Source organism: Chryseobacterium mucoviscidosis, assembly GCF_002177115.1.
Classification (GTDB): domain Bacteria; phylum Bacteroidota; class Bacteroidia; order Flavobacteriales; family Weeksellaceae; genus Chryseobacterium; species Chryseobacterium mucoviscidosis.
The window spans coordinates 1-57,671 of sequence record NZ_MVAG01000122.1 but is presented as its reverse complement, the minus strand read 5'-3'; the positions used below and the strand labels follow the sequence as shown (position 1 = coordinate 57,671).

49 protein-coding genes, 2 tRNA genes and 1 pseudogene (1 of these 52 running past the window's edge) are annotated in these 57,671 nt (G+C 35.6%); 24 read left to right on the top strand and 28 right to left on the bottom strand.

Translation table 11 applies throughout. The features are described 5' to 3' along the window. Window positions 1–125 carry the start of a cytochrome-c peroxidase gene (locus tag B0E34_RS12145; RefSeq protein ID WP_228423069.1) on the bottom strand. It extends 1,042 nt beyond the left edge of the window, so 125 of the gene's 1,167 nt are visible here — the first part of the coding sequence; its start codon is at window positions 123–125; its stop codon lies off the left edge, out of view. Between the two features lie 745 nt (window positions 126–870). Between B0E34_RS12145 and B0E34_RS12140 the strand changes: the two genes are divergently transcribed. The 3 genes from B0E34_RS12140 to B0E34_RS12130 all read left to right on the top strand — a co-directional run bounded on the left by B0E34_RS12140 (window position 871) and on the right by B0E34_RS12130 (window position 6,368). Continuing rightward, window positions 871–3,213, top strand: coding sequence for a TonB-dependent receptor (locus B0E34_RS12140; protein ID WP_087709782.1), 2,343 nt, complete (start codon window positions 871–873; stop codon window positions 3,211–3,213). Between the two features lie 3 nt (window positions 3,214–3,216). Beyond that, entirely contained in the window at window positions 3,217–4,023 is an 807-nt protein-coding gene (locus B0E34_RS12135; protein WP_087709780.1) for a DUF4249 domain-containing protein, read from the top strand. Between the two features lie 161 nt (window positions 4,024–4,184). Beyond that, window positions 4,185–6,368, top strand: coding sequence for an outer membrane beta-barrel protein (locus B0E34_RS12130; protein WP_087709778.1), 2,184 nt, complete (start codon window positions 4,185–4,187; stop codon window positions 6,366–6,368). An 868-nt stretch (window positions 6,369–7,236) separates the two neighbouring features. Here B0E34_RS12130 and B0E34_RS12120 read toward each other — a convergent pair. After that, window positions 7,237–8,466, bottom strand: a complete 1,230-nt coding sequence (locus B0E34_RS12120) for a PQQ-dependent sugar dehydrogenase (protein ID WP_087709774.1) — start codon at window positions 8,464–8,466, stop codon at window positions 7,237–7,239. A 213-nt stretch (window positions 8,467–8,679) separates the two neighbouring features. Between B0E34_RS12120 and B0E34_RS12115 the strand changes: the two genes are divergently transcribed. Beyond that, entirely contained in the window at window positions 8,680–8,982 is a 303-nt protein-coding gene (locus tag B0E34_RS12115; RefSeq protein ID WP_123956619.1) for a hypothetical protein, read from the top strand. Window positions 8,983–9,053: 71 nt separating this feature from the next. On the opposite strand, the gene B0E34_RS12110 is transcribed toward B0E34_RS12115, so the two are convergent. The 6 genes from B0E34_RS12110 to B0E34_RS12085 are packed head-to-tail and all read right to left on the bottom strand — an operon-like array spanning window position 9,054 to window position 16,332. Continuing rightward, on the bottom strand, window positions 9,054–9,416 hold the full coding sequence (locus tag B0E34_RS12110; protein WP_087709771.1) for a response regulator: 363 nt from the start codon (window positions 9,414–9,416) through the stop codon (window positions 9,054–9,056). 31 nt (window positions 9,417–9,447) lie between these two features. After that, window positions 9,448–10,017, bottom strand: coding sequence for a chemotaxis protein CheB (locus tag B0E34_RS12105; protein WP_087709769.1), 570 nt, complete (start codon window positions 10,015–10,017; stop codon window positions 9,448–9,450). A gap of 12 nt (window positions 10,018–10,029) precedes the next feature. Next, window positions 10,030–10,860, bottom strand: coding sequence for a CheR family methyltransferase (locus B0E34_RS12100; protein ID WP_076390455.1), 831 nt, complete (start codon window positions 10,858–10,860; stop codon window positions 10,030–10,032). Beyond that, window positions 10,861–11,226, bottom strand: coding sequence for a response regulator (locus tag B0E34_RS12095; protein WP_076390456.1), 366 nt, complete (start codon window positions 11,224–11,226; stop codon window positions 10,861–10,863). Window positions 11,227–11,241: 15 nt separating this feature from the next. Further along, the gene (locus B0E34_RS12090; RefSeq protein ID WP_087709765.1) at window positions 11,242–14,853 is read right to left on the bottom strand and encodes a response regulator; all 3,612 of its coding nucleotides are present in this window, start codon (window positions 14,851–14,853) and stop codon (window positions 11,242–11,244) included. A gap of 6 nt (window positions 14,854–14,859) precedes the next feature. After that, window positions 14,860–16,332 (bottom strand): hybrid sensor histidine kinase/response regulator, encoded by a 1,473-nt coding sequence (locus B0E34_RS12085; protein ID WP_087709763.1) that lies wholly within the window; start codon window positions 16,330–16,332, stop codon window positions 14,860–14,862. A 573-nt stretch (window positions 16,333–16,905) separates the two neighbouring features. On the opposite strand from B0E34_RS12085, the gene B0E34_RS12080 reads away from it, so the two are divergent. Further along, complete coding sequence (locus tag B0E34_RS12080; protein ID WP_087709761.1) at window positions 16,906–17,337, top strand: hypothetical protein; 432 nt, start codon at window positions 16,906–16,908, stop codon at window positions 17,335–17,337. A 109-nt stretch (window positions 17,338–17,446) separates the two neighbouring features. Here the strand turns inward: B0E34_RS12080 and B0E34_RS12075 are convergent, their stop codons facing one another. Then, window positions 17,447–18,319: an AraC family transcriptional regulator gene (locus tag B0E34_RS12075; RefSeq protein WP_087709759.1), complete on the bottom strand. Its 873-nt coding sequence runs from the start codon at window positions 18,317–18,319 to the stop codon at window positions 17,447–17,449. Between the two features lie 160 nt (window positions 18,320–18,479). Here B0E34_RS12075 and B0E34_RS12070 point away from each other — a divergent pair, with 160 nt between their 5' ends. Next, entirely contained in the window at window positions 18,480–19,076 is a 597-nt protein-coding gene (locus B0E34_RS12070; protein WP_087709757.1) for a hypothetical protein, read from the top strand. A gap of 240 nt (window positions 19,077–19,316) precedes the next feature. Beyond that, window positions 19,317–19,401 (top strand) — tRNA-Ser (locus B0E34_RS12065). A 37-nt stretch (window positions 19,402–19,438) separates the two neighbouring features. On the opposite strand, the gene B0E34_RS12060 is transcribed toward B0E34_RS12065, so the two are convergent. After that, window positions 19,439–20,437: an SDR family oxidoreductase gene (locus B0E34_RS12060; protein ID WP_087709755.1), complete on the bottom strand. Its 999-nt coding sequence runs from the start codon at window positions 20,435–20,437 to the stop codon at window positions 19,439–19,441. 385 nt (window positions 20,438–20,822) lie between these two features. Next, window positions 20,823–21,038 carry a hypothetical protein gene (locus B0E34_RS21115; RefSeq protein ID WP_076390494.1) on the bottom strand — a complete coding sequence of 72 codons (216 nt, stop codon included), beginning with the start codon at window positions 21,036–21,038 and terminating at the stop codon, window positions 20,823–20,825. Between the two features lie 257 nt (window positions 21,039–21,295). On the opposite strand from B0E34_RS21115, the gene B0E34_RS12050 reads away from it, so the two are divergent. The 16 genes from B0E34_RS12050 (at window position 21,296) to B0E34_RS11975 (ending at window position 42,734) form a co-directional block, all read left to right on the top strand. Next, on the top strand, window positions 21,296–22,717 hold the full coding sequence (locus tag B0E34_RS12050; RefSeq protein ID WP_087709751.1) for a sugar MFS transporter: 1,422 nt from the start codon (window positions 21,296–21,298) through the stop codon (window positions 22,715–22,717). Between the two features lie 315 nt (window positions 22,718–23,032). Next, window positions 23,033–24,385 carry a sigma-54-dependent transcriptional regulator gene (locus tag B0E34_RS12045; protein WP_087709749.1) on the top strand — a complete coding sequence of 451 codons (1,353 nt, stop codon included), beginning with the start codon at window positions 23,033–23,035 and terminating at the stop codon, window positions 24,383–24,385. A 3-nt stretch (window positions 24,386–24,388) separates the two neighbouring features. Further along, on the top strand, window positions 24,389–25,528 hold the full coding sequence (locus B0E34_RS12040; protein ID WP_087709747.1) for an FIST signal transduction protein: 1,140 nt from the start codon (window positions 24,389–24,391) through the stop codon (window positions 25,526–25,528). Between the two features lie 2 nt (window positions 25,529–25,530). Next, window positions 25,531–27,789 carry a PAS domain-containing hybrid sensor histidine kinase/response regulator gene (locus B0E34_RS12035; RefSeq protein WP_087709746.1) on the top strand — a complete coding sequence of 753 codons (2,259 nt, stop codon included), beginning with the start codon at window positions 25,531–25,533 and terminating at the stop codon, window positions 27,787–27,789. A 119-nt stretch (window positions 27,790–27,908) separates the two neighbouring features. Further along, window positions 27,909–28,349: a response regulator gene (locus B0E34_RS12030; RefSeq protein WP_087709744.1), complete on the top strand. Its 441-nt coding sequence runs from the start codon at window positions 27,909–27,911 to the stop codon at window positions 28,347–28,349. Between the two features lie 5 nt (window positions 28,350–28,354). Beyond that, a complete protein-coding gene (locus B0E34_RS12025) occupies window positions 28,355–29,086 on the top strand; it encodes a polysaccharide biosynthesis/export family protein (RefSeq protein ID WP_087709742.1) in 732 nt (243 codons plus the stop codon). 12 nt (window positions 29,087–29,098) lie between these two features. Continuing rightward, on the top strand, window positions 29,099–31,246 hold the full coding sequence (locus tag B0E34_RS12020; RefSeq protein WP_165762983.1) for a GumC family protein: 2,148 nt from the start codon (window positions 29,099–29,101) through the stop codon (window positions 31,244–31,246). Further along, entirely contained in the window at window positions 31,243–32,469 is a 1,227-nt protein-coding gene (locus B0E34_RS12015; protein WP_087709738.1) for a lipopolysaccharide biosynthesis protein, read from the top strand. The genes B0E34_RS12020 and B0E34_RS12015 overlap by 4 nt, the downstream gene beginning before the upstream one ends. Beyond that, on the top strand, window positions 32,460–33,575 hold the full coding sequence (locus B0E34_RS12010) for a glycosyltransferase family 4 protein (RefSeq protein WP_087709736.1): 1,116 nt from the start codon (window positions 32,460–32,462) through the stop codon (window positions 33,573–33,575). Before B0E34_RS12015 ends, B0E34_RS12010 begins: the two co-directional genes overlap by 10 nt. Window position 33,576: 1 nt before the next feature. Continuing rightward, window positions 33,577–34,869, top strand: coding sequence for an O-antigen ligase family protein (locus tag B0E34_RS12005; RefSeq protein ID WP_087709734.1), 1,293 nt, complete (start codon window positions 33,577–33,579; stop codon window positions 34,867–34,869). Window positions 34,870–35,002: 133 nt separating this feature from the next. Beyond that, entirely contained in the window at window positions 35,003–37,312 is a 2,310-nt protein-coding gene (locus B0E34_RS12000) for a nucleoside/nucleotide kinase family protein (RefSeq protein ID WP_087709732.1), read from the top strand. After that, window positions 37,309–38,049: an acyltransferase gene (locus B0E34_RS11995; protein WP_087709730.1), complete on the top strand. Its 741-nt coding sequence runs from the start codon at window positions 37,309–37,311 to the stop codon at window positions 38,047–38,049. The genes B0E34_RS12000 and B0E34_RS11995 overlap by 4 nt, the downstream gene beginning before the upstream one ends. Continuing rightward, on the top strand, window positions 37,997–39,229 hold the full coding sequence (locus B0E34_RS11990) for a glycosyltransferase family 4 protein (protein WP_087709729.1): 1,233 nt from the start codon (window positions 37,997–37,999) through the stop codon (window positions 39,227–39,229). The genes B0E34_RS11995 and B0E34_RS11990 overlap by 53 nt, the downstream gene beginning before the upstream one ends. Window positions 39,230–39,231: 2 nt before the next feature. After that, window positions 39,232–40,308, top strand: a complete 1,077-nt coding sequence (locus B0E34_RS11985) for a glycosyltransferase family 4 protein (protein ID WP_087709727.1) — start codon at window positions 39,232–39,234, stop codon at window positions 40,306–40,308. 127 nt (window positions 40,309–40,435) lie between these two features. After that, entirely contained in the window at window positions 40,436–41,647 is a 1,212-nt protein-coding gene (locus tag B0E34_RS11980) for a DUF1972 domain-containing protein (protein WP_165762982.1), read from the top strand. 19 nt (window positions 41,648–41,666) lie between these two features. Continuing rightward, entirely contained in the window at window positions 41,667–42,734 is a 1,068-nt protein-coding gene (locus B0E34_RS11975; protein WP_087709723.1) for a glycosyltransferase family 4 protein, read from the top strand. A gap of 136 nt (window positions 42,735–42,870) precedes the next feature. Here B0E34_RS11975 and B0E34_RS11970 read toward each other — a convergent pair whose 3' ends face one another. From B0E34_RS11970 to holA, 17 genes and pseudogenes are all read right to left on the bottom strand, one after another. After that, window positions 42,871–43,281: a 5-fold beta-flower protein gene (locus tag B0E34_RS11970; RefSeq protein ID WP_087709721.1), complete on the bottom strand. Its 411-nt coding sequence runs from the start codon at window positions 43,279–43,281 to the stop codon at window positions 42,871–42,873. 99 nt (window positions 43,282–43,380) lie between these two features. Continuing rightward, a complete protein-coding gene (locus tag B0E34_RS11965) occupies window positions 43,381–43,941 on the bottom strand; it encodes an alpha-ketoglutarate-dependent dioxygenase AlkB (protein WP_087709719.1) in 561 nt (186 codons plus the stop codon). After that, window positions 43,931–44,398 (bottom strand): hypothetical protein, encoded by a 468-nt coding sequence (locus B0E34_RS11960; protein WP_087709717.1) that lies wholly within the window; start codon window positions 44,396–44,398, stop codon window positions 43,931–43,933. Before B0E34_RS11960 ends, B0E34_RS11965 begins: the two co-directional genes overlap by 11 nt. A 193-nt stretch (window positions 44,399–44,591) precedes the next feature. Next, the gene (locus tag B0E34_RS11955; RefSeq protein ID WP_087709715.1) at window positions 44,592–45,290 is read right to left on the bottom strand and encodes a hypothetical protein; all 699 of its coding nucleotides are present in this window, start codon (window positions 45,288–45,290) and stop codon (window positions 44,592–44,594) included. 141 nt (window positions 45,291–45,431) lie between these two features. Then, the gene (locus tag B0E34_RS11950; protein WP_087709713.1) at window positions 45,432–46,532 is read right to left on the bottom strand and encodes a hypothetical protein; all 1,101 of its coding nucleotides are present in this window, start codon (window positions 46,530–46,532) and stop codon (window positions 45,432–45,434) included. A 155-nt stretch (window positions 46,533–46,687) separates the two neighbouring features. Next, window positions 46,688–47,074, bottom strand: coding sequence for a hypothetical protein (locus B0E34_RS11945; protein WP_087709712.1), 387 nt, complete (start codon window positions 47,072–47,074; stop codon window positions 46,688–46,690). Between the two features lie 67 nt (window positions 47,075–47,141). Then, a complete protein-coding gene (locus B0E34_RS11940) occupies window positions 47,142–47,372 on the bottom strand; it encodes a hypothetical protein (protein WP_087709710.1) in 231 nt (76 codons plus the stop codon). Between the two features lie 64 nt (window positions 47,373–47,436). Then, complete coding sequence (locus B0E34_RS11935; protein WP_087709708.1) at window positions 47,437–48,072, bottom strand: hypothetical protein; 636 nt, start codon at window positions 48,070–48,072, stop codon at window positions 47,437–47,439. 45 nt (window positions 48,073–48,117) lie between these two features. Continuing rightward, entirely contained in the window at window positions 48,118–48,732 is a 615-nt protein-coding gene (locus tag B0E34_RS21500; protein ID WP_185117458.1) for an immunity protein Tsi6 family protein, read from the bottom strand. Window positions 48,733–48,743: 11 nt separating this feature from the next. Beyond that, a complete protein-coding gene (locus tag B0E34_RS11925; RefSeq protein ID WP_087709706.1) occupies window positions 48,744–49,313 on the bottom strand; it encodes a pentapeptide repeat-containing protein in 570 nt (189 codons plus the stop codon). Window positions 49,314–49,424: 111 nt separating this feature from the next. Beyond that, a pseudogene (locus B0E34_RS11920) lies at window positions 49,425–49,676 on the bottom strand (alpha-2-macroglobulin family protein); the annotation flags it as partial. A gap of 20 nt (window positions 49,677–49,696) precedes the next feature. Continuing rightward, a complete protein-coding gene (locus tag B0E34_RS11915; protein ID WP_087709702.1) occupies window positions 49,697–51,193 on the bottom strand; it encodes a hypothetical protein in 1,497 nt (498 codons plus the stop codon). Window positions 51,194–51,214: 21 nt separating this feature from the next. Then, entirely contained in the window at window positions 51,215–51,718 is a 504-nt protein-coding gene (locus B0E34_RS11910) for a hypothetical protein (RefSeq protein ID WP_087709700.1), read from the bottom strand. Window positions 51,719–51,769: 51 nt separating this feature from the next. Continuing rightward, complete coding sequence (locus B0E34_RS11905; protein WP_087709698.1) at window positions 51,770–53,725, bottom strand: leucine-rich repeat domain-containing protein; 1,956 nt, start codon at window positions 53,723–53,725, stop codon at window positions 51,770–51,772. A 307-nt stretch (window positions 53,726–54,032) separates the two neighbouring features. Next, window positions 54,033–54,117 (bottom strand) — tRNA-Ser (locus B0E34_RS11900). A 228-nt stretch (window positions 54,118–54,345) separates the two neighbouring features. Continuing rightward, window positions 54,346–55,287 carry a thioredoxin-disulfide reductase gene (gene trxB, locus B0E34_RS11895; RefSeq protein ID WP_087709696.1) on the bottom strand — a complete coding sequence of 314 codons (942 nt, stop codon included), beginning with the start codon at window positions 55,285–55,287 and terminating at the stop codon, window positions 54,346–54,348. Window positions 55,288–55,471: 184 nt separating this feature from the next. Then, window positions 55,472–56,509 carry a DNA polymerase III subunit delta gene (holA, locus tag B0E34_RS11890; RefSeq protein ID WP_087709694.1) on the bottom strand — a complete coding sequence of 346 codons (1,038 nt, stop codon included), beginning with the start codon at window positions 56,507–56,509 and terminating at the stop codon, window positions 55,472–55,474. A 7-nt stretch (window positions 56,510–56,516) separates the two neighbouring features. Here holA and B0E34_RS11885 point away from each other — a divergent pair, with 7 nt between their 5' ends. After that, window positions 56,517–56,948 carry a type I restriction enzyme HsdR N-terminal domain-containing protein gene (locus tag B0E34_RS11885; RefSeq protein WP_076393656.1) on the top strand — a complete coding sequence of 144 codons (432 nt, stop codon included), beginning with the start codon at window positions 56,517–56,519 and terminating at the stop codon, window positions 56,946–56,948. Window positions 56,949–57,671 lie beyond the last annotated feature (723 nt).

Here is a 57,671-nt window from a genome sequence, read left to right as displayed (position 1 = left end):
TTTCTCAGATTATCCAAGAACGTGTTTTTCTGATTGATTTCTTTTTGAACCTTACTGTTTAAGCAGTTGTTTAAAAGCGAAACCAAAAGAAATAAGATCAAAATCCAACTTAAACTATTCTTCACGATTATCCGGAGTTTTAGCAAAAATAGGATATTTAATTGTTTTTTAGAATACTTTAAATTCATCTACAAAACAAACTTGTTTACCTTAATAGCAATAATCATAGCAACGACGAAAAATATTCATTAAATACGGTATTGTCTTAAGGTACAAAGATTTTATCTGCGATAAAAATTAAGCATCAATTCTTATTAAAAATCTTTGATTTTCTTGCGCTTTAAAGATTTGAGACGAATAAAAATCCTGCGCGTTTGCGTTTTCCAATAAGACTATTTTTATTTTAAAAAGTTTAAACAAACTCAACATTTAAAATTTTTACTTTGAAATCTTTTGTAAAGTCTTTCTTTAAAAAAGTCCGCACAGATTCAATTAGAATACAAAAAAGTAATTTAAAATAAAATGCTAAAAACTCTATGGAGTTTTATCTGTGTAGAATCATATTGAGCGTATGTTCGGCGTTCCGTAGGAACGCTATCTTTATAAAAGACATTGTATTACAGATGTCAATTCTATGAAATCTTTACTTTAAACAACTTAAAAGTCTAAACCATTTTATTTAAATTTCAAAAAAATCATGTTTTCTTAAAAATTTTAAGCCAATAAAAATCTTTAAAATCCGTTTTTCACATGAACTTTTCCCGAACGTTGCCAAAGTTCAGATTAAAGCATTAATTTTATACTCTCTTCACATACAGGAGATGTAATAATTTATATTTAACGAATTATTCAAATAATAAACAAACTTACATGCAGACATTATCATTTAAAATTGCCACTACCGCAGCAGCAATTTGTTTCAGTACGGCAGTTTTTGCCCAGCAGAAATATTCTGTAAGCGGTACTGTGAAAGATAAGAAAAACGGAGAGCTTCTGATTGGCGTTACGGTGAAAGTTGCTGAAGATCCTACGATTGCTGTGGTAGCCAATGATTACGGTTTCTACTCGCTTTCTCTTCCCAAAGGAAATTATACTTTGATGATCTCTAATCCCGGGTTTAAAGATTTTACGAAAAGTATTACCGTAGAAGATAATATCAAGCAGGATCTGGAACTGAGTTCCGGAGAAAACGAAGCGGAAGAAAGAACCGGAAAAATTGATGAGGTAGTGATTTCCGGCGTGAAAAAAGATAAAAATCTCACTTCTGCACAGATGGGAACCGAAACCTTAAGCATTAAAAATATTGAAAAACTTCCGGTTCTGTTTGGAGAAAAAGATGTTCTGAAAACCATACAGCTTCTTCCCGGAATCAAAAGCAATGGCGAAGGAAACAGCGGATTCAGTGTAAGAGGCGGTGCGACAGATCAAAACCTTATTTTGCTGGATGAAGCAGCCGTTTATAATGCATCCCATTTGCTTGGATTTTTCAGTACGTTTAACAGTGATGCGCTGAAAGATGCAAGCATTATCAAAGGAAACAGTCCTGCCCAATACGGAGGAAGGCTTTCTTCGGTTCTGGATGTAAAGATGAAGGACGGAAACAACAAAGAATACAATGTAAACGGAGGATTGGGATTAATCAGCAGCCGACTGAGCGTGGAAGGTCCTATTCAGAAGGAAAGATCTTCTTTCATTGTTTCGGGAAGAAGAACGTATGCCGATGTTTTTCTAAAAGCAACAGACGATTTCAAAGACAGCAAATTATATTTTTATGATCTGAATTTAAAAGCCAATTATCAGATCAATGAAAACAACCGTTTGTATTTATCCGGCTATTTTGGGCGTGATGTTTTGGGATTGGGCGATACTTTTTCAAGCGACTGGGGAAATACGACGGCTACCCTGCGATGGAACAGCATCATCAGCAGCAAATTATTCTCCAATACTTCATTAATTTACAGCAACTACAATTATAACGTAAGCTTAAGCAGCAATAACAATACCTTCGGACTGAGTTCGAAGATTGAAGACTGGAACCTGAAACAGGATTTTTCATGGTTTGCTGGGAATAAGCATTCGGTGAAGTTTGGGCTGCAGTCTATTTATCATACGATTACACCAAGCAGCGCTTCCGGAACAAGTGTGAGCAGTTATCCGAGAAACCCGAGATATTCCTGGGAAAATGCTTTCTATATTAATGATGATTTTAAAGCTACCGAAAAACTGACGATCAACTACGGAGCCAGACTTTCCCTGTTCAGCGTTTTGGGAGGAGATGTGTTTAACACCTATGAAAACGGAGTTCTTACAGATTCTGAATTTGTTGAAAAAGGAAAATTCGGAAAAACATATGTTAATGTAGAACCTAGAATTACAGCAAACTACAGAATTAACGAAGTAAGCAGCATTAAAGGAGGCTATTCCAGAAATACTCAGAATTTACACCTTTTAAGCAACAGCGGAAGCGGAAATCCTACGGATCAGTGGATTGGAAGCAGCTTTACGGTAAAGCCTGAAATTGCAGATCAGGTAAGTTTAGGCTACAGCAGAAATTTCAGCAACAACAATTATGAAATCAATGCTGAAATCTATTATAAGTCTCTTCAGAACCAGATCGATTATAAAAACGGAGCCCAGATTACTTTCGATACAGCGGCAGACGTGGAAAGCGAACTGCTGTTCGGAAAAGGGAGAGCCTACGGACTTGAAATTATCGCTAAAAAGAAGAGCGGAAGATTAACCGGATGGATTTCCTACACCTTATCTAAAACGGAGAGAAAAATCGACGGAATCAATAATAATGAATGGTACAACGCAAGACAGGACAAAACGCACGATCTTTCAATTGTTGCCACTTATCAGCTGAATCCGAAATGGACTTTTTCAGGGCTTTTCGTGTACAGCACCGGAAATGCAGTCACATTCCCAACCGGAAAGTATGAACTGAACGGACAGACGGTTTTTCAGTACAGCAGCAGAAATGCAGACAGAATGCCTGCTTACCACAGACTAGATTTTAATGCAACGTACGAACCTGTAAACAATAAACGCTTCAAAGGATCATGGTCTTTCGGAATTTATAATATTTACGGCAGAGAAAATGCTTACACCATTACGTTTGAAGACAATCCGGATAAGCCGGGAACAACACGCGCGATGCAGACCGCCCTGTTCAGATGGGTTCCAAACATTACGTATAATTTCAAATTTTAATTCATGAAAAATATATTTTTAATCATACTGTCTTTATTTTTAGTCACTTCCTGCGAAAAAGAAATAGATCTGGATCTCGAAGATCAGAGCGGACAGATTGTTATTGAAGGAAACATTACCGATCAGGCGGGACCTTATTTTGTGAAGATTACCAAATCCGTAGCCTTTACACAGGCGAACCAATATCCTGCCGTGACGAATGCACAGGTGATCCTGAGTGACAATACAGGACAGACGGAAACACTTCAGTATGCAGGAAACGGAAATTACAAAACGTCCACCTTTGTGGGACAGCCCGGAAGAATTTATACGTTAACCATTAACGCAGAAGGAAAGCAGTACACCGCACAGAGTACAATGCCGCAGGCTGTTTCTTTCGACGGTCTGGAGCAGGATTCTTTCCTTGTGGCAGGACAGACGAGCTATACGCTTCTGCCGCTTTTCGTTGATCCGGCAACTTTAGGAAACCGTTATCTGTTTGTGTATACCGTAAACAGCAATCCGAAAAAATTCTTCTCCGAATTTTCAGATAATGTGAACAACGGATTACCGAACCAGAGACCTCTTCTGCTTCCTAACGACGACAGCAATGCAAATGATATTAAAGTGGTTGCTGGAGATGTTATTCATGTAGAAATGCAGTGTATTGATGATAAAGTGTATACCTATTATTCTGCACTTCTTCAGCTTTCAGGAAGCGGTCCCGGCGGAGGAATTACTCCCGCCAATCCTCCAAGCAACATCAGTAACGGCGCTTTGGGCTATTTTTCAGCGCATACTGTAAGAACAAGAACCGCTGTTATCCAGTAAAAAATTAAATAAAAGCTATCTGTACTTTCCGGATAGCTTTTTTTAGCTTCTGTAAACAACTGACGTTTCAGCCTTTAAAAATTTATTATAGAATTAATACGATGTGATGTAACAAATATTCCCTTTTAAGTGTCTTATGTAAGAAACATAGTTTTTTTTACATGAAAAATATTTTGATACCGATTGCCTTTTTAGCGGGCATATTTACATTTGCACAGGCTGAAAAGGATACTCTAAAATCTAAGGAGAAGGCTATTGAAGGAGTTACCGTAACGGTAAGAAAACCAACCATTGAATCCAAAGTAGACAGAACCGTTTTTAATGTTTCAAACAGCTCTATTCTTGCAGGAAACACGACTTGGGACGTCTTGAGAATGACTCCGCTGGTAAGTATTGATAACAATGATGCCATAAAAGCTGAAGGAGAAACCGTAACCGTTTACATCAACGACAGGAAGTCTGTTTTTACAGGAAAGGAACTGAAAGAATACCTGAAAACCATTCCTGCGGACAATCTGATGAAAATTGAGGTGATTACAAGTCCGTCTTCGCGATATGAAGCAACAGGTTCTGTCATCAATATTGTATTGAAAAAGCGTGATGATGAAGGAATTAAAGGAAGTGTTACCTTAAACAACAGACAGAACACCAAAAACTCTCAGTATACCAACCTGAATTTAAATTATCACCGTAAAAGCTTTACACAGACCTTCATCGGAAGCTACAGCGACAATACCAACGTACAGAGCAATTCCAGTCTTTATAAAGTGGATGCTGAAAATTCTGAAACTTACAGAAATTCTAAAACCATAGGAAGATACAAAAGTCCTTCCCTTTCCTCCACTTCAGAATTTGAACTGAACAATAAAAATACAGTAGGAGTAATTCTTGAATATTACCAAAGCAACTCTTCTTCCAATACCGACGCAGACGGATTGAGAAATGTTAACGGACTCTTCGAAAATTCTTATCTTCAGAACCAAAATTCTACGGGACTTAACAGAAACTTCGGCTCCAATATTTTTTATAAATGGTATGATAAGGAAAAGAATAAAATCCTTGACATTAATTTGGGCTCCAATTATTACGGACAGTCGAGCGACGATTATTTTGTAAAAAATATGATGTACAAATCCAAACCGGATGAAAAACAGGAAATAGGAGTTCTTACAGATACCGAAAACAGAAATTATTATCTGAAAGTAGATTACACGCAGCCTATCGGAAAAGAAGGCGGAAATTTTGAAGTCGGCGGAAAGATCGATTTCAATAATAATGTGATCCCAAACAGCTTATACGGAAATATGCTTACGGGGCTCAGTTCCGGAGATATTTTCCACTATGAAGACAACATCAGTTCCCTGTACGCCAACTACAGCAAAACATTCTTTAAAAAGCTGGAAACCAGAATCGGACTCCGTTATGAATACATCGATTATAAAATACGTCAGGATAATGCAGGAACTTCGAGAAGAGATTCTTACGGAAAACTGCTGCCCAATATTTTATTGAAATATTCTTTTTCAGACAATTATGATTTAAGCTTAACGTATAACAAAAATATATGGCGACCGTGGTATGCGGAATTCAATCCGTTTATGATCCCGAACAGCGACGGATTCTACAGCCGTGGAAGCATCGATCTGGAACCAAACCCAAGCGACAGGGTTTATATGAAGTTAGGCATTCATAAAAAATACTTTATCTCTGCGAGATATATGTTTACCGATCAGGATTACTGGACCAATTATGTAACGGGAACCATTAATGACATCAACGGAAATCCTCAAAACATCACCATTACCCAACCATCCAACTTTTTCGGGAAAGTGCATAAATATTACGTTTTTGCCAATACCAACCAGACCTTTTTCAAAAATAAATTTACAGTGAATCTTGGTCTAGGATGGTATTATATTGACAATAGCGATTTTAACAGGAAAAACGGTTTGGAAAATGCGAATAACTACATCAGCTATCTGAGTGCTTCTACGAACCTTACGTACACGAATCTGTTTAATAAAAATATCAACCTGAGCGCATGGGTGGAAGTTTCTAACCAGAACAACGGAAATTCCACAACGAACAAAGCGAATGTCTTCCATAATATTTCTGCCACGAAGATATTCCCGAAAACCCAGATGGAAGTCAGCCTTCAGCTCATGAATATTTTCCAGAGACCAAATTATGATGCCACCACTTTTGTGCAGGGAGGAACTTTCCGAAATGCTTCAAAATGGGACTGGTACGGAGCATCTATTTCATTTGTAAAACGTTTCGGAAACCAGAAAGTAAAAGAAAATACCAAAACCGATGTTGAGAAAAACGGCGGCGGCGGAAAATAATTTTAATGTTAAATTTTAGTACGGACGATGGATTAATTTTCATTGTCCGTTTTTTTTTTCATACACCTTTAATTTATCCTGATTTTCACGTTCTAAACCTCAAATTATACGTTCTGAACCTATCGGGATATATTATGTATGGTTTCGGATACGTTCTCTACTCTTTCGAAGACGTTAAATAATGGTTAGGATACGTTATTCAACATATCCGTTGAGGTTGTTAATGCGTCCGCTGAGGTCTTGAAATCCTCGTGATATGTCATGTAAATCTCGCGACACGTTTTATATCGATACGAAGAGGTGAAAGACCATTCCGGAAGAGTAAAATACGTCTACGAATCTTTCCGTAACCTATCCAGATGATTGAATAACATATCGGGATCGATGGATAACCTCATTGGAATATTAAAAGACGTGTTGATTGAGGTTTAATAGATGTTGAGCAGAGATTGTTATGGTGTCTTTTTTGAAAACGCTAAGTTCGCTGAGGCTGGTTTAAAATTTATGAGAATATTTTTCCGAGCGCAAGGGCGTGAAACTCAGCTAATGATAATCATGGTTTATAAATTCCTAAAATTTTTCTTTCACTTTAAGTTTTGGCTAAAGCCATTATATTTCGCAAAACTATTTAAATGGGCTAAAGCCCATTCCTACTGATAATTTGTATTGGTTTTGAATTGAACTCATGTTAATTTTAGTCTTTTACATTATATTTTTTTCGATTTTAAGTATTAAACTTAAGCAACTAAAGTGTTAAAATCTTTTGCTTCTTTTGCCGGAAAAAAGTTTAGACAAGTTTTGTAATAAAAAAGCCGGAAAAAGATATTTCATCTTTTTCCGGCGTTGATTCTTAAAAAATCTTTTGAAATTATTGTTTACGGATACGGTAGAGTCTGCCTCCGTCCGTCACTGCATATAAATTACTATCTGTTCCCTGTGTAATATCTCTGAAACGCTGGTTTTCGTTTGAAAGAAGTCTTTCTTCGCCTATTACTTTGTTGTTTTCCATAACCAGTCTTGCGATGTGCATTCCGCTTAGGGAAGCTACGAAAAGATTGTTTTGCCATTCCGGAATGGTATTTCCTTTATAAAAAGTAATTCCGCTTGGCGAAATTACAGGATCCCAATAATAAACCGGCTGTTCCATTCCTGCCTGCTGCTGAATTCCTGCGCCGATGGTGGCTCCGCTGTATTCAATTCCGTAAGTGATGGTAGGCCAGCCATAATTTTTGCCGCCTAAAACCCTGTTGATCTCATCCCCTCCTCTCGGTCCGTGCTCACTCTGCCATAATTCTCCGGTTACAGGATGGATGGCAATTCCCTGAGGGTTTCTGTGTCCGATGCTGTATAATTCCGGCAACGCCCCGGATTGCGAAAATGAAGGATTTCCGGGAGCGGGTTGTCCGCTGGTTGTAATTCTCAGGATCTTACCTAAAGCTGCGGTTACCGACTGTGCAAGAGGTCTTGTAGAAAGATCAGAACGTTCTCCCGTACTCACAAACAGATTTCCTGTATTATCAAAAACAATTCTTCCTCCATAATGAAGATTTCCCACATTGGCAGAAGGATTTGCCCTGTAAATTACCGTCGGATTTTCTATTGTTGTTTCTGAATTTGACAGTCTTCCTTTTGCCACAGAAGTCATATTTCCGCCTGAAACATTTTCAGAGAAAACCCAGTATACCATTCTGTTGGAAATAAACTGCGGATCTACACAAACGCCAAGCAGACCACCCTGTCCTCCTGAATTTACGGAAGGCAGTCCTGTAATGGCATTGCTTACGGTTCCGTTAGTGCTTATAATCCTCATGGTTCCTGCTTTCTCGGTTACGAGAAGTCTTCCGTCCGGCAGGGATGTAATTCCCCACGGCGAAGCCAATGATGAGGTAACGACTTCACTTACGTAAGGGGTAGAAGTTTTTGCACCATTTGCTCTCGTCTGTCCTGCAAAAGCCGGCTGATAATTCGTATTGGCTGCATTGGATTCTACCGGAGGAAGCGATGGTGTATTAGTCCCTCCATTTTCTTCGATGGTTTCCGAACAGCTTGCCATCATCAGCGAAGCAGCAACCAGTACATGATAGGTTCTTATTTTCATATTTCAAATGTTTGGTGTTTCTTACGCAAATTTTGTTTTGTGCAACAAATTACTTGCCGTAAATACTGAATCAGCTATCAGATATGAATATGATTCAATCGGTTGCATTATTTTACGGTATTTCTTGTATTTTAAATGATGATTAAGAAAATTTTAAGATTTAAAATGAAAGTATGGCATGAATATTATTATAGTATTACAAACACGTTTAAGATGGAAAACCTGTTAGCCAATAAAGATTTAATAAACAAGTATTTAAGATTAGTCATTAAGCAGCAATTCAATACAGAAATTGATTTGAGAGGAGAATATACATTTACCGAAAATCTGGTTTCCAAAAAACCGATTATTGCCACTACTTTCTCGGAAAAAATTCTTTCGCAGCCCGATATAAAAATGGTTTTGACATCTGTAATCACAGAAATAAATATCGGAGTCTGTACAACAGAACAGATGCAGAAAGCAGTTGAAATTTATCCTGAAACCGATTCGAGGGAAATGCAGGAAATTGTTTAAATAAAACTCCCTGTACAACTTTGTACAGGGAGTTTTATTTTTTGAGAGAATTACTTTAAATTTTTCGAATATTACTGCAGATATTGTGCAACTTTATCTTCTAAATCTTCAAGATTGAAAGGTTTGGCAACATAATCATCTGCCTGAGCTTCTTTCGCCAGAGCTACAATGTCGTTATTTGCCGTTACATAAATCACGGGAATGCTTTTAAATTCCTGATGATTTTTCAGAAGCCTTGTTGCTTCCACTCCACCGATTTTCGGGATCCAGTTGTCCATAAGAATAACATCCGGCTGGAACTGCTCTACTTTCTCCAAAATGTCATGTGAAGTTTCCGAAATTTCGACCTGATAACCATTTTCTTCAAAAATGATGGTGATGACTTCCAAAATAGTTTTATCATCATCAAAAATCAAAATTTTCTTCTTGCTCATATCTATTTAACTTTAGTTAGGGGTTATATTTTTATAACTGATTGATGTACTCTGCCAGATTATCGGGCTTTATAATCAGATCAAAATTAATTTCTTCCATTGCATGTTTCGGCATATAATCTACTTCTGCGGTTTCGGGATCCTGAATCCAGACTTTTCCGTTGTTTTTTTTGATGTATGCCAAACCTTCCACGCCATCTGCATTGGCTCCGGAAAGCAGTACACCAATCATCCTTTCCCCATAAATTTCCGCCGCAGATTTAAAGGTTACATCTATGGAAGGACGGGAATAGTTCATCTTTTCCGAGCTGTCCAGAGACATGATGTTTTTATTTTCGAATAATAAATGGTAATCTGCCGGAGCAATGTAAATTTTATTATTCTGAATTTCGGTCTTGTCTTCAATCTCAATAACTTCCACAGGCGAAAACTGCTGCAGTAAGGTCTGCAGAATGTTGTTGGAATGTGCTTTTCTGTGAACCACCAGCAGAATGGCAAAATCCAGCTTTTCGTTTATTTTTTTAATCATTTCCAGAATCACCTGCAAGCTTCCTGCGGAACCTCCGATAACAATCAGTTCGATATTTGTACTCTTCTTCATGATAAAAACAGCTTACTGGTGATCTATTTTTTTCCATATCTTCTGATCATCCACCTGATTATAATTTTTGTCTAATTTAGAAAATCTAAGGGTTTCTTTTGCACCTAAAGCTAAAAAACCTAAATTTTCCAGACTGCTGTCGAAAAGTTGGAATACTCTTTCCTGAAGACCGCGATCGAAATAGATAAGAACATTCCTGCATATAATAAGCTGAAAACTGTTGAAAGAACTGTCGGAAACCAGATTATGGGTAGAAAGGATCAGTTTTTCCTGAAGGCTTTTATCAAATTTCACACTGTCGTAATTCGCCGTATAATAATCTGAAAAATCTTTTTTACCGCCCGATAAAATATAGTTTTCAGAATACAGTTTCATCTGCTGCAAAGGAAAAACTCCTGCTCTTGCTGTTTCCAGAACGGAAGGATTAAGATCTGTGCCGTAAATTAAAGATTTATGGTAAAGATTTGCCTCTTTAAGCAAAATAGCCATTGAGTAGGCTTCTTCTCCGGTAGAACATCCAGCCACCCAGATTCTGATAAGCGGATAGGTTCCCAACTGCGGAAGAATTTTCTCCCGTAATGCTTTAAAAAACTGAGGATCGCGGAACATTTCCGTTACATTCACGGTAATTTCTTCGATGAATCTTTTCAGGTATTCCGGATCATTAAGTATTGTATATCTTAACTCTGCAAAGCTTGTAAATCTATCGATCAGGCATATACGGTTCACCCTGCGCTTGAAGGAAGCGCGGCTGTATTCTGAGAAATCGTAGCCGTACATATCGTAGACATCTTTAATAAGATATTCTACTTCTTCATCTTTTACAATACTTGGTTCCAGCATTTACGATAATTTTTCTATAGCGTTCATTAAAAGGTCTACATCTATCGGCTTGGAAACATAATCTGCCGCTCCTGCATCCAGACATTTCTGGCGGTCTTCAGGCATCGCCTGCGCGGTAACTGCAATTACGGGAATATTGCTGATAGAAGGTGTATTTTTTATCATCTTTATGGCTTCATACCCATCCATTTCCGGCATCATCATGTCCATTAAAACCACATCAAAATGGTTGTCTTTATTTAAAACTTCAATGGCTTCCTGAGCCATTGTACTGCTTTCAATATGATATCCTCTGGCTTTCAGGGTGAGTTTTAAAGCAAATATATTGCGCGGATCATCGTCCACGATCAGAATTTTTTTATTCATCAGAATTTTAGCTGTTTAACTTTCATATAACCAAACACGAAGTAAGGATAGTAACTGATCGATATCCACCGGTTTGGAGATATAATCTGAAGCTCCTGCGGTAATGCATTTTTCACGCTCTCCGATCATGGATTTTGCTGTGATGGCAATAATCGGCAGTCTCTTGAACTTAGGCATTTTTCTGATTTCCTTGATCGCCTCGTAACCGTCGAGTTCAGGCATCATCATATCCATCAGGATCACATCCACATCAGGATTTTCTTTAATCTGCTGGATCGCATGGTTTCCGTCCATAGCAACCACAACTTCTACTTTGTATTTTTCCAGTGCTTTGGTAAGGGAGAAAATATTACGGACATCATCATCGGTAATGAGTATTTTTTTACCGCTTAAAACTTCCGTAAGCGATCCCATTGTTTTGCTTCTTACGTTTTCAATGGAATTATTTTTCTCTTCCACCAGATGCAGAAACAATCCTACTTCATCCAGAATTCTCTGGTAAGAATGTGCTGTTTTTACAACGATGGAGTCTGCATACTGTTTTATTTTCAGTTCTTCGGATTTGGATAGATTTCTTTCGGTAAAGATGATGATCGGAAGATTCTCCAGTCCTTCATAACTTTTTATGGATTCTATAATTTCATATTCGTTTCCTCTTGAAGCTCCGATGTCCAGAATGACGCAGTCTACATGATTTGCCGTTAAAGCTTTTACGCTGTCCTGCACGTTATTTTCTACCGACAAAGAAATATTGAAATTGCTGAGGAAATAAGACAGTGCACTTGCGTGTTTTGCGTTTTCTTCTACAATTAATACTTTCTGCGGACCTTTTTTAAGGGCTTCTTCAATCTTTCTGAAAACATCGGTCATCTGATCGAGCGCAACAGGTTTGCTGATGAAATCAATTGCGCCTTTCATGAGGCTTTCATTCTTTACATGAAGTGCAGACATCATGTGTACCGGAATCTGTTTTGTTTCCGGATTGGATTTTAAATCATCCATTACCTGCCATCCGTCTTTTACGGGAAGCTGAACATCCAGCAGAATTGCCTGCGGACGATATTCCAGTGCTGCGGCAAGACCGCGGTCTCCTCTTACTTCAATCACAGCTTTGTAATTCTGTAAATGGGCATATTTCAGCAATGCTTTGGCGAAATTGGTATCATCTTCAATAATCAGAATGGTTTTATCACCTTCCTGAATGGTATTTCTGTCGTCGTCTACATTTTCAGGAATCTGAAGGATATTTACCGTTTCTTTTTCTTCCGTTTGTTTTTCATCAAGAATATTCTGAATTTCTTCAACATCTTCACGGATGATTTCTACGAGATTCTGATCTTTTTCAACCTGAGGAGCTTCAGTAATTGCCTTTACAGGAATGCTTAAACTGAATTCGCTTCCTTCGTCTACTTTACTTTTCAGGGTAAGCTCTCCGCCTAATAATCTTGCAATTTCACGGCTGATAGACAATCCGAGACCTGTTCCTCCGAATTTTCTTCTTGTGGAACCGTCTGCCTGCTGAAAGGCTTCAAAAATAATTTTCTGTTTGTCTTCTGCAATCCCGATTCCGGTATCTTTTACGGAAAATATAATAAAATCTGTTTTTTTAGGATCTTTTTTAATGTTTAAATCAATGCTTCCTTTTGTGGTAAATTTCAACGCATTCGATAATAGGTTTCTCAGAACCTGATCTACTCTTAAACGGTCGGTTTCAAGATTTTTCTCAAGAGATTCATCGATATTGATGTTAAACTGAAGATTTTTCTCCTGAAATACAGGATTGAAAAGATCTTTTAAATCTTTCACCACATCATTAATAACAACATCCTGATATTCCAGAGTCATTTTTCCGGATTCAATTTTAGCGAGATCCAGAATTTCATCAATTAGGGTTAATAAACTGCTTCCGGAACTCTGGATTACTTTTGCAGACTCTATCTGATCTTCGTTAAGATTTTCATCCGGATTTTCCGCCATCAGTCTTGAAAGAAGGAGAATTGAATTCAGCGGTGTACGCAATTCGTGGGACATATTTGCCAGAAACTCCGACTTGTATTTTGTACTTAAAGCCAGTTCTTCCACTTTTTTCTGGATTTCTGTGTTGCGCTCTGCAATCAGATGATTTTTTTCTTCCAATAGTCTTGAACGTTCTTCCAGCTCTGCATTTGCCTGCATTAATTCTTCCTGCTGAACTTTCAGCTCTTCTTCGGAAGCCTGAAGTTTCTGGGTCTGTGCTTCCAGTTCTGTATTCAGATTTTCCAGCTCAGAATGCTGAACCTGTAATTCTTCCGACTGTGCCTGTGTTTCTTCAAGCAACTGCTGTTCTTTTTCACGGCCTTTTGCCGCGCTTAAAGCAATTCCTATATTTCTGCTGCACTCTACGAAATAATCGACTCTGTCTTTTTCAAAGTTGGTAGTTGAGCCTAATTCCAGAACTCCGATAATGAAACCGTCTGCAAAAATCGGGATTAGCATAATTCCGTAAATCTGGATGGTGCTGCTTGCAAAGGTTACCACAAAATCATCTTCATGAAGATTATTGTACACCTGAGTTTTTTCGCTGATGAAAGTCTGACCTACCATTCCTTCTCCGGGCTCGAAAACTTTCTTCATATTATTTTCCAGTCCGAAAGCGATGTTCAGTTTAAGTAAACCTTCATCATACAGGTAAATTGATCCGTTGATGCAGTTTCCATATTCAATAAGCTGATGAAGAGATGCTTTGGCAACGTCTTTTACTGATTTGTTTCCTACGAGAGATTCATTAAGAATGGCAAGACCTTTCTGTCTCCAGTCACTTTTATTAATAGTATCAAAAGACAATTTCAAAGATTCCGTCATGTTATTTAAAGAATCTACCAAGTCGCCGAGATCATCTTCAGCCGTATCTACGACTCTCTGGTTATAATCTCCGTTGGCAATTCTGTTGGCAATCTGCTTGATTGCGACTACTCTTCTGGACATTTCCTCATCTTTTGCTTTCAGCATTTTTTCAAGTTTGTCTCTTCGGATAAGATCTGCTCTTAGTTTTACATAGAAAAATGCGGTAACGATGATGGCGGCAATGGAAGAAAATATAATGAAGAAAACAGTTGTGCGTGAAGATTTATTAAGATCTTTGGTTTTTACAGCAAGCTGATTTTCTTCGTATTCGGAGAAATCTTTTACAATCTGTCTGCATCGATCCATATACTGCTTACTGTCTTCCATCTGTTCCTGCGTCATTACGATACCTCTTCTGCGGTTTTCCACAAAGAGTTTCATATTGGCAAGATTGGTCTCTACATTTTTTTCCAGAAGATCCAGAAGTCTTTTCTGGTTTGGATCTGTAATCTCCAGGCTTCTTGCATATTCAAATGTCTTTGAATATTCTGAAATGCTTCTTTTAAAAGGTTCCAGAAAAACTTCCTGACCGGTAAGCTGATATCCTCTGTTTCCGGTTTCCGCATCGAGAACCGCAACCAGAATATCTTTTACCGCCGTTACAACGCGTCTGCTTTTTCCAACGCTTTCACGGTGGTTCATCTGGTTCTGAATGCTGAAGTAGGAAGCCAGTGAACTTGCAATCAGGATCAGGATGGAAAATCCTATCCCGAACTGAAGATTTCTTATAATTTTTTTCGGCATGGAAAATTAATTTAAAGGTAAAGTGAAATAAAATGTAGATCCCTCATCTACTTTGCTGGAAACGCCTATATTTCCGTGGTGCTGCTTTATAATTTCGGAACAGATAAAGAGACCGATCCCCATTCCCTGAAACTGAAGTGAAGATTCTTCCACACGGTAAAATTTATTGAAAACAGCTTCCTGCTTAAAATCCGGAATTCCTATTCCGAAGTCTGTAACACTTACTCTTACTTCCTGCTCTTCTTCGTCTACAAAAGTGGTTACAATCACCTGATTGTTTTGAGGTGAATATTTTATGGCATTGGTTAAAAAGTTAATGAGAACCTGCTCAATACGGATAGCATCCAGCGGAATAAGAATATCGGGTTTAGTTCCGTCACGTTTAATCTTTACTCTGCTTTCGTGCGTCTGTACGATTGTATCGATCGCGTTGCTGATCACGCTTTCAAGATTTACAGGTTTTTTGGTGATTTTCAGTTTTCCGTTTTCAATTTTGGAAACGTCAAGAAGATCTGTAATTAAGGTATTCAGTTTTTCGATCTGATCCTGTACTTTGGTCAGAAAGCCGGCTTCTGCACTTTCTTTATCAAGCTTCAGTTTTCTTTCCAGTAACTGTACGTAAGCTTTAATACTCGTTAAAGGAGTTTTGAGTTCATGGCTTGCAATACTCAGGAATTCATCCTTTTCTTTCTCTACTTTTTTCTGATCGTCTATATCTGTAAAGGTTCCTACCCAGTTTTTAATTGTATCTTCCTCATATACGGGAGTTACACGTAAGAGATGGTATCGGAAATTGCCGGATTCAATATTTTTTATTCTGATTTCAAGTTCCAGAGATTTTCCTTTTTTTCTGCATCGCTGAAATTCTTCCTGAATATTTTCATCATCGGGATGGGTTTCGGGAAAATTTTTCTCAGAGTGCGAATAATCGTACCATTTGCCATTTACAAAATCTACAATTCCGTCTTCATTAAGGGTAAAAGCAATCTGCGGAAGAGATTCGAGCATTAGGTGAAAATGGTCGATCTGCGACTTCATGGTTACCTGAGATTCTCTTCTTCCTTTTACTTCGAGCTCCAGACTTTGCTGCGTTTTTTTCATTGCAATATTCTGTTCCTGCAGGTTGTAGAAAGTTTTCACTTTCAGCATCAGAATTTCCGGATCCACCGGTTTTGTTACATAATCTTTACCTCCCGAAGCGTAGCCGCGTGTGATAAATCTTTTCTCGGTATTTACAGCCGAAAGAAAAATAATAGGTACTTCCTTTGTTTTGCTGTATCCTGCTAAAGTTTCCGCCACTTCAAAGCCATCCATATCCGGCATTTGAACATCCAAAATAATCAGTGCGTAATCATTTTTTAATGCCTTCATCAGCGCTTCTTCACCAGACTCTGCAGTGTCTACCTGAAAACTTTTGGATTCGAGTAGTTTTTTGAGTGAATAGAGATTACTTTGGTTGTCATCAACAATTAAGATCATATAAACTTAAAATCAATAATTAATTATATTTACTTCAGCTTCAAAAATACTCACAATATTTCGAAAAACAGGAATTTTTTACCTATTATCAAAACACATACCACAATAGCAGAAAAAAATTTTATGATCTATAATTTTTCACAAAAAATTTTTGAAAATTTTTCTTTCTTCAATTCAGCGATTTAAGAGTAAAATTTTAACCACATACCACATTTTTAGTTAAAATTTTAATTTATAAAAATTATTCACGGCACAGTGTTTGAATACAGGATAGTAACACTTTTTCACTTAAATATATTTTTCAAAATTAACCCACGTTTTATTGCGTGGGTTTGTTTTATTGTTCTTATATTTGCAACGAATTTCTCATGTTTAATTTGAGTTTTCATGGTTATTAGTTTTTATCCCCGCCGAAAGTCGGGGATTTTTTTATGTATTTTATTCAAGATATTTCACTTTTTTAAATCGCTTATTTTCTGAATATTATTCTTAAAAGTGATTATTTTGTTTAAAAAATTAAAGATGATGGCACAACTTGTGATATAGACTACGCACACACTTAAAATCATAGATATGTCGATACAAATACAAGTTGCCCGATGCACACAATGCAAAGGCTATACTTCCGCTGCCCCGCTTGAACAGAAATATAATAACCATCCTGATATTATTGATCATTATTTTTATCACGGAGAACCTGCATTTACGCTGGATCTGAAAACTTTTGAAAAGTTCAGAAATTTAGAAAACACAGAGATAGAGATTGTTGAGCTTTATGAGCATGAAAAAAACGATCATCAACATTGTAAATGCGTGAAAAAACCTGTTCAAAAAGCATTATCTGCAAAAAAAGAAGTTTTCAGTATGCCAAAAAATCCTTTTGCAGCAGAAAAAAGCGAAATGGATAACGAGATTTATTTTAAGGATTTGTATTATACTTACAATAATTTTCACGGTGTAAGTTCTTCTCAACAGTATGGAAATTCCGGCAGAAAATTCCGCTAAAATAATTTTGTAAAAACAAAAATCTTTTCATATTTAAAGAAGTATTTAAGATGATAAGTTAAAGGCTTATGTTCTTAAGTACTTCTTTTGTTTTTATAGAGATTCAGCATCATTCAATTAAAAAATTAAATTCTTTTCTGTATTGTGACGGACTTTTCTGAATGTATTGTTTGAAAGTCTTATTGAAATAACTGAAATTGTTAAAGCCGGATTCAAAACACACTTCTGTAATGCTCAAAGGCTGTTCTGCAAGAAGCTTTAATGAATGGGTAATTCTGTATTCGTTGACAAACTGTGTGAAGGTTTTATTAGTGATTTTTTTAAAGTAGCGGCAAAAAGAAGGCACTCTCATATTGGCAAGATCCGCAACCTGCTCTAAAGTGATCTGTTCTTTAAAATGATCTTTCACATAATTAAAAATAAGATTGATTCTTTCATTATCCTCCACCTGAGTCTGAAGATAATATTTTCCGGCATTCAGAATTCTGTAATCCAGGGTTGAAGCCAAAGCATCCAGAATCTCCAGAAATTTCACCAGTTTTTCTAAGGATGAAGATTCGTGCATTGCTACAATTTTCTGTCCTATCTGTTTTTTGATATTTTCCGAAAAAACAATTCCAGCTTTTGATTTTTCCAGCAGAGCGGAAATTTTCTGCATTTCAGGAAGTTCAAAGAAATTTTCTCCCAAAAAATCAGGCTTGAACTGAATTACCATCTCGTAATCGTTATTGGTATTTTCATTCGTCATTCCGCAGTGCGGCAGATTACTTCCCATAAGCACAATATCTCCGTCGGAAAAGTAAGAAATATTACTTCCGATCTGTCTTTTTCCGGAACCTCCACAAACGAAAATCAGTTCAATTTCAGGATGATAATGCCATACATGAGACTTTATATTTTCGTTACGAAGAAATTTAAGACTTGTAAAACTGCTTCCGATATTAGGTTTTACAGCTTCAAAGGCGGGATGCGAATGTTTCATAAGCAATAATAAAATTCATATACAAAATTAACAAATATTAGATCAATAAACATATTTAAAGTTAAAATAATACATAAATATGAAAATCATGTGGTAGTACAATCTTGAAAGAGCAGCTAAATTTGCAATATAAATAACTGATAATAAAAATCTTATCAATATGAAAAAAGTATTTCAATCCGTTTTTACAGCAGCTTTTTTATTTGTTTCTGCAAATATAATGGCTAAAGACAAAGATTTTTCTCTTTCTTTCGCATCGTCTACTTCTAAAACGATACGTTTTGAAGTGAACAACGCAAAAAATATTTCGTTGGTTATTTACAATGATTCTTATGGCGAACTTTATTCCGAAAGGCTTGAAAATGAAGATTCAGTGATAAAGACTTATAATCTGGAGGATTTGGCAGAGGGAACTTATTACCTTATTGCAGAATCTGAGCAAAAGATTGAAAAATATAAGATAAAGATTAGCGATGATAACAAGGCTGAAATTGAAAAAATTCCTTTTGCCGTCATCAGCAAACCGGAATTCAGCGTATCGGATCATATTGTTAAACTTCATATTGGAAATCTGAAGAACAAGGTAAGAGTTTCCGTGGCAGATTATGCCGGGACTACTTATTATTCTTCTACAAAAGAAGCAGAAAATGGTGAATTGGATATGACTTTTGATCTTGATCCTAATACCGCCGATCACTATATCATCAGTATTGAGGAAAACGGCAATACCTTCAACAGAACAATCGCTTTGAGATAAGAGATTCTATACATTCCCGTATTTATATCGGAATTAAAATTTTACGTACAATTAGTTTATTAAGGCAGCTTTTCTTTTTTAAATCACGGAGAAATGGCTGCCTTAATTTTTTTTAAAATTATCTTCCTGATACAAAGCAGTTTTTGAATTTTACACCAAAAACCTTGAAAATTATTTTGCAGAAAATAAAAATAGTTCTATATTTGCACCACTGAAAACAACGATATAATCGGAGTTTCTGGAGAGTTGGCAGAGTGGTCGATTGCGGCAGTCTTGAAAACTGTTGACTGTAACAGGTCCGGGGGTTCGAATCCCTCACTCTCCGCAAAAAACCTTCAAATTGAATTTGAAGGTTTTTTATTTTAGCTCTTTTCCGAAGAATTGGATCTCACTTTTAAAAACATATAAGCTAAACCTAATCCCAAACCTGCTAAAACTGCAATTTTTGTTTTTTTTGAAGGAACCGGAAGCATTGTTTCCCCATAAATACGGTGAGGATCTGATGAAGGTTGTAAAACGTTCCCGGAATCTGATGGTGCATTTTTAACTTTCATCATTACTCTCATAGCTGCTGAAGCTGTATTAATAATCGGCTTTGGAAATAAACCATAAATATTTTTTAGGAATGCCGAAGTAAAATCGGGAAAGAGGTCTTTTTTAGGATGTTTTGCCAGTTCTACCATTTTTGCTGCTGTATCTCTCGGATCTGCCGCGAAAGGAGGAATTTTAAAATCCAGCCCTGAATATTTTGCAGAGTGCATATTTCCTGTAGAACGCTGAATCTGCGGATAAAGATTACAGATATGGATCTGCGGAAAATCTGAAATTTCTCCATGGAGACATTCCATCATCCCACGAATTCCGAATTTTGTAGAAGAGTAAACCGCACTGTAAGGAGCCGGCATAAATCCGCCTATAGAAACATTATTGATTAAAATTCCTTCATTCTGTTTTTTAAAGACCGGCAAAACACTGTAAGCTCCATGCATATATCCGAAAAGATTGGTTTTAATCACCTGTTCATTTACATCCATCGGAATTTCTTCAAATTTCCCACTGGACATTACTCCTGCATTGTTTACCCAAATATCTATTCTGCCGTTAAACTGCAATGCTTTATTGGCTAAATTTTGAACATCACCTGCAATAGAAACATCCGTGGGAACAGCCATAGCGGAAACACCCAAATCTCTGCATAAAGCCACGGTTTCGCCCAAAGCTTCTTTGCCTCTTGCCGCAACTACAATATTACACCCTTCCAATGCAAATGCTTCTGCGGCAGCTCTTCCTACTCCACTGCTTCCTCCGGTAATAACTACGGTTTTCCCTCTGAGACTTTTTTGTTCATTATTAGAATTCATTTTGTGATGGTTTTGGTTAATTACCTGTAATCAACCTATTATTATGCCATACCGAGTATAAATATCATTTAAATTCTTCTGTATTTATCTAATTCCGAGATAAAAAAATAGATGAAGGATGTTATAAAATTTTTATACTATAAATTTTCGTTAATATTCTTAATTAATCTTAAATACAGGTTTTTCAGTATTTTCTTGGCACAATTTTTTAATACTACTAATTACTCATGTTTAATTTGAGTTTTCATGGTTATTAGTTTTTATCCTCAGATTCTCTCTGAGGATTTTTTTGATTTAAATCCCCTAATTTCCGGATAAAAGCAATAAAAAAACAGACCTTCACAAGATCTGTTCTTTAATAAATAATATGTCTCTTTAAATATGCTTACATAGCATAAGCTCCTTTGTTCTGAAAAACATTAATGACTTCTGTTTTGTTGTTAATAGTATTGTATATAACCTCAACGGTAAAATAAGATACTTCATAAAGTACATATTTTACTGTATCCATAGTTCTTTCGCTCATGATACGTCCTTCATTCATCACGAAACTGCACTGTGCCTGATTTGGCAAATTTTTAAAATCGTAGTAAGAAATCATAGCTTTGTCTTTTAAGAGTTTCAAATAGAGATACACAATTTCTTTGCCAATTTTCTTCAATAAAGTTAAATTTTTAAAATTTAAATAAAAATACACCAATACAGTGATTATATTCACAATAAACATTATTCAGTCTTTGATGGTCATAAATAATCATCATATTAAAAATTCTTTGCTTAAACGGTTAAATTTATTGTCTCGAAATGATAATTTATTGAATAAACCTGCTATCTTTAAACTTTAATATATATGAATTTATGATAAATAATGCTAAAACAGACAACAGAAACTACACTGTTCCGTTGATTACCATTACACTATTGTTTTTTATGTGGGGATTCATCACCTGTATGAACGACATTCTTATCCCTTATCTGAAACAGCTTTTTAAGCTTACTTTCTTTGAATCGATGCTTGTACAGTTCTGTTTTTTCGGAGCTTACTTTATCGGCTCTCTGATCTATTTTCTTATCTCCACCACAAAAGGAGATCCCATTGACAAAGTAGGTTACAAAAAAGGAATTATTTTCGGGATCTTTCTTGCCGCTTTAGGATGTGTACTTTTCTACCCTGCTGCAAGTTTTTCTTCTTACGGATTATTTTTGGGAGCCTTATTTATTTTAGGGTTAGGATTTACCATTTTACAGATTACGGCAAATGCTTACGTTTCGCTTTTGGGTCCGGAAGAATCCGCATCCAGCCGTCTGAACATGACGCAGGCGTTCAATGCCTTCGGAACCACAATTGCTCCGGTTTTAGGCGGACATTTAATTTTTGAATTGTTTTCCGCTCCGAACGGATCTTTCAGTGCAGCAGCTACGAAAATTCCTTATCTCATTTTTGCAGCAATTCTGCTTTTGGTAGCTTTGCTTATTTCAAGAGTTAAACTTCCGGACTTTCAGGTAAAAGGGGAAGAAATTGTAAAAGGATTCGGAGCTTTGCAGCACAACCATCTGAAATTTGGAGTTCTTACCATGTTCTGTTACGTAGGAGGCGAAGTTGCAGTGGGAAGTTTCATCATTAGTTTTCTGGAGCAGCCACAGGTGATGAATCTTTCTGAAGTAGTAAGCAAAAATTATCTTTCCCTGTATTGGGGAGGCGCAATGATAGGAAGATTTTTAGGTGCAATTTCACTCAATCAGTCAATCAGTCAGACAAAAAAAGCTTTATATATGTTGGGAGCGGCTATCACTGTATTTTTGGTTATTTTCAGCATTGTAGATCTTAGCTTTTCCCAGATCAGCTTCTTTTTAGTATTTATTGTCTTAAATTTCATTGCATTTTTTATCGGAAAATCGGCTCCGGCAAGAACTTTATCGATATTTGCAGGAATTAATGTTCTTTTATTGATTTCCGCAATGTTGAATCATGGCGAACTAGCGATGTACAGCATTCTGGGAATCGGAATCTTTAACTCAATCATGTTCTCAAACATCTACACTCTCGCTATTTCAGGATTGGGAAAATACACAAGTCAGGGTTCTTCTCTGGTGGTTATGGCAATTCTGGGAGGTGCTATTGTTCCTGTTTTTCAGGGATATTTAGCAGATATTTTCGGGGTTCAGCATTCTTTCATCATTCCTGTATTCTGTTATATCGTCATCCTGATCTTCGGAGCTTATTGTACAAAGTACCTGAGTCATGTAAAGCAGGAAGATGGCTCAAAAGCCGGACATTAAATTTTCAGTTTTAAAATAAAGAAACCTGCTTTTACAGCAGGTTTTTTTTATAAATGATCACTTTTCACAATAAACAAGCCACAAAGACAATACATAAATAATATTCAATCCTTGTTATTAATTAGAAATTTAAAATTTATCAAGCATTCATAATCTATTAAATACTATCCCATAAAATATATAACCCTAAACAAACCAGCACAAAACAATCAAAAAACCCATCAATAAAGCATTATAAATTATATATCAATTAAAATATTTCATTATGTAAAGAAAAAATTTTACTTTTAATCAGAATTTTTAACAAATATTATAATGGTCAGAATTTTCCTTGTGGATGATGATCCCTTCATCGGAGAAATGCTTAAATATCATCTTCAGCTTAATCCTGATTATGAAGTTTTTCTTTACAGTTCCGGCAAAGAATGCCTTTCCGAGCTTTACCGGAATCCTGATATCATTTGTATCGATTTCGGCTTGCCCGACATTCAGGGAGACGATCTTTTTAAACAGATCAAAACACTCTATCCGGATCTGCCGATCATTGTAATCAGCGGTCAGGAAAACATTTCCGTTGCCATTGATTTTCTGAAGCAGGGCGCAAAAGATTACATCGTAAAAAACGAACACACCAAAGAACTTCTGTGGAACTCCATTATCCGCCTGAGAGAAAATATCTCGCTAAAACAGGAAGTGGAAGAACTGAAAGATGAACTCGAAAAAAAATACAGTTTTGAGAAAACAATTATCGGACAGAGCGATTCCGTCAAAAACATATTTTCAAAGATCAATAAAGCACTGAAATCCAACATCAACGTTTCTGTAACAGGCGAAACAGGAACCGGAAAAGAAGTAGTTGCAAGAGCAATACATTATCATTCTTCCAGAAAAAACAAACCTTTTGTTGCCGTAAATATGGCAGCAATTCCTAAAGATCTGGTGGAAAGTGAATTTTTTGGTCATGAAAAAGGAGCATTTACAGGAGCAACAGATAAATCGGTCGGAAAATTTGAACAGGCAAACGGAGGAACTATTTTTCTGGATGAGATCGCAGAACTGGATCTCAATCTTCAAAGCAAGCTTCTTCGGGCATTGCAGGAAAGAGAAATTACAAGAGTCGGCGGAACCCAGAAAATAAAGCTGGACGTAAGACTCATTATTGCGACCCACAAAAATCTGGCAAATGAAGTAAAAAAAGGAAACTTCAGAGAAGATCTCTATTACAGGGTTATCGGTCTTCCTATAGAATTACCTCCGCTCAGAGAAAGAGATCAGGACACTTTAATTCTTGCCAAACATTTTATAGATCTTTTTGCCAAAGAAAACAAAATCAAACCTCTGGTTTTAGCTTCCGATGCGCGAAAAAAACTCATGAAATACAGCTTTCCGGGAAATATACGAGAGCTGAAATCCGTTATCGATCTTGCCTGCGTAATGGCAGAAAGCAACGAAATAACTGCGGATGACATTAGCTTTTACAGCCTTGAAAAAGAATCTGAAAATTTTCTTTCTGAGCAAAAAACGCTTAAACAATACACGACAGATATTATCCTTCACTTCCTGAAAGAGAACAATAATGACGTCATTAAAACAGCTAAAATATTAGACATCGGAAAATCTACAGTCTATAATCTTATCAACAGTACAGACCTTAAAAAAACTAAATAATACATGAAAGTCGCTAAACTACTTTTTGCTGACGGGATATGGAAATCTGAAAGAAACAATGAAAATCTGGACTATAATAAAGCTCAGCTTGTTTTAGGATATGGCAGCCGGAATATCCTTGAAAACTCTGATTTTTTTGAGGTAATTAAAACAAAATTCCCCAACGCGGAAATTGCCCTGTCTTCATCATCAGGAGAAATTTTCTGCAATGAAGTTTTTGATGAAACCGTAACAGTTACCGCCATTGAATTCTCTTCTTCCTATATAAAAACGCAGCAGATTGACATTAATGATTTTCAGAACAGTTATGAAGCCGGAAAAACTCTTATTGATAAACTCTGTCACAAAAATCTAAAGTGGGTATTCGTACTGTCGGACGGAAGTAAAGTAAATGGAAGCCAACTCGTAAAAGGACTCAATGAAGGACGTCCCGAAGGAGTTTTAATTTCCGGCGGATTGGCGGGTGACGGAGATCGTTTTGAGAAAACCGTTGTAGGGCTTAACGAAACGCCTGTCTGCAATAAAATCGTTGCCATCGGTTTTTATGGTGAAAAACTGGAACTCGCTCATGCCTCATTCGGAGGATGGGAAAGTTTCGGACTGGAAAGAACCGTTACCAAATCCCAGAACAATATTCTCGTAGAAATAGACAATAAAAATGCTTTAGATCTTTACAAGAGTTATCTGGGAAAATATGCAGAAGAACTTCCCAGTTCTGCCCTGCTCTTTCCGCTATCCTTAAAAATTGATGAAGATTCTGCTCCCGTAGTAAGAACCATTCTTTCAATTAATGAAAAAAACAACATGATGATCTTTGCGGGAGATTTGCCGGAAGGAAGCCATGTAAGATTTATGAAAGCTAACCTGGATCGCCTTATAGATGCGGCAAATGATGCAGCAAATGCCTGCCTTGAAATGAGCCCCGATCCTAAACTGGGAATTATTGTGAGCTGTGTAGGAAGAAAAATGGTTCTAGGAGAAAGAGTTGCCGAAGAAGTAGAAATCGTAAGAGATATTTTTGGCAAAAAAGCACTTATCAACGGTTTTTATTCCTACGGAGAAATTTCGCCCGCTAAATCTTTTGGAGATTGCGCACTGCATAACCAAACCATTACCATTACCACTGTAAATGAAACCGAATAACTATGGAAACCGAACTGCATAACATCCTTAACAGACAGATCAAAAAATATCTTACGGAAGATTGTAAAAAACATCCGCAGTTTAATAGTTTCATTAACGCAGTTAACGATTCCTACAAATCTTTTGAAAGAGATAAAGAACTTACCGATCATGCTTTCAGGCAGAGCGAAAAAGAATACAAAGAGCTGTTTAACGATCTGAAAAAAGAAAATGAACTCAAACAGGAATCTATTTCGAGCCTTTATGAATCATTAAGTTTATTAGATTCCGCTTTTGATACCAAAAAAAATAAAGACCTTAAAGAACTTTCCTTATACCTCGCCGAACAGCTTAAAGAAAGAAAAAGAGCGCAGGACAATATAAAACGGCAGGAAGAAAAATACCGTAACATTATCGCGAATATGAATCTCGGACTTATTGAGGTAGATAATGACGAGATTGTACGGTACGCCAATCAGAGTTTCTGCAATGTTTCAGGTTTTGAACTGGACGAAATCATTGGTAAAAATCCTTCACAGCTTTTCGTACAGGGAGAAGCCAATCAGGAATTTATCCAGGAACAGATCGAACTGAGAGAAAAAGGAATTTCCAGCGTTTATCAGCTCCCGATAAAAAATAAAAGAGGCGAACTGAGATGGTGGGCAATCAGCGGTGCGCCCAACTATGACGATCACGGAAATCTTTTAGGTTCCATAGGAATTCATCTCGACATTACAGACCAAAAAAGACTGGAAGAAGACCTTAAACAGGAAAAATCCAAAGCTATTGAAGCCTCTAAAGCAAAAGAAGTCTTTTTAGCCAATATGAGCCATGAGATACGAACACCACTGAATGCGATCATAGGTTTCCTCAGAGAACTTAAAAGACTGGATCTTACAACAACACAAAATCAGTTTGTGGAGAATAGTTTTAACGCGGCTCAGCATCTTTTATCAATCATCAATAATATTCTGGATATTTCCAAAATAGAATCCGGCGAAATGTCTTTGGATAACACTGTTTTCTCCCTTAAAGAATGCATCAGCGACATCATCAGTATTCTTCAGCCAAAAGCAAGGCAGAAAAAAATACTGTTGAAAGCCAGATTTTCAGATGATCTTTTCTCTGCATTTAAGGCCGATGCGCTCAAGATAAAACAGATCTTGTACAACATCATCGGAAACTCTCTTAAATTTACGAACGTTGGCGAAATATGTTTAGAATGTAAAGTCATAAAAGATTTTTCCAATCATCAGAAACTTGAAATCTGCATTACCGATACCGGAATCGGGATGAGTGAAGATTATGTAAAGCAGATCTTCAAAAAATTCAATCAGGAAGACAGCTCTATTTCAAGAAAATACGGCGGAACCGGTCTTGGTATGGCAATTACACGCGAACTGATCCACCTCATGAAAGGTGAAATAAAGATTAAAAGCAAAAAAAATGTAGGAACAGAGATCAGTATCTTTCTGGATATGAACAAAAGCATAGAAAAATCAGAATCCAAAAATATTGAAGTTAAAGAGCACATTTCCATCGAAGGAACGCGTGTTTTACTTGTCGAAGACAACGAACTCAATCAGTTGGTTGCAGAAAATTCTCTTACCCATTTCGGGTGCGAAGTCACAAAGGCAGACAACGGCAAAATGGCAGTAGACATTCTTTCAAAACAGCAGTTTGATATTATTTTAATGGATATTCAGATGCCTGAACTGGACGGAATAGAAGCAACTAAAATTTTAAGACAGGAATTCAGACTCGGCACTCCTATCATTGCGCTTACCGCCAATGCATTCAAAACAGAAATAGACAACTGCATTGCTGCAGGAATGAACAGCTACATCACCAAACCTTTTGACGAGGACGAACTGCTGAAAATTATTTATAAAAACATTAAAATGCAAAGTAACCTGGAAATCAACAACTCAGAAGAAGAAAAAATTCTTTATGACCTCAGAAATATTCAGGCATTAAGCCGTGGAAATGATGATTTTATTCAAAAAATGCTTTCCATATTCATCACACAGACCCAGGAAACCATTCCGATGGTGGAAAAAGCTTTTGAAGAGAAAAATTATGCCGAAATAGCACGCCTCATTCACAGAATAAAACCAAGTATTGAAGGTGTGGGAATCTACTCCATTAAAGAAACCGTAAAGGATCTGGAAGTAAAATCCAAAGAGCAACAGGCTGATTTTCCCGAACTGTACACTATGTTTCTGGAAGTAAAAGAAACACTCTTCACCGCTATAAACCAACTGGAAAGGGAAATTAAATAAAAACATTCCAAAATAAAGAGATTTTCCATATTTTGGAATTTAAAAAATAATTAATATCTTGATTTTCAAATACTTAATTAAAGGCACAATAATCGCCTTATTGTTTTCAAATAAAAAAGATGGAAACAAATAACAAAAATTTAAAGTTTTTTATTGTAGATGACGACAGATTTTGCGCCACCGTGTATGAACAGTATCTGAAAAACAATCATTATGAAAATATTATCTCATTCAGCAGCGGAGAAGAATGTCTGGATGAACTACACCAGAAACCCGATATCATTTTCCTCGATCACAATATGGAAGATCTTAACGGTTTCGAGGTTTTAAAAAAGATAAAAAGATACGATCCGAACATTTACGTTATCATGGTATCTGCACAGGAAAATATAGATACTGCGGTAAATGCCCTGAAATACGGAGCTTTCGACTATATTGTAAAAGATGCCAATGTTTGCGAAAGAATGACGGATACCATAGAAAAAATAGTAAAAATTAAAGAAGAGATGTCTCAGAACCAACGAAAAGGTTTTAGAAAATTCTTTTCCGTTTTATTTTAAATCTTATGTTAAAAAAACTCATACTCTCATTCTTTTTCCTGATGCTTCTGGTATCCTGTAAAACCTACAACGTACTTGAAGAGGAACAGGCAAGCCGAAATATGCAGGATTTCAGCTATGATCCCAACTACGAATACAGAATCCGTAAAGACGACAAAATTACGCTTTCCGTTTGGGGACAGGATGATCTGAGTGTGGGTTCTGTATACGGCATTTACAACTCCAATGAAGTATATGGAAAATGGCTTCTGGTAGACATCAACGGAAATATAGAAATTCCAAAATTGGGAACGACTCCTGTTGTGGGAAAAACTCTTCCCGAATTAAAGGAAGAAATAAAAACAAAGCTTAAAAAATGGCTGGTAAATCCTATCGTGGATGTAAAAGTGCTGAATAAAGAAATTGCAGTGATGGGCGAAGTGAGAAATCCGGCGGTAATTCAGGTGGATAAAGACCAGAATACTTTACTGGAGCTGGTTTCCAAAGCCGGAGGATTTGAAATGTATGCCAATTTAAAATCCATTAAAATTCTGAGACAGGAAGGCGAAAACGTTCGTGTTACCAATATTGATCTTACCAAAATGAAAGATGTTCCGAACCAGAATATCCTTCTTCATCCGGGAGATTACATCATTGTTCCTTCTAAGAAAAGCAAAGATTTTGATAAGAGAATTTCCACCATTATTCCTTTTGCAACCGTTACTTCCGCAGCCGCGATTCTGATAGGATTATTATAAAATTTGATGACCATGAACAACGAGAATGTAAGATTTCTGAAACCGCTGTTACGAGGATTTCCCATCGTCGTTCTTGCTATGATTATTGCGGTTTTGGCAGCAAAAAAATACCTCAACTATGTAACGCCGATGTACGAAAGCACCGCAAAACTGAAGCTTGCGGATACACAGGAAGGCGTTCCGAGCGCGAATCTCTTCAAAGATTTCGATGTTTTTGCCACGCCCAACAAAATAAGCACAGAAATAGAAGTTCTGAAATCGACATCATTAATTGAAAAAACACTGGAAAAACTCCCCTTTTCAACCGAAATTTACAGAAAAGGAAAAGTACGTTCCGTAGAATTGTTCGGCGATTCTCCGATAAAAGTGGAAAGCATTCTAAACGATGAAAAAAATTACGATAAAAAATTTATCATTAATATAACTTCAAATCAGAATTTTACAATAAAAGCCTCCGATTCTGCTAAAGAAGTAAAAGGTACTTTCGGAGTTCCTACCGTTATAAAAGGAGGAAAAATTCTCATAACCAGAAACGACAGCTATCTTAAGTCCAAACCCGGTGCAAAAATTGTCGATCAATATGAAGTTGAATTCCTGAGCAGAGAAAAACTTCTGGATAAAGTAAATAAAAATCTTGATATTGTTTCCGTGGACAAAGATGTTCCCGTTATCAGAATCAATTACAAAAGCAATGTTCCTGAAAAAGCGAGTCTTCTTGTAAATACGCTTGCAGAAACCTACATTCAGGATTATATTGAAAATAAATACCGCGCTGCCAATACGACGGTTGACTTTCTGAAAAATGAAATCGGACAGGCAAACAATAAGCTTTCCGGTGCAGAAAACCGTATAGAAAATTATCGAAACAAAGAAAATATCATCAATATTCCGCAGGAAACAGAAACTGATCTGAGAAAAATTTCCCAGCTTAAAATTCAGAAAAGCAATCTGAAAATGAATCTGGATGCGATAAAAAATCTCAACAACTATATTTCCGAAGGAAAAGACAACTATCTTGATCTTGCACCGAATTTTGAAGCATTCAACGACCTCCTTTCAACCGAAATGGTGAAGAATATGAAACTGCTTCAGGCAGAAAAAAAAGAATTGCTCTTAACCTACACTCCGGAACATGAGAAAGTAAAAATTATTGATGCTAAAATTAAAGATCTTACCGATTACCAAACCGAAAGCATTAAAAACACCCAGAAAAATTTACAGATCAAATATAACGATATCGACCGCGATATTCAGATTGCAGAACAGGCTTTTATCGGGCTTCCCGAGAAAGAAAAACTGCTGAACATCATGAATCGTGAGTTCAATCTTTACGAAAAGAACTACAACTTCCTGAACGAAAAAAGAATAGACGCAGAAATTGCCAAAGCGGCAAAAATTTCTTTTCATAAAATTATTACAAGAGGAGAACTGCCGAAACAGCCGGTTTCGCCGATGCGTTCCATCATCATCATCGTTGCAGCTATCATGAGCATGATCGGATCTATTGCCCTCATCTACGCCATACATTTTGCAAAAGCCAAAGTGAATGATGTATATACCATCGAAAAAAACAGCATCATTCCAGTTGCATTCACCACCCCTTTCATTAAAAGCAGGGAAAAAACAATGCATCACTTTCTCGAGAACGTGCTGGAAATGGAACTGAAAGAAATTATTAAAGATAAAAACCTCATCTGCATCACATCTTATGATAAATCGAAACAGCATAGGTTTCATTCAAAAAATATCATAAAAGCTTTGCAGGCGCAATCCAGAAAAGTTTTGGTGATTGATGTGGCAGGAAACTTAAATGACATTGAAAACATCGATTATATCGATTTTTCAGAAGAAAAAAACTTAAGATTAACTTCAACGGATATTGAGAATCTGATCCGTGAAAAAATGACAGGAAATGATCTCTGCATCATCAACAATCAGTCGATAAAACAAGGCAAACTTCCTCTATTATTCCTGAAAATGGCAGATGAAAATCTGTTTGTTTTAGACAGCCGGAAAACAGCCGAAAAAACCATTATGAACGTAGAACTTCTGAAGGATGAATACAAACTGACCAATCTTTGGTTTGTGCTGAATAAAGAAGGCTATAACCCGAGTTTAATGACCTCTATTAAAAGTTTTATAAACAGAAAAAGATCGTGAAAAAGCTTACAGAAATATTTCGCAGACCCACATCTCTGGTTTTCGCAGACCAGTTGATTTTCAGCGGAACAAATTTTCTTCTGACGTTTTTGCTTGCCCGAAAACTGAACATTTCAGATTTTGGTCTCTTCTCGTCTGTGCTTTTGGTGACGTATCTTTTGGTAGGCATCTGCAATGCTATTGTGGTACAGCCTTTCCAGATTCTGGCAGCCAAAGAATTCACTAAAAAATCGCTGGGCTTTGTTTTTCAGGCTTCAGTAGTTTTAATAATGATTTTCTCTGCCTTACTGTTGATGGCTAAATTCCTGCCCGTTTCTGCACTGGCGTTTTTTAAAGATAATCTATTGGCGATCATCGCTTTTGCGGCGGCATATGTTTTTCAGGATTTCCTGAGAAAGGTTCTGCTTACGATAGACCGCATACAATTGGTGCTTTTTATCGACAGCATCTTCCTTCTTGTTTTTCCTTTAATCTGGTTTGAAAACAGTCTTGATTTAGGAAAAAGTCTTCTGATTATTGCTATCGTCAACGCCATTGCTTCCCTTCCCGGAGTTTGGTATTGTGTGAAAAATGCAGAATTCAGTTTAAAAAATGCTTCCCTTTTTCATTATCATGTTACAGAAGGAAAGTGGCTTTTGAGCGCTTCTATAGTTCAGTGGTTTTCCAGTAATTTTTTCACGCTCGTTGCGGGAATCTATTTAGGAGTTAATGCTTTGGGAGCTTTGAGGCTGGTTCAGTCATTTTTCGGGGTTATTAATGTCATTCTTCAGACCGTTGAAAATTATTACCTTCCGAAAACAGCCCAGCTTCATTATCAGGATAAAAAAGAAGAAAAAAAATCCCTGCTTTTCAGTATGTCGAAAGGAATGATGGCTTTAGGAATTCTGATCATAGGCTTCTTCATTTTTTCAGAACCTTTAATTACGTTATTGGGCGGAGAACAATATCAACAATATGGTTTTGTGATTAAACTGGTTTCAGTTTTATATATCGTGATTTTATACAGCTATCCTACCCGACTTTCCATCAGAGTTTTAGAACAGAATAAAGCTTTTTTTACAGGATACTGCATTTCGTTTGTGTTTTCATTACTCAGTTTTCATTTTTTACTGAAATACGGAGCACTTTACGGCGCAGTTGCAGGTCTTGTCATCAACCAGATTTTAATGATCGTGTACTGGAAAATTTTACTTAACAGAAAACAGATTTCAGTATGGGCATAGTACATTTGATATTGGGAAAAGCAAATCCTGAAAAAATGAACGGCGTGAATAAAGTCGTGTACAACATCGCGACCAAACAGGCCGAAAACAGGCAGGATGTAGAAGTTTGGGGAATCTCTGAAAACACAGAGATCAATTACCCCGAAAGAAACTTTAAAACGAAGATTTTTAAACGGAAAAAAAATCCTTTTTCCATTCCGGAAGATCTTCAGAAAGAAATTATAAACAGCAGCGGATCTACGGTTTTTCATCTTCACGGCGGATGGATTCCTGTATTTTCATCTTTAAGCAGATTTTTGCGGAAACACAAATTCAATTATATTATTACGCCCCACGGAGCGTACAACGCGGTCGCAATGCAGAAAAGCATGATTACCAAAAAGCTTTACTTCGAGTTATTTGAAAAAGCGGTCATCAAAAATGCTGCAAAAATTCACTGCATCGGCGAAAGCGAAATGGAGGGTTTACAGTCGATTTATCCAACCCAAAAAGGCACTTTAATTCCATACGGTTTTGAAAGAGTAAAAGAAGACTTTTCTTTCAGTTCCCAAAAGGAAAGTCTGATTTTCGGATTTGTTGGACGGCTGGATATGTACACAAAAGGTCTGGATCTGCTTGTGGAAAGTTTTGCTGAATTTTCTAAAGCGGATCCTTATTCTGAATTGTGGATTGTGGGCGACAGCGACGAAAAAGCGAAGCTGCACCAAAAGATAAAATCATTGGGAATTGAGGATAAAACAATCCTTTTCGGAAGTAAATTTGGCGAAGAAAAAAACGATCTCCTGAAAAAGATGGACGTTTTTGTGCATCCCTCAAGAAACGAAGGATTACCGGTTTCCGTAATCGAAGCCGCAAATTTCGGGAAACCCTGTATTGTTACCAAAAACACCAACATTGGCTATCTTGTTGAACAATACAATGCGGGAATCAATATTCCGTCGCCTCAGACAACACTCCTTACCAAAGCATTTTTCGATATTTCCAAAATCTGGAAAGACCGGCAGAATTATGAAAAAATCTGCGGAAATGCGGTAAAAATGGTAGAAGAAGCGTTTGACTGGAACAACATTCTTGATGAAATGAACTCCAAACTTTACAACTGCTGAAATGGAAACGTTACCTCTTCATCATCAGCAATTTCTTAAAAAGCTCAACAATCAGCTATTTATCGTTCTGCTGCTTATGGTGGCGTGTTTTTTTACATGGAGCGAAAATGTAAACATTACACGAGCCATCAAGGTTGTCGGAAGAATGGGCGTGATGATCTCGTCTATTCTCATTTATTTTAAAATCATAAGGTACGGAAGCATTAATTCTTTAGAATACAAAAATATATTTTCGCCGATTTTATACATCTGCTATTTAATTTTAGGTTTTATATCATTTTCCTGGAGTACCAATCCGGGATTCAGCGCTTTGCAATGGTTTATGACCTTTCAGAGCTTTGTTTTTGCTTATTTTTTCGTAAAAAGTCTGAAAATCTTAGACGTTTATTTCGAAGGTCACAACATCAGACTCTACCATCTTCTGGGAAATACCGTTTTCGTTCTGCAACTGGTTTTCGTGATCGGGATGTGGGTCGCTCCGGATATATTTTTCCGGCTTACAGATGGTGGTGAAGAAGCCAGACTGGGCGGAACAATGATGAACCCGAATGAACTCGGAATGCTTGCCGGAGTGGGTTCTGCATGTCTTATTTTTGATCTGTACCGCTTTAAAAAGAAAGTCTGGACGATCATAAAAATCCTTGTCATTTTGTATGCTTTATTCATGACCGGATCGAGATCTTCTCTTATCGGATTTTTGCTGATCGTGTTCTTCCACATCAACCAGACCAAAAAGAAAACCCTGAAATTTGCCATTATTGCGCTTGTTGCCATGGTTGCACCTTTCGCAGTGTACAGCGTTATCCTGAAAGGCGGCGATCAGGAAAGGCTGGAAGAAATCATGAGTCTTACGGGAAGACTTCCGTTTTGGCAGGCTTTAATTACGGAAGGTTTACCCAGAGAACCGCTTTTAGGCTTTGGCTTTATGAGGATCGATTACAAAGAGTTTTTCCAGAGCGCCCATACGTATCCGGGAAAAATGACGCACAATACTTTTATGCAGGTTCTCATGAATCTTGGATTTATTGGGTTTACCATTGTTCTTTTTCAGGTGTTTTTTACCGTAAAATCCATATTGTCTGAACAGAAGGAACTAAAACTGATGCTCATTGGGATTCTTATTCCTATCGTGATCAATTCCTTTACAGAATTTGGAATCTTCGGGGAAAGTAATTATGGGATCATGTTCTATCAGATCATTATATTTTCCATTGCATTCCGAAACAACAATCATCTTACAAGGTTGCAGAAAATCATTCTTAAGAAAAAAAGACCGGAGTTACTGCCGGACTAAATTTCCACAGAACAGTATTTTTTCCATATTTTGGAATTTAAATTCAATTAAAAAAATTCATAACTGATTAATTATCAGTATTTTAATTTTTTGGCAGATATTTTTATACTATTTTGGTATATCAATAATCATCATGAAAACATTATTTAGAAATACAGGGTACAAATTGTTTACAAAACAGGAAGAGAACAGCAAGAAAATCTCTTTTTCGTACATCAAAAATCCTGACGGAACAGTAAGGTGGTTTTGGAACTCAGATTCCTCAAAGCCTTTATTTCTAAAATTTTACAATGCGGCTACTCCGAAAGCAAAACTTTTCGAGGTATTGGTAAAAATGGTTTTTGCGCTGCGTCTACAGAAAATTGTTTTTAAGAAAGAAGTTCTTTATTATGTAAAAAACAGTGAGCCGGTATTTAATATCGAAAATGACTGGGCTATTTTTACGGGAACTGTTGGTCCCAACAATAAGGCACTTCTGTTCAGCGGAGGATATTTTTACAAGATCGCGGAAACAGATTCTGCTAAAAAGCTGATTGCCACAGAAAGTAAAAACCTTAGAAAAATTATTTCTGGCAATGTATTGCAGGTTCCGGAAGCTTCCATGATTAATAAAAACATTCTTAAATTATCTGATATTTCAAAAGGCGGAATGCGTGAAAATTCTTTTACGAAAATTCATGCGGAAGCTTTGAAAATGATTTCCGTACATCATGAAAGAAGCGTGAAAATCTCGGAATGGAAGTATTTTCAAAGTGTAAAAGAACAGTTTTTAAACATTGAAGATGAAAGAATTCCGAAAAACATCCTCCGAAAGATAAAAGCGATCCTGAGACACACCAATGAAGACAAAAACATCGATGTTGCCTTTTCACACGGAGATTTCACCTCATGGAACTGCTACGTAAAGAATGAAAATCTGGCGGTTTACGACTGGGAACTGTCTTCCACAGAAAAACCGAAAGCGTTCGATTTCTTTCATTTTATCATTCAGAACGGAATTTTGATTCAGAAAAAAAGCTGGAAAGAAATTTATACAGAAATTGAAGAGAAAAATAAAATTACCTTCCGGTTCAGTGACGCAGAACTTCAGAAATATTTAAAATTTTATCTTCTGACGAACACATTGTCTTACCTTACCATTTATGCGGCACAGGAAGAATGGCATCTTCAGATTCACTGGCTGTTACAAACATGGAATGAAGCTTTAAATATCATTCTTAAAAACCATTCTACCGAAAGAGAACTGGTCATTTTAGATACTTTCGATGCGCTTTACCATACCGATTATGCGGCTTTGAAATTTCACAACGAAGAACCAGAAAAGCTGAAGCTGAATTCTGATATTGATCTGATTATTTCTTCTGATAACGCGCAGAAATTAGTCAGTTATTTATCCGGACACAGTCTCGTACAGAAAGTTTCAACGGTGAAGAAATCTTTTATGCAGACGGTAAGAATCGTTACGCTTCAAAACGAAATTCTTAATCTGGATCTTATTCATCAGGTGAAATGGAAGCATATACAGATCATGGAGGTTTCAAAAATCATTGAAAACAGAAGAAAAAACAGATTTGGTGTTTATAAAGTTTCAGAAAAAGACACTGCACGATTTATTGATCTGTTTTACAGCCTGAACGATGCAGAAATTCCTGAAACGTATGAGAAATTTGTTTCAGAACATTTAAAATCAAACAAAATAACCGACAGAGAACTTACCATTAAAACCCTGAAAATGAAAAACGAAAACAGAGGATTCAGTTATTTTAAAAATATTGTTCATTATTTAAAAGATTCGTTTGCAGAAAAAGGATTCATCATCACATTCAGCGGTGTGGACGGAGCCGGAAAATCTACCGTGATCTCGAAAGTTTCCGAACTTATTGAAAAACGTTACAGAAGACCTGTAAAAGTTCTGAGACACAGACCTTCCCTGCTTCCCATCCTGAGTGTATGGACAAAAGGAAAGGAAAAAGCACATGAGGACGCGGTAAATTCTTTACCCAGACAGGGAAACAACAAAAACTCCCTTTCTTCCTTATTAAGATTCGGATATTATTATACAGATTATATTTTAGGACAGTTTGTTATTTACACAAAATATGTTTTGAGGGGAAAAATAGTTTTATACGACAGGTATTATTTCGATTTTATTGCCGATGCAAGAAGAAGCAACATTCAGCTTCCGAAATCCGTAACGGAGACAGGATATCATTTCCTGATGAAGCCGGAATTCAACTTCTTCCTGTACGCCGCGCCTGAAAAAATACTTAGCAGAAAAAAAGAACTTTCGTATCACTCGATTTGCGACCTTACTTCAGAGTACAGTTCCCTTTTCTCTAAACTGGAGAGAAAGAACCAGAGAGTGAAGTACTTAGCAATCGAAAACAATGATCTTGATGTGACATTAGGAACGATCATGAACACAATAATCACAGAGAGATGAAAAAGCTTGTCGTAAAAATCATAAAACTAAGAAGTCCCTACTTTACTATAGATGATGATCTGAACTCCGGAGCGGTTCTGCAGTTTATCTGGATCCAGCTCTGGAGCATCATCAGAGGTTTCAGGATGCTTCTCTCTTTCAGAAATCCCAAAGGAATGCTTTTAGGCAAAAGAGTAAGTTTCTTTAATGTTTCTAAAATAAAATGGGGAAAGTTTCTGCGTCTGGGAAATGATGTGTATGTTTCTGCCCTTGCAAAACACGGAATTGAATTTGGAGACAATGTATCGATAGGCGCTTTCAGCAGAGTGATTGTTTCCACCTCTTTTAACAATATCGGAGAAAAAATAAAAATAGGAAACAATGTCGGGATCGGAGAATTTGCTTATCTGGGCGGTTCCGGAGGACTGGAAATCGGAGACGAATGCATCGTAGGACAATATCTGAGCTGTCACCCCGAAAATCATAATTATGAAGATCCTGAAACGTCAATCCGGCTTCAGGGCGTTAACAGAAAAGGAATTAAGATCGGGAAAAACTGTTGGATCGGCAGCAAAGTAACGATTCTGGACGGTGTGGAAATCGGAAACGGATGTATTCTGGCTGCAGGAAGTGTGATTACGAAATCTTTTCCGGACAACAGCATCATCGGCGGAGTTCCCGCTAAACTTTTAAAAACAAGAACCCATGAAAACCAATCAGACGATACTCGCAACGTGCTACGCCATCAATCCGTATAAAGGATCGGAAGATGCGATGGGATGGAATTTTGTGTATCAGATCGCCAGATTCCGTAAAGTTTTTGTAGTAACGAGAGAAAACAATAAAACACATATTGAAAAATACATGAAGGAAAATCCAGATCCGTTATATCAGAACATGAATTTCCTTTATTTTGATCTTCCCTACTGGATGCGTTTCTGGAAAAAAGGAGGTCGCGGTGCGCTTCTGTATTATTATCTATGGCAACGAGGCATTGTTTCATTTGTAAAAAAACAGAAGGTCGATTTTGACATTGCTCACAATGTGAATTTTCATAACGACTGGACGCCAAGTTTTTTATGGAAATTAAAAAAGCCTTTGGTTTGGGGACCTGTAGGACATCATCCTCTTATTCCTAAACAATATCTGAAAGATTATTCTCAAAAATATTTCCTTAAAGACCGTTTAACATGGATGGTGAAAAACTTTTTCTGGAAACTTTCGCCTTCCCTGAAAAAAACAGTTCAGCATTCTAATCACATCTGGTGCATGAACAGCGGAGTTTCGGAAAAGCTTAAAGTTAAAAAAGATCAGTATTCGCTTTATCCTTCCGTTGCTTCGGAAGATTTTTTTCAAAAAGATGAAGTGGCGGTAAAATCGGATTTTGCCGTAATCAGCGTAGGAAGATTTGTTCCGTTAAAAGGTTTTGATCTCACGATCCGTTCATTCATTCAGTTTATCAATGCGCTTTCAGCAGAAGAAAAAGCGAAATGTAAGTTAATTTTGGTGGGAACCGGCGAACAAAAGCAGTTTTACAAAGATATAATTCAGCAAAATAATGCTGAAAATTATATTGAAATCATTGAATGGATCGACCGCAGAGAACTGATGAAAATGTATGAACAAGCTTCTGTTTTTCTTTTTCCATCTCATGAAGGAGCAGGAATGGTTGTTCCGGAAGCACTTTCTTTCGGACTTCCGGTTGTCTGTCTTCAAAATGAAGGTCCCGGAGAATTTATTACCGAAAAATGCGGTTTTACTATTCCACAGCAGGAATATGATCAAACGGTAACGGAATTAAGCAATGCTTTAACGAAATTATTTTCAGACAAAGATCTTCAGCACAAAATGAGCATTGAAGCCAGAAAGCATTATCTCGACCGATTTTCCTGGGAAAAAAGAGGCGATCATCTCAATACAATCTATAACCAAATTTAGCCATGAAAAGAATTGTCTCTGTTCATCTTCTGAATGATTACAGCGGAAGCCCGAAAGTTCTGATGCAGCTTCTGAAATCCTGGACAAAAAACGGGATGGATGCGCATCTTTTTACTTCAGGCGGAAGAAAGGGTTTTTTGTCTGATATTCCCAGGGTGAAAAATCATCTGTTCTGGTATCGCTTTTCATCCAATGCGCTGATAAGAATTCTCAATTTCTTTCTGAGTCAGTTTTTTCTGATGATTAAATTGCTCTTTTTCCTGAAAAAAAGTGATGTTGTTTACATCAACACGGTTTTGCCTTTCGGGGCGGCAATTGCAGGAAAGCTGAGAGGCTGTAAGATTATTTATCATATCCACGAAACTTCGGTAAAGCCGAAACTATTTAAAAATTTTCTTTTCGGAACAGCAAAAATGACTGCCAATAAAATTGTTTTTGTTTCGGAATATCTTCTGAAACAGGAATCTTTAATTAACAATCAGGAATTGTTGTACAATGTTCTGGAAAGCGATTTTGCCGAGAAAGCAGACCGTTTCCGAAATATGGAAAAAGAAATTCCTGTGGTTTTAATGATCTGTTCTTTAAAAGTTTACAAAGGAGTTGACGAATTTCTGGAATTAGCCAAAAAAAATCCTTCTTACATTTTCAAACTTGTGGTGAATGCGACGGAAAAGGAAATTCAGGAGTATTTTAAAGGGAAGGAAATTCCAAAACAGCTTATAATTTATCCTACCCAAACGGATACGCATCCTTTTTATCAGGAAGCCAGCGTGATTCTTAATCTGTCTCACCCTGATCTTTGGGTGGAAACATTCGGACTTACGATTCTGGAAGGAATGCGTTACGGCTTACCTGCGATCGTTGCGCCTGTAGGAGGCGTTACAGAGCTTGTTGAAGACCATAAAAACGGTTTTTTAATCGATTCTAAACACACAAATGAACTTTCTGAAAAATTAAACTACATTTTGAACGATCCATCGGTCTATAAATCCTTCAGTGAGGCTTCTTACGAGAAAAGTCTTCTGTTTTCCGAGGCGTATTTTGAGAGAAAATCTCTGGGGATAATTTCCAATTTATAATCCATTTTCCAGATTATGGAAATCCGGCACACTTCTAATAAATTATAATTAACACATTTTCATTACGTTACATTATTTTACACAATTTGGAACACAAATGGTCATAATATGTTAAAATAAAATAATTATGAAGACAAAAGTAGCAATTATAGGAACGGTAGGTCTGCCTGCAAAATACGGAGGCTTTGAAACCTTAACGGCTCATCTTGTGGAAGAACTTTCCGATACCTACGATTTTACGGTATATTGCTCTTCAAAAAAATACAGTAAGGATGAAAGAATCGAAAGCTGGAAAGGGGCAAAACTGAAGTATCTTCCTTTAGACGCCAACGGAATCCAGAGTATTCCTTACGATACATGGTCTATTTTTCACGCTTTGTTCCGAAGTGATGTTCTTCTGATTTTAGGCGTTGCCGGAGCGTGGCTTTTACCACTAGTTAAATTATTCACCAATAAAAGAATTATTATTTCCATTGACGGAATTGAATGGAAAAGAGACAAATGGTCTGTTCCTGCAAAATTATATCTTTGGTGGGCGGAAAAACTGGCGGTAAAGTTTTCTCATATTGATATTTCGGATAACGAATCGATTCAGGATTATACTTCTGTACGCTATAAAACAATAAGCCGCGTTATTGAATACGGAGCGGATCATACGAAAATAAACCGTGTTCCGTCTCCTGAAAATCTTGAAAAATATCCTTTCCTGAATGAAGAATATGCGGTAAAAGTATGCAGAATTGAACCTGAAAATCATGTCCATACGATTTTAAAAGTATTCAGCACGCTTCCGGAGCGCAAGTTGGTTTTAGTCGGAAACTGGAAAAACAGCGAGTACGGAACAAATCTGAAAGAGCAGTATTCAGGATTTAAAAATATTCTCCTGCTCGATCCTATTTACGAACAGGAAACCATTGATCTGATCCGCGGAAATGCTTCTCTTTATATTCACGGTCATTCTGCGGGAGGAACCAATCCTTCGCTTGTGGAAGCGATGTTTTTAGGTCTGCCGATCATCAGCAACGGTGTTTCTTACAACAGAACGACAACCGAGAATCAGGCTTTTTATTTTTCGGATGAAAATGAACTTAAAAATATTCTGGAGAATTTAAGCAAAGAAGATCTGGAACTCTGCGCCGGAACAATGAAGAAAATTGCGGAAAGAAGATATACCTGGAAAAGAATCGCAAAAAAATACAGTCAGCTTATCGAAGAAACCTTTACTATCAGCAAGAAAACCAATGTTATGCCCAGAATCTCTGAAATTGATGAGGCAATTCTGAAAAAGTACAATGTAGAGCATCTTAAGCACATCAAACTATTCAATAACTCTAAATAAACTGCTAAAAAACGAGGCTATGAAAAACTTTGTAGAACTTTCTATGTACGGAATTCTTGCATTCATCCTTTCGATGTGCGTCATTCCGCTCATGAGAATGGTTGCCCAGAAAATTAAGCTGGTGGATGTTCCTAATGCAAGAAAAGTGCACCAGACTGCGATTCCGCTGATCGGAGGTCTTGTGATCGGGCTTGTTGTTTTTTTGCTTTTATGGATTTCTGATGACAAAAGCTGGAAAGATATTCTTCCGATCATCATTACTTCCTACATTATGCTTTTTGTGGGAACGCTGGATGATAAAACAGACATCAGAGCGATCTACAAGTTGGGAATCCAGATTTGTGTGAGCGTGATTATTGCTACTTCAGGCATCCGGATTACCACTCTTTACGGGCTTTTCGGAATCCATGAAATGAATGTTTATTTTCAGTATATTCTTACGGTACTTATTATTACAACGGCAGTAAATGCTTTTAATCTGATTGATGGGATTGACGGTTTGGCAGGAAGTGTTGCAGGTGTAGGTTTTGGTTTGTTTTTCGTTATTGCTTTAATTGAAGGACATTTCGGACTGGCAAGAATAGGACTGCTTTTCGTGGGAAGTATTGCTGCTTTTTTACGGTATAATTTTTCTTTGAAGAACAAAATTTTTCTGGGAAATTCGGGTTCTTTATTTCTGGGATATTTGTTAATTTGCCTTGGAATTTATATTACGAAATTCGACAGAGGTTCGGAAGAGTTTCCTTACGGTATTTTCTTTATTCTTTTTGTATTCACGATTCCTGTTATTGATTCTGTGAGAGTGTATGCGGATCGAATTTCGCGGGGAAAATCGCCATTCAAGGCAGATAAATCGCACATTCATCATCATCTTTTGCAGTTGGGATTGTCTCACAAAAGAATTACCTTAACTTTTGTAGCACTGAATATTGTAACCTTTATTGTTCAGTATGTGTTTTTCCCGAACTACTCTATTTATACAACGCTTATTTCATTCTTTGTCTTTATATTCATCTTTAAAATTATTAAAGTGCTGAATCTTTTCCTTACGTGGAAAAAGAATATTAAAGACATGGAAAATTCATAAAACCAAATTTTGATGTAAAAAATTATTATTTCGCCCTTATTTACCCTTAATAAAAAGAATACTCCGAACAGTAATTGTCCGGAGTATTTGTATTTATCTGCTTAAACTGATGTAAAGTTTAACTGAATTTGTCTTATTAATTCAGCTTGAAAAAGAAAAATGCAACTGCCGCCCATTCTTTTTTAATTCCGCTTGCATAACCGATGGTGGAATGACTGCCGTTTTCTACCGTTCCGTTATCTTTAATATAACCAATGGTTGAATGGCTGCTGTTTTCCACGGTTCCGTCCTTTTTTACGTAGCCTACGGTAGAACCGCTTTTGTTCTGTATAGTACCATCACTTTTAATATAACCGATGGTAGAATGGCTGCTGTTTTCGATAGTTCCGTTGCTTGTAATATAACCTACTGTGGAATGGCTGCTGTTTTCAATGGTTCCGTTGCTTTTGATGTATCCTGCTGTACTGCGGCTTCCCGATTCTATGGTTTGTGCACTTAAAAGAGATAAGTTAAACAAAACAGCACAAACGAATAGTGTTTTTTTCATGGTTTTAAAATTTTTAATTTTCCGAAATATAGGAAGTTTTTATTGAAAATGAAATACCACAGGAAAAAACGCACTGTAAATAAAAATACGAGTTTTAGTTTAAGATTTTTTTATCTTCCTGAAGGTGATTGATATCCTTCTCTTTCTTGGGATTGCAGTATTTTGCCATTGATCGTTTTTTACGGCTTTGATCCCGTGTTTCCAGAGGTATCTTGCGTCTCCGCTGAGTAGAAGAATGCTTCGGGGATTCAGTATTATTTCATGTTTTTCCGAATCTTTTGAAAACTGCATCACGCAGGAAGAAAGTAAGCTTACGGAAACTATTATGTCTTCAAAGCAAGGTACACAGTCTATATGGTTTGATATTCCCTGTCCCGGTTCGTATTCGTTGATGATGACCTGATCAAAAGACTGTTCTATATTAAAAGTTGTTTTAATCTTTTTTTCTAATGTAAGAAGCCAATCCGGAAGTTCACCTTTTCTTGAGTCCTGACTGATGTTTTTCTTTTTGTAGTCGTAAATATAACCGTAATGCTGAACTCTTCTCTTCAGACTGCTGTCCCACTCTTCTTTTTCAATCTGTGAAAGAATTGCTACTTCTTCGTCTGTACTTAAAAAATCTTCCTTATAATAAAGACCTTTAATTATCTTATTCTCCATCTTCAATGGTTAAAATATATTGTAAAAAATCTGTAAAATCTTTATAAACCGGTTTGTATCCCGACTCCAATTCAGTAGAAACCCAGATTGAATTTTCATTTTCCTGTGTAGCGTGATATCCGTAAAAAATTATCTCATCATGATGATCCTGATAATGATCTGCCAATAAATAGATGTCTGCATCATTCAGTAACGGAGAGGTCAAAAGACTTGGATTCAGCCAGTCGTCAAAACCGCAAATACCAACATCAAAACCGTCTCCATAAATATTGCAGCCTCCATATTGACTTAAAAAATAAAAATAAGCATGGTCTTTTATAAATGCTGCCTGCTTCATGATTTCCAGAGTTTCTTCTTCCCAGAGATTTTCTATTCTTTCTTTATTTAAAGTTTCGAGCCTGTATTTTGAAGCGATTTGCTGCATGAGGTTGTCGACTTCGATAATTTTTTTTATCATAAATATTTTCAGAAATTAACCAATATGTATTAAATTTAAGTTCAAAAATTTTTCTGTTTTACTTTTATCAACATTTGCTTTTAAAATACCTGTAAACTCATTAATTTTTTAATCACAAAGAAATACAATCTATTAATTTTCAATAATTTAATATATTTTCAAAATACAGGATAGATTCTTACCGCATATTTCTTCATTTAAACTCCTGAATAACAAAGGAATTTATTTTATTTTCCCTGTAAAAGTCAGCAAGAAATTCATTATACTCTTCTGAATTTGTAAAAATTAATAGGTTTTGGAATTCCTTATCCTCAATAACAGACATTGCCCAATAAATTTCCTGTCCGATAAATCTGTCGACATCCTTCTGTTTTCCATCTGCAAATAAAGCATTAAGAGAACTTATTAAGCCTGCATTCATCGAATTGTATTCAAGAGGTTTCTTAAAAAAATCTGTAACAAGGCTGCAAATAAACTCATAGTATTTCTTTCTTAAAAATAATCTTTTATCGCCGTCGTTGTTTGTAAATTCGTAAGTTTCTTCATTAATTCCTTCAATGATAAAGCTGACAATATCGTTCTCTTTTTTATAGCGAATATACCATTCCCGATATTCTTCGTTTGTTTTATTTTTTAGAAGATGCTTTATAGTCCAGTTATTCTCTATAATACAAATTGCCCAGTAGAAAGGCATTTCAGTAGTTATAATATAAACATCGTGATAATCTTCCAGTGTATTTAATAGATTTAAAAAATGTCTGTGAAACCCGTTTTCCGGCAACGGCTCTTCAAAAAAGTCTTTAATTGTTGCACAGACGAGTTTGTAATATTTTCTTCTGAGAAAAACAGATTCATTACCAAATTCGTCGGTGTAAATGTATTGGTCTTCCATGGTTATTATTGGATTATGTAAAGTATTTCAAAAGTCTGCAGAGAAAAAGTCTTCGATTTTTTTAACTTATGTGCTCTTTTTGTTCACTTAAGTATTAAACGTAAGAAATTTAAAACAATCTAAAATACATTATGAAATTAGCTATATCTTTTCTACAAATTCAAGAAATCGTTTGACAAATTTTTTATTTCTATTTTCTTCAATAAAACTTTTTATAAAATCTAAATCCTGAAAACCAGCATCATAGGAAAGATATAAAGCATCTTCCTGAATAAATTCATCTTTAAAATTTAATAATAATTGATAAAAACTGATATCTTCTTCATAATAATCGCTGTACCGGAATACTGATAATATTTTATACAGAGCGTATAGATAATCGCTTGAAATCCTTTCATATTCTTTATTTTGTATGTACATAATCAGTCGGTTCCAAAATCTGGAAATATCAATATTATCCATAATCTTGATAACGTTAATTACGGTTTCACAGTCTGTACTTTCCAGTCCTTTAAGCAAAATATCCTCATCGATTTCTTTAAAATATCTTTTATCAAGCATTGATAAACCTTCGAACAGATATTTCTCCTGAATACTCAGAATGTAATTTCTGTCATTTAACTGCAGTTCTTCCGGTTTTGGATGTAATTGTGAAACCAATTGAGCTGCAAAATCCCGGCACATGTATTCTTTATCAAAAAGCAACATATACGTTCGCTTTAATACTTCCTGTCTGTAAGGATATTGAAGGTTTCTAAATTTACCCTCTTCATAAAGGTATCTTATGATCTGAGTTTTCACTTCCCAACTTTTTCCTGCATACAAAAAGCAGGTCGCCAGTAAAGGTATGATTTCGAAGTCTTTATTTTGGGAGATATACTTCAGCAATAGTTCATTATCATAACCTTTATGATAATTTTTAACGTCGAAAACCTTCTTAAATAAAGATGTTAATTCTTCATTTTTAATCGGTCGATGAATACTGATCCTGCTTTTACCAGAATACTTTTCGTTTATTACAATTTCTTTGTCTGAATCCAGATTAAGATTGATATCCAGTAAAATATCGCTTTTTTCCTGCTCAATACAAAGACTTAAATCACCTATAATACATCCGACAATCTGTAAGCAATCTGTATTTAAAATAATTTCTGATCCCCTTAAATCGCAAAAGAAAAATGAATGTTTTTCATTCAATTCTATAATTTGATTATTAATAATCTTACCCAGTGTCTGTTTCATAAATTTTACTTCACCATGTTCTGCTGTCAATTTCGAAGGTATTGTTTAGAATTTGTTCTTTTATTTTGTCTAAACTTTCTTCCATTCGTATGTAATTTCTTGATACGTTGCTTATATCTCCGACAATATATTCATAATCAACAAATTCGGATATTTCAGATATCAGCTTTTTTTTGTATATTTTGTTTATAGATCATATCACTTCCTGCAAAGGAAATTACAAAACCATGCAGGAGCTTATCATCCCATGTTAAATAATTAATATCTACTTCCAACCTAAAATCCGGATGTCTGTAAGTAAGTAAACCTAGCCCTTTCCATGAACAGATCAAGTCCACAACTTCTTCTTCCGTCGTTGAATTATCCAGCCAAATCGGTTCTTTTTCTTCTTCATTTCTGCAATCGTTAAATACTACGACTACATAATCACTTCTTTGAAGAGCTAAATCAATAGAATTTAATTTTTTATTAAGATCTGAAATAAATGATTTAGGCTCTTTTCCTTCTTTTAATAAAAATAATGTCTCGTCAAAATAGCTCATTTGGATTTTTGGTTATTCAATTTTATTTCAAACATGATTACAACATAGACCTGTTCTCATTATTATTTTACCTCCAAGAATTCAAAACATACTTAGTAAAATTCATTTCCATGTCTTTTATTCGGTCTTCGAGAGCTGTAATTCCTTTTGTAAGATATTCCTTTTTTTCAGGATCAGTCAGCGTATGGATTGCATCAAAACCCGGTGCCGGAGCAGAAATCGGAACAGACAATTCAATGGTGTCGCCGTTTTCATAAATATAATAATACCAGTCTTTTTTTTCTAAAAGGTTTTTCATGATTATTTTTTATTGGTCTTAAAACATTAAAATATAATTTCCTTCATTCAGATCTAACCATCTATTATCTGATTTTCTCAGCCTCTTCAATATTGTATCTAATCCTTTTATCATCATTTAATAAGGAACTGAAAATCTCAAAATATTCTTCAAACCTGTGTTTATCGTAATGAACGATAACCGGAAAAAGCTGACTTGCCTGATAATATTTTTTATTCCTCAAAGCACTTTTCATCGCCTCTTCAATTTCTTTCAGTAGCGGTTCGCAGTCTTTTTTCAACAGAAAATCTTTTAAACAGGATTCGAAAAACCTATCTCCATAAATGTTTAAGAAATGTTTTACATAAGGATATAATTCCTGTTCTTCTTTTCCATTAAATGTCGAAATGTATAATGCATCCACGATAACATCATACACATTATCTTCATTATAAATTCTGTGAGGCTCAAAGCTGTGCTTTTCATCCCATTTTTCAGAAATGAAACGGTCAAGCTGTACAAATCCTTCCAGAATTGCCCAAGCAACCAAAATAAGCATTGCCTGATAAGAAATGTAGGGATTTTTATGTTGAAGCAGCAGTTTCAGTTTTTCAACACGGTTTTCGTCGGTTTTGCCGATGAGCTGCACTTCTGTAAGATCATAACCTTCTTCGCCATCTTCGCTGTAATAGTACAGCGTATCATATATTTCGTTTTCCAATTCTTCTTAATTAAATAATTTATTTCAATTAAAATACCAGCAATTTTAAGAGTTCCAAATCCGGATGTCTTCTAAAAAAAGCATATATCTTCCGGGTTGATATTCACCGTAAGAAAATAAATAAATCAGATCATTTTTCTTCAGATAATATATTTCCAATCCTTTTTCAGAAATATATTTTTCAATAATATTATTGATCTGTTTAAAGCTGTTTTCTTCTACCATCAGATCAAAACTTTCATGATCTATTTCTTTTTTCAGTTCTTTTAACGGATGGTCATAAAAATCAATAAGCCTGATTTTCTGATGATTAACCTCAAATACTTTGTTTACACATTCTATTTCATCTCCATCAAACAGGAGTTGCTTGAAACTTTCGGATGATACATGATAATCAAATACTCCTCCGAAGATATCAATTAATAATTTTGCATATTCATCATTTTCGTAATCGAAATTTTTCATCGCCAAATGTCCTAAAGAATACCTTTTGTATAATTCGTTTTCAGAAAAAACAATGTCATTCTTTACTATTTTTTCATCGATATCAAGTAATTGATTATAGATGGAATGATACATGGAAATTTCAGGAAATAACTTCATTAGTTCCTCCGTTTTCTGTATCGCCAGATTAAGGGTATCTCTGTACGATTTTTTCATTTTTTCACTGTTCAGTCGGATGTACATTTTGTTTGTTTTTTTAATTCTTCTACAGCAATGATATTTGCACAGTCATTTATCTTCACAGGATACGCTTTGCTGAATTTCAGATCTTTAAAATCAAGATTCTGAAACCGACATTCAGAAAAAATTAAACCATCCACTTCTACCAACTGAAAATTTGAGCCAGAAATTATACAATTCCCAAAATAACTCCAGCCTAATTTTAAATTCTTAAAAAGACAAAACTCCACGGAAGTATCATAAAACTCTGCTTTTGTTGTTTCACTTTCTAAAAATATACAGTTTTGGAATCTGCACTGGTGAAATTCACACTTTCTGAGATACGAATTCTCAAAATTGACCGAAGAAAAAACACAGTTAAAGAAAGAACTTCCGCCCAGATTTACATTTCGGAAAACTCCGTTTATAAATTTTGTATTACAAAACACAGCTGAATTTAAATTTTCATCAAATAATTCCATATTGCTCAACTCTTCATTTTCAACGTTCAGCTGCTCTCCTCCTTTATCATGTATCCAATTTTTATGAAGCTGTATTTTAATTTTTATATTTTCCAAATCTTAAAATTGCATTTTATTCTTTTTGAAAACTTAAGATATTCTAATTATCGCGTTATCTTTTATGATTTTTTAAAATATCTTTTTTACCGTTTTATCATTTGTAACCAATCATTCCGAAATCATCACATTACTTCCTTTCGTATGCGCATTCATCTGCGGTGCGTAATAATTCTGGATCGTGGTAATTCCGTTTGAGAATATTCCGGATGCATTGGCGACGTAATCGTATTCGAAAACATACTTTCCTTTCGGCATCTGTTCAATGTAGAAATTCGTGGAAGCATCTTTGGTCGACTGATAATAGCCCAAACCATTTTTCCACTGATACCCCGAAAGTACATCCAAAGGTTCAAATCCTGCTTACAATGGTTTATTGTTTTTTAAAAAGGAAACAAAGGAACCAGCTTCATCCCTTCCGAATCCGGCGACGTTTTGATGTATTCTTTCTGATACGTTAGCGGCACAAGATTCATTTCTCCGCTTTCTTTCCACGTCTGCATGATTTCTTCTCTTGCTGCCTTTGCAACCTCATTATTTTTACTTCTTATTTTTGTTGTTTTCAGCCATTTGTTTTCAAAAGGTTTTACGGAAATCAACAAAATCTCTTCTAAATTCAGCTTTAATTTCTGAGGAACGGTATTTGACTGCATACCCAGCAAAACACCAAAGCTTTCATTTTTCATAAAATCTTTTGAAGTAATAAAGCTTAATGCATTATGATTGGCTTCATTTTCTCTGTTTACCCAGAGTTCAATATTGTCTTCGGTAAATTCCAGAGATGTTTCACCGAATTTCTCCATTAATGCTTTAAAATCACCATGCCCGATTGCAATTTGAGAAGTACTGTTTACGAGGGCAACAGCAAAATGCTTATGAATGATTTCGTACGGTATATTGCCGTGAAATTCCATGTAAAATTCGGCTCCGATTCCGTTATACTGAGAATTTTGACCATAATAAAAGTTTTCGTAAGGATCTGAAAGTCCGTCTGTCATCAATATCGTAGATCCCGGTGCATGAATAACCCTCATTTTGCATGAATTATGGTAAGAGCTTCCTCCAGGCCATGAATGATCTCTGAATCCGCCCACTCGCAGATAAATAATTCGCTCATCCAGTTTCCCTAAAGATTTGAAAAATTCATGCCTCAGTTTTTGGCTATCTGTTGTAGCTTTTTTCTGCTTTTCGTATTCCGGACTAAACTCTATTTGAGAAACTCTTAAAGGTTCAAATCCGTATTCTTCAACCGCAGGATCTGACTGTACGCTGAGATTACCGTTTTCATAGCTAAAAAAAAGACTATCTATTTTATTTTCCAACTGATGATAAATGGAAAGGATTTCTTTACTTCCGCCAAAATGCCCGAAAGACCTCATTTTATCGTTGTAATGATATGTGGAATCTATAAACATCCCGATTTCGTCCGCTTCTTTTTTAAAATGGATCAAAGCTTCCGCTTTCAGAAAAACATTATCATTTTCGCTGTATTTTCCAGCTCTGTCCTCCGTTTCCTTTTTAATATCTTCAAGAAACATCGGGATGCTGTATCTTTCAGCTTTAACGGGTTCTCCTTTTTTAAAAGTGAATTTTACCTTAGAATGTACCGGGAAAAAGTAAATAAGATCAGAATAATCATAATCTCGAAATTTATCCAGATGTTCATTCATCTCTTCCTTATCGTATTCTCCTACATGGAAATCATTGTAAAAAACTCCATTTTCATAAAAATAAATTCCGGTATTGGACGAACTTCCGTATTGATTTCTGTACGCTTCATAATGATAGGTACGTCCTTCAATAAGCAATTCGTTCATTTCTTCAGAAAGTCTGGCAATCAATTTTTGAGCTTCTTCTGAACTTAAATAGTTGTTTTTCATGTTTTTTAAATATTAGTTTTTTTAAAACGTTGGTATAGATAATATTTCCGGATAAGGGAAACGGTCTTTTGTATAAATAAGCTGAATAATGGCTCTTAAATATATACTGTTGCTGCGCATTTTGCAGTGTGTAAAGGCAATTGCCCATCCTGCCCTGAGATTATTGATCATTATTTTTTCGTTCCAAAAGCTGAAGGCATCAATATCTCCTGAATGATTACTGCAAATCTGGGTAAATTCCGCATGAGAAAGAACGTATATTTCATCTTCTTCTTCAATAAAAAAATTTTGCTCCCCGTAAAGTCTGTAGCCTTTAAAATCGTTCATAGAAATATCCATCACCTCACCCTTTACATCTTCGCTGCTTTCTGTGGTTAAAGCGATAACGGAGCCATTGTTGATGAGCGGAAGAATTCCGTCGGGATAATTATAACTGAATATATTGTCTGCAAAATACTTTTTAAGACCTTTTTTAGAACAGATAAGCAAAACACCACTGGTATCTTTTTCGAATTTTTTTTGCATTTTTAGTTTTAAAATATTTTAGTCAAAGATTAGAAATAAGTGTAATTCTTCTTAAATCCCAAATTCATCTTCTTTCCAGATAAAAAACATAACACTCGGCAATGCATAATAAGCCGCTATTTCAGGACGATCCAGTTGTGCTTTGAGATCCAGCTTGTAATTTTTTACTGCTAAATTCACTTCTTTTAAATTCGGTAAAGTGTTCAGAACTTTCACATCTGTAACGTTGGTTTGGAATAAATCCAAACGCTCCAGCTTTTTTAAAGGCTCCAAACCGGAAATATCATCCAGTTCTTCGCTTTCTAAAAATCCCAGCCATTTCAAATTCGGGAACTTATACATTTCCTTCAAATCAATATTATTCTGAATACATGATAAATCTAATTTTTCCAGAAATGGCATATTTCCAAAGGAAGAAAAACCTGTGATGTTACTGTTATACAAATCCAGAACCTTTAGCTTTTTCAAAGGTTTTAAATTCACCTTACCGGCTCCTTGAAGGCTAAGAAATTCCAAATTGGGGAAACGGCTAAACCCTTTCATTTTAGAGTCATTTCCATACAAATTCAGCCTTTTTAAAGATTCTATTTTGGGAAGTGTTCTGAGATCGAACTTTTTATCATTGATGATCTTGAGAGATTTTAAATGTTTTAAATTTTCAAATCCGATAAACTTTGTCCTCGAATTAAAAATTAAAAACTCCAGCTTTTTCAGATGTCCCAAATCGAAAATATGCTTTGTTTTTGCTATGCTAATATCCAGCTTTCTCAATTTTTTCAACTTCATAATAGATCTTCCCGTTTTTGCAGAAATTTCATAACCCAATTTTAAGGTTTCCAGTGAAGTAAATTGTCCGATGGGATAATCTGGAGCTTTTTTATCCATTTCTTCGTCTTCATAAAAATCCAGACTCATCAGCTGATCTTTTAACGGAAGTAATTTTGAGAAATTTTTTATCTCTTTACTCTCTCTTGAGAAACAGAGTGATTCAAAACTCTTCAAATTAACAAAAGACCTGAAATATTTATGTTTTTTAATCTCAGAATCTCTCATCTTCACTTTTTGAATCTGATTGGCAATAGGCAGAAAAGCATCTACATAAAATTCAGACTTATCAAATGAAAGAGTTTTAACCATTTCAAACTTTTCAAGATCCTTTACTTTTTTCACCTTAAAATAGGTAAAGCTTAATTCATTAATATAATTTCTGAGTGATACTGCATTTTTTAAACGAAATGGTTTCTCCGCCTTACTAAAATGACAGGTAATCTCTTTATTGAAAGGGTTTTCTAATGCTTCTCTGTTCTCAACTACCGTATCGGTATTCATTTTAATTTCTTCAAGTTTTTCAAACTCTGAAATTCCTTTAAAACTTCCAATTTTACAGTTTCTAAACTCAATGTCTGTTACTGATTTTTTAAATGGTATAAAAGAAATATCTTCAAACTTCGAGTTGAAAATATGGATCATGTAAATTGATTTTTCTTTTACTTTGGTGGGGTTACAAGTAAAAGTTATGCTGTCGAGATGTAATGAATAAAGTCCTTTTATATTACTGATTTCCTGAATATTATCAATATGACAATTATTAATAAAAAGATGCTTATGCCCTTTACCGGATGACGATATATGAAAGCTATTAAAACAACCTGCGTCAAAGCTCATATTTGAAAATCTGATTTCATAAGGAAATCCTGTGGTTACATTACACTCATTGTTTCTGAAAGTCACATTATCCAGAGTGAAACTGGAACAACTCTCTATTTTTAACAATTCGGAAAAATTGGCAATAGTACAATTGGTAAGTTTTACTTTTGTTACTTTAATAAGGTATGGTAAAAACTTTGAAAAATCCTCAATATCGATGTCTTTGAGATGTAAATATTGAAGTAAGTTATATTTTAAGTAATCTTCCGGTTTTATTCCTAAGATTTCCTCAATTTTCTGCGTTTCTTCATCAAGAACTGTTGATTTATTTATTTGATTTTCTACATTTTCAGTACTCATCGTTTACATGTTTTTATGGTTATTATTTAAATGAAAAATTTTTCTATTCAGCGGTTAAGAAGTTTTTAATAATGGTCTCACACATCTGCTTCAGCAATTGCATTAATCTCAAATTTCAATAAAAAAATCTCAGGTAGATTTAATCTTTACAACTTTTTCAGCTCAATAGAATTCTGCAAATAAAGCACAAAAGAGAGTAACAACAAAACGGAAAAAGAAAATTTAACAACTATGATTCTGCAATGATCCAAGAATTTTAAACTTCAGGCATAAAAAAAACCTTCAAAATAAATTTGAAGGTTTTTTGCGGAGAGTGAGGGATTCGAACCCCCGGACCTGTTACAGTCAACAGTTTTCAAGACTGCCGCAATCGACCACTCTGCCAACTCTCCAGAAACTCCGATTATATCGTTGTTTTCAGTGGTGCAAATATAGAATGTTTTTCAATTCTGACAAAATATTTTCCTGACAAATTTTAACAAGAATTAATAATGAGCTAAAAATCAGTTGAATTATTTCGGTTAAAAACTTTAATTATACCTTTTTAAAATGATTTTTGTGCGAATTGTAAACAAAAAACGCATCCCGAAAGATGCGTTTTTATATTTAATTTCTTAAGATTAATGCAATTCTGCAAGATACTTCTCTGCATCCATTGCTGCCATACAACCGCTTCCCGCAGCAGTAATCGCCTGTCTGTAAATATGATCCTGAACATCTCCCGCAGCAAAAACTCCCGGAAGATTTGTTCTTGAAGAACCTTTTTCTGTTACAATATATCCGTTTTCATCCAGATCAATCTGTCCCACAAAAATATCTGTATTCGGCTTGTGACCAATGGCAATAAAGATTCCATGAACATCAATGGTAGATTTTTCCTGAGTCTGATTATTGATGACCACTGCTCTCTCTACAAGGTTATTTTCTCCTTCAATACCAATTAACTCGTGGTGGAATTTCACTTCAATATTGGGCGTATTATTCACTCTGTGAACCATTGCTTTGGAAGCTCTGAATTCATCTTTTCTTACCAGCATTGTTACTTTGTTCACCAGCTTTGCAAGATAAGTTGCTTCTTCCGCTGCGGTATCTCCTGCTCCTACCACCACAACATCTTTTCCTCTGTAGAAAAATCCGTCGCACGTTGCACACGCGGAAACTCCTCCTCCATTATATTTTTTTTCGTCATCAAGACCTAAATATTTCGCAGTAGCTCCGGTAGAAATAATTACTGTTTTGGCAAAAATTTCTTTATTTCCTGCGTACAGTTTATGAACTCCTCCTACTTCTTTTGAAAATTCAACTTTAGTAATCATTTCATAATGTACTTTTGTTTCGAATCTTTCAGCCTGCTTCTGCAAATCCATCATCATTTCAGGACCTGTAATTCCGTTCGGATATCCTGGAAAGTTGTCGACTTCAGTAGTTGTAGTCAATTGTCCGCCCGGCTCCAGACCTGTGTACAGTTCAGGTTTTAAGTCTGCTCTTGCTGCATAAATTGCCGCTGTGAAACCAGAAGGTCCAGATCCAACGATCACACAATCTAAAATGTTTTGCTCCATATTCTGCTTTTCAAAAAAATTTAAAATTTCCGAGTGCTAATTTCGGAATTTTTACTGTTTATTTAAAGTTATTTTAATGATAGTTGTCAATATCTAATATGTTGAATTTCGATAGTAGCTGTTAGACATTGGTTGTCCGTTGACGGTAAAATTAAGGTCAATCAACAAACAACAATTATCAAAATCATACTTTCATCTTAATTTTATCGACATTTATAATTTTGTAAACCAATTCTTTAATCAGTTCTGCTTCGCTCATATTTACTGCGCCCAATCCTTTTCCTTTCATGTCGAATTCTCTTAAAATTGAAATGACTCTGGTTGCATGTTTTAATGGATATAATCTTGCCGATTCCGCGTAATCTTTTATAAAATAAGGATTTACACCCATTTGTACGGCAATTGTCTGAGGCGGCTGACCAATCATGGTGTTGTAAATAATAACATTGGAAAAGTAATTGTATAAACTTGCCAACATCATGACAAAGGGATTGTTTTTAGGGTTTTTGCCCATAAAATGTGCAATTTTAAATGCTGCGTTGGCATTTTTTGTTCCTAAAGCTTTCTGTAATTCAAAAACATTGTATTCTTTGCTGATTCCGATGTGGTTTTCGATGATGGTTCCGTCTAAAACCTCACCGTCTTTCAGGATGATCTTAAGTTTATTCAGCTCATTGGCAATTCTTGAAAGGTCGTTTCCTAAATATTCCGCTAAAAGATGTGAGATATTGGGAGCTGTTTTTATTTTTAGTGCGGCACATTCGTCTGCAATCCATTTGGGAAGGTTGTTTTCGCGGATTGATTCGCTTAAAAATAATACTTTCGCTTTTTCTAAAGATTTGGTGACTTTCTTTCGGCTGTCTAATTTTTTGTGTTTGTGCGCAAAAACCAGAACGGTAGACGGAACAGGATTCTGAACGTACATTTCCAAAGCATTGCTTTCGCTTTCAGCGAGTCTTAAATCCTGCGCTTCTTTTACAATGATTACCTGTTTGTCGCCCATCATGGGAAACTGTCTCGCCAAAGAGAGAACTTCCTGATAAGTGGTATCTTTGCCATAGACTACGGTTTGGTTGAATGCTTTTTCATCTTCTGTCAGAAAGTCGTGTTCGAGAGCTTTTACAGCAAGATCTATAAAGTAGGGTTCTTCTCCGTGAAAAAAATAAATCGGTAAAACTTCTTTATTTTTAATATTTTTGAGGATTAAATCTAATTCTTTCATCTTATAAATGGAACTTCCAAAACTGAATTTTCAGGAAACTTTTGATTTTAAATTCAAGAAAGACAAAGATAAGTTTTTTATTTATGATTTGGTTCGTAAAACTTACCTTTTGCTGACTCCTGAAGAGTGGGTACGCCAACACTGGATCCATTATTATCTTACAGTACAGTCCTACTCTGCTTCTGCATTAATTACGGAAAAAAAGATTGTTTTAAATGGTTTAACGAAGAGGGTTGATCTTTTAATTACTGAAAAAGCACAGCCTAAAATTTTAATTGAATGCAAAGCTCCCCAAATTAAATTAACGGAGAAAACTTTTGAACAAACCGCAAGATATAATTCTGTAATCGGAGCGAAAGAGATTGTTCTGACGAATGGTTTGCAGCATATTCATGCGTATTATGAGAATGAGCAGTATCAGTTTTATAAGCCGGAGTGAAAGTGAGAGTGAGGCTAAGGCTAAGGTTAAGATTGATTGAGGTTGAGGCTAAGTTTTAGGTTGATTGAGTTAAATTGATGATTGAAATTTAAATGATAAACTTTACAACTAATTCAGAATTAACCACAAAAGGGACAAGAGATAATGTTAAAGCCGAATTTCTATAATAATTAAAGTGCTCAAAAGAATAAAAATCAAAGATTTTTAAAAACTATTGTGGGCTTTTTTATTTATAATAATCAACTTTAAATAAAAAATTTTTTGAATATCCGTTAAACAACCTATTACTATGCATTGATATGAAAATCAATTATTTATAACAGGCACTTCGACAAGCTCAGTGTGACACCTCTAATACTAAACGCTTGATTTCTAGCGATGTCAAGCTGAGCCTGTCGAAGCTTTAGGTTAATAAACGGATAATCAATAAAAATTTAGTAGATCTTTTGCAGTTAAAGAAAAACTTGTTTAAACTTTTTTACCGCAAAATATTGTAACACTTTAGTTGTTTAAGTTTAATAATTAAATGGAAAAAAGAGCACATAAGTTAAAAAAAATCAAAGATTTTTTCTCTTTGCAGACTTTTGAAATACTTTAAGTAAATTCAATAAAGTCTTTTGTCTCTTTTGCGGTTAAATTTAAAATTAGTTTAAACATCCTATGTTACTTTCCAAATTTTAAAAGTTAATTTTTTTCTTTTTTTAAATATAATTTGGTTGATAT

Excerpts from the sequence above, each read along its gene's own strand:
- B0E34_RS12140 (WP_087709782.1), top strand. The coding sequence starts at position 871 with ATGCAGACATTATCATTTAAAATTGCCACTACCGCAGCAGCAATTTGT.
- B0E34_RS12135 (WP_087709780.1), top strand. The coding sequence starts at position 3,217 with ATGAAAAATATATTTTTAATCATACTGTCTTTATTTTTAGTCACTTCC.
- B0E34_RS12130 (WP_087709778.1), top strand. The coding sequence starts at position 4,185 with ATGAAAAATATTTTGATACCGATTGCCTTTTTAGCGGGCATATTTACA.
- B0E34_RS12120 (WP_087709774.1), bottom strand. The coding sequence starts at position 8,466 with ATGAAAATAAGAACCTATCATGTACTGGTTGCTGCTTCGCTGATGATG.
- B0E34_RS12115 (WP_123956619.1), top strand. The coding sequence starts at position 8,680 with ATGGAAAACCTGTTAGCCAATAAAGATTTAATAAACAAGTATTTAAGA.
- B0E34_RS12110 (WP_087709771.1), bottom strand. The coding sequence starts at position 9,416 with ATGAGCAAGAAGAAAATTTTGATTTTTGATGATGATAAAACTATTTTG.
- B0E34_RS12105 (WP_087709769.1), bottom strand. The coding sequence starts at position 10,017 with ATGAAGAAGAGTACAAATATCGAACTGATTGTTATCGGAGGTTCCGCA.
- B0E34_RS12100 (WP_076390455.1), bottom strand. The coding sequence starts at position 10,860 with ATGCTGGAACCAAGTATTGTAAAAGATGAAGAAGTAGAATATCTTATT.
- B0E34_RS12095 (WP_076390456.1), bottom strand. The coding sequence starts at position 11,226 with ATGAATAAAAAAATTCTGATCGTGGACGATGATCCGCGCAATATATTT.
- B0E34_RS12090 (WP_087709765.1), bottom strand. The coding sequence starts at position 14,853 with ATGCCGAAAAAAATTATAAGAAATCTTCAGTTCGGGATAGGATTTTCC.
- B0E34_RS12085 (WP_087709763.1), bottom strand. The coding sequence starts at position 16,332 with ATGATCTTAATTGTTGATGACAACCAAAGTAATCTCTATTCACTCAAA.
- B0E34_RS12080 (WP_087709761.1), top strand. The coding sequence starts at position 16,906 with ATGTCGATACAAATACAAGTTGCCCGATGCACACAATGCAAAGGCTAT.
- B0E34_RS12075 (WP_087709759.1), bottom strand. The coding sequence starts at position 18,319 with ATGAAACATTCGCATCCCGCCTTTGAAGCTGTAAAACCTAATATCGGA.
- B0E34_RS12070 (WP_087709757.1), top strand. The coding sequence starts at position 18,480 with ATGAAAAAAGTATTTCAATCCGTTTTTACAGCAGCTTTTTTATTTGTT.
- B0E34_RS12060 (WP_087709755.1), bottom strand. The coding sequence starts at position 20,437 with ATGAATTCTAATAATGAACAAAAAAGTCTCAGAGGGAAAACCGTAGTT.
- B0E34_RS21115 (WP_076390494.1), bottom strand. The coding sequence starts at position 21,038 with ATGATTTCTTACTACGATTTTAAAAATTTGCCAAATCAGGCACAGTGC.
- B0E34_RS12050 (WP_087709751.1), top strand. The coding sequence starts at position 21,296 with ATGATAAATAATGCTAAAACAGACAACAGAAACTACACTGTTCCGTTG.
- B0E34_RS12045 (WP_087709749.1), top strand. The coding sequence starts at position 23,033 with ATGGTCAGAATTTTCCTTGTGGATGATGATCCCTTCATCGGAGAAATG.
- B0E34_RS12040 (WP_087709747.1), top strand. The coding sequence starts at position 24,389 with ATGAAAGTCGCTAAACTACTTTTTGCTGACGGGATATGGAAATCTGAA.
- B0E34_RS12035 (WP_087709746.1), top strand. The coding sequence starts at position 25,531 with ATGGAAACCGAACTGCATAACATCCTTAACAGACAGATCAAAAAATAT.
- B0E34_RS12030 (WP_087709744.1), top strand. The coding sequence starts at position 27,909 with ATGGAAACAAATAACAAAAATTTAAAGTTTTTTATTGTAGATGACGAC.
- B0E34_RS12025 (WP_087709742.1), top strand. The coding sequence starts at position 28,355 with ATGTTAAAAAAACTCATACTCTCATTCTTTTTCCTGATGCTTCTGGTA.
- B0E34_RS12020 (WP_165762983.1), top strand. The coding sequence starts at position 29,099 with ATGAACAACGAGAATGTAAGATTTCTGAAACCGCTGTTACGAGGATTT.
- B0E34_RS12010 (WP_087709736.1), top strand. The coding sequence starts at position 32,460 with ATGGGCATAGTACATTTGATATTGGGAAAAGCAAATCCTGAAAAAATG.
- B0E34_RS12005 (WP_087709734.1), top strand. The coding sequence starts at position 33,577 with ATGGAAACGTTACCTCTTCATCATCAGCAATTTCTTAAAAAGCTCAAC.
- B0E34_RS12000 (WP_087709732.1), top strand. The coding sequence starts at position 35,003 with ATGAAAACATTATTTAGAAATACAGGGTACAAATTGTTTACAAAACAG.
- B0E34_RS11995 (WP_087709730.1), top strand. The coding sequence starts at position 37,309 with ATGAAAAAGCTTGTCGTAAAAATCATAAAACTAAGAAGTCCCTACTTT.
- B0E34_RS11990 (WP_087709729.1), top strand. The coding sequence starts at position 37,997 with ATGAAAACCAATCAGACGATACTCGCAACGTGCTACGCCATCAATCCG.
- B0E34_RS11985 (WP_087709727.1), top strand. The coding sequence starts at position 39,232 with ATGAAAAGAATTGTCTCTGTTCATCTTCTGAATGATTACAGCGGAAGC.
- B0E34_RS11980 (WP_165762982.1), top strand. The coding sequence starts at position 40,436 with ATGAAGACAAAAGTAGCAATTATAGGAACGGTAGGTCTGCCTGCAAAA.
- B0E34_RS11975 (WP_087709723.1), top strand. The coding sequence starts at position 41,667 with ATGAAAAACTTTGTAGAACTTTCTATGTACGGAATTCTTGCATTCATC.
- B0E34_RS11970 (WP_087709721.1), bottom strand. The coding sequence starts at position 43,281 with ATGAAAAAAACACTATTCGTTTGTGCTGTTTTGTTTAACTTATCTCTT.
- B0E34_RS11965 (WP_087709719.1), bottom strand. The coding sequence starts at position 43,941 with ATGGAGAATAAGATAATTAAAGGTCTTTATTATAAGGAAGATTTTTTA.
- B0E34_RS11960 (WP_087709717.1), bottom strand. The coding sequence starts at position 44,398 with ATGATAAAAAAAATTATCGAAGTCGACAACCTCATGCAGCAAATCGCT.
- B0E34_RS11955 (WP_087709715.1), bottom strand. The coding sequence starts at position 45,290 with ATGGAAGACCAATACATTTACACCGACGAATTTGGTAATGAATCTGTT.
- B0E34_RS11950 (WP_087709713.1), bottom strand. The coding sequence starts at position 46,532 with ATGAAACAGACACTGGGTAAGATTATTAATAATCAAATTATAGAATTG.
- B0E34_RS11945 (WP_087709712.1), bottom strand. The coding sequence starts at position 47,074 with ATGAGCTATTTTGACGAGACATTATTTTTATTAAAAGAAGGAAAAGAG.
- B0E34_RS11940 (WP_087709710.1), bottom strand. The coding sequence starts at position 47,372 with ATGAAAAACCTTTTAGAAAAAAAAGACTGGTATTATTATATTTATGAA.
- B0E34_RS21500 (WP_185117458.1), bottom strand. The coding sequence starts at position 48,732 with ATGAAAAAATCGTACAGAGATACCCTTAATCTGGCGATACAGAAAACG.
- B0E34_RS11915 (WP_087709702.1), bottom strand. The coding sequence starts at position 51,193 with ATGAAAAACAACTATTTAAGTTCAGAAGAAGCTCAAAAATTGATTGCC.
- B0E34_RS11910 (WP_087709700.1), bottom strand. The coding sequence starts at position 51,718 with ATGCAAAAAAAATTCGAAAAAGATACCAGTGGTGTTTTGCTTATCTGT.
- B0E34_RS11905 (WP_087709698.1), bottom strand. The coding sequence starts at position 53,725 with ATGAGTACTGAAAATGTAGAAAATCAAATAAATAAATCAACAGTTCTT.
- trxB (WP_087709696.1), bottom strand. The coding sequence starts at position 55,287 with ATGGAGCAAAACATTTTAGATTGTGTGATCGTTGGATCTGGACCTTCT.
- holA (WP_087709694.1), bottom strand. The coding sequence starts at position 56,509 with ATGAAAGAATTAGATTTAATCCTCAAAAATATTAAAAATAAAGAAGTT.
- B0E34_RS11885 (WP_076393656.1), top strand. The coding sequence starts at position 56,517 with ATGGAACTTCCAAAACTGAATTTTCAGGAAACTTTTGATTTTAAATTC.